This is a genomic window from Thermosyntropha lipolytica DSM 11003 (assembly GCF_900129805.1).
In the GTDB taxonomy this organism is placed as follows: domain Bacteria; phylum Bacillota; class Syntrophomonadia; order Syntrophomonadales; family Syntrophomonadaceae; genus Thermosyntropha; species Thermosyntropha lipolytica.
On the sequence record NZ_FQWY01000003.1, the window covers coordinates 57,054 to 108,851 of the forward strand.

A 51,798-nucleotide genomic window follows, 5' to 3' on the forward strand; every position below is an offset into this window, starting at 1 on the left:
TAAGCCTTAATCATCCCCTGCCGGAAGGGATAACTTCTCTGCCGGGGAGGATAAAGGTAAAAAAAGTGGACGACCACACCATGCAGCTTTACTGGGCAGGAACTGAAGGTATAAAAGGTTTAGAAGAGGTTTTATCCCTTATTTAAGCCTGTTTTCCCGGTGACAATCCGGGAGACAGGCTTTGAGCTTTAAAGCGGGCGGCCAGCCATACCAGTGTAGGATAAAGCACATGTACGGGAAGATTATGGAAAGGGGCGGCAAAAGATTCCACCGACATAAATTCTATATCTGAAGGGAACATTACTAGCGTAAATATTGCTATACATAATCCAGCGGGTATAATGACGGTTTTATAGTCTTTGAGGGAAAAAAGGCTTTTTAAGCACAGGACAAAGCTTTGATGGGATAAAATAATAGCCATGAAATTAGTTATCGACCACATGATAAAAAAGAAAAGCTCAATGCGCTGAAAGGTGGAAAAGCGTATGAGGAGCAGGACTTCGTACAGGGGAAAGCGGACTATCCCCATCAGTTCCTGGCCCAGGGCGGCTACCACCAGCAGGCTGCGTATTACGAGAATAATAACCCCGATAAAAAACCATATATAGATGGTTTTTTTATTTTTTGACAAATCTGCTACGAAAGGAAGCAGCATGGCCATGAGGCTTATTTCTCCATAAGGCCAGTTAGAGCCGAATACGACACCGGCCAGAACCGGTTTAAAGCTGGCCAGAATCGGGGTTAAGCTTTGCAGATTGGCTACGGTAAAAAAAGGTACGGTTATGGCTGCCAGAACGAGAGGGATTATTATCCACAGCAAGATTTCTCCCAGGCGGGCCAGGCTGTTTATGCCCCGGTAAAGGACATAAGAAGAGGCCGCGATAAGAAGGATTACCAGAAGTGTTTCTGCCAGCCCGGGAAAAATAATGACCATCAATACCAGCATATCATACATATAAAGCGTGCCTACCAGGAAGACGACCCAGGAATAAATAAGGCTTAAGGCAAGACCTAGAGGTTTTCCCAGTACCTGAGTGCTTATCTCTATTATGCTGAGGCCGGGAAACCGGTTTTGCAGGTTAACCGTAAGGGATATTATATATAAGCCGGTTAAGGAAGCGATAAGGGAAGCTGCCCAGCAATCCCTTCCTGCTATGCCTTCCGGAACAAAAATAAAAGCACTTCCCAGTATGAGAAACAGAAGCAGTATGCCGAATTGATTGCTGTTTATAATATCTTTAGCCATTTTTTTACCTCCTTAGAATTTATGATAGTCCCAGCAACTTCATAAAGGCATCTCCGGCTGGTTTTACGAAAAAAAGGATGCGGTTAGGATTGGGCAAAAAAGATAGATTAAAATGTATTTCTATACTGTATAGGAAAGCGGCTAAGATTAAAAAAAGGGCCACCAGCAGGTCTTTCCAGCTTCTTTCCTCTCTTATTTTTTTTATTTCCAGGATGGCAAAAGTTATCACCATAGTTATTACCAGATAAAGCATGGATTATCCCTTTCTCCTTTATTGTTCTTGGGGCTGATATACTTTATGGATAAGATAGGTATTTTTTATTTTCGCCTGGACTTCTACTTCATAATCTATTTCCGGATATACCTCTTTCCAGTTGGTGCCGATTTTCTCCCATTCTTCCGGCATATAGCGGTAAACAGCCAGGCCAAATCCCAGTATATCGCTGTTAAGCTTTTGGGCTTTTTCCACACAGGCGGTAATATCGCCTGTAATCTGCTTTATGACCTCCTTTTCTAAAACGGCTATTTTTTCCGGGGTAAGTATTTCTTCTTTTCCCTGAATGCCCAGAATATTAAGTTCGGCTTCGGTTTTAAGGGAAATTATAATTTGCGCATCTTTTTTTACCGGTTTTATGCTGCTTTTAAAACGGGTTATTTCCAGGTCTATAGACCGGCAGCCGGCAAAAGGGGACTTAAGGGTAATAATGCCTCCCTGGGGCTTTTCCGGCAGTAAAAAGCGATAGCCCCGGCTTTCTTTTTCATCAAGGCTGCCGGTCATTTTATCTCCATTGAAGACGGCCATCCCTTCGATGGTTAAAATATTGTTCCCTTTTATATCTTTAGTTATTACTACCTGAGGAGCGATAGGATCTATGCCGGGGGTAGCGAGACGCGAGAGAAAATGCAGCATATCCATCCTGGTATAGCTGCCCAGCATAGTTTCCTGGAATTCGAGTATTTTCATGATACCACGCGAAGAGCAGAGAGAAAGAGGACAGCTGCTTTGAAAAATTTGCTCAGGCTTATCATAAGGGCTTATAAGGACAATAACATCATGTCTGACATTGCGGTTGCGGGCAAAGAAGTCAGCTATTCCTCCCAAACCGCGATGGGCCAGCTCGCCGCCAATGATTAACACATCGGCATGTGACCATAAAGGCAGGCGCGGGACCATGAGCATGACCCGGCGCGCCCCCTCGGTTATACTTTCTCCCTGGGTAGATATGTTTTCTACCTGCTGGGTAAAGGAAATTGGCTTTTGCGGTTCTACCGGTTTGTTCAGCTGGACCGTAAAATCCAGGCTGCCTTCTTCATTGCTATCTATCCCTATTCCGGCACATATTGCCGTCTGGGTAGTTTCTATGCGGTCATAACAGCCGCTTAACAGGGAAGAAAAGAATAATATTATGATAAAAAAGCTTAATTTTTTGGGCATAGCTACTCCCGCCTGTATTTTATATTTTAAGCTTATAGACCTCAAAGAGAGGTGCTATAGGATTAAAAATAAGCTTTCCCTTAAACTGGGCCAGGCTAAGATAAACCCCCAGGGAAAAGACTATAAGGAAAATTATGATTTCTTTATACAGCCTTTTTTGATACAGAAAAGGCAATTCCAGGAAAAGTATGGCTAAATATAAAATTATAAGCAGAGCAAGCAGCATAAAAATCTCTCCTTCTGTTTAGGGAGTGGATACAAATGATTTATCAGTAAGATAAGTGCGCCGCAGCTTGAATTTTACCTCTATCTGCGGCTTGACCCGGGGAAAAATTTCCGGCCAGTCTTCGGCGATTTCCTTCCAGAAGTAGGGATAGTCATTTTCCACCAGTTTCCCCCAGCCAAAAACATCGGCTTTAAGCTTTTGGGCCTGGCGAATAGAAAGGTTCATCTGCCTTTTTATTTCGGCTTCAGTAGCTTTTTCAATATCTTTAATGCGGGAAAAGGTTAAGAGGTTTTCGCTCCCCGTTTGTTCATAAAAATTTCCCTCACTGTTCACCTTTATTTTTACGATAATTTGTCCTTCTCTAACTTCTGCTTTGGCCTGGGTGGTGATGTTTATAAACTCTAAAGTCATGAGGTTTTGCGGATTTACAGGTGAAGGGACATTTATGATGCCTCCTTTTTTAGTCCCGGGGTAGATAAACCGGTAGCCCCGGCTTTCTTCTTCGTTGAAATGGCCTACCATCCTGGTGCCCAGGAAAACAGCGGAGCCGTTTACCATAAACAGCTCTTTTCCGCCTTTATTTACGGCAGTAATCTGGGGAACCAGGGGTTCAATACCCGGAGCAGAAGCTCTTTTGATAAAATCGCCCAGGGATACTGGTGTATATATGCCCAGCACCTTTTCTTGAATATCAAGAATGTTGACTATGGCCTGAGCGGGAAAAGGTTCTAGAGGCGGCTTGATTTGCAGTATTTTTTCCGGGGAGGTTTTATGGGCTATTACCAGGGAACTGTTTTTACGCACATTCGGATTACGGGAGACAGTATCGATGAGAAAATTTATATCTTTAAAAGCCAGTTTTTCACTTACCAGAATAGTATTGGTATAAGTCCACAAAGGCATACGAGGAAGGGTAAGGTTTATTTTACGAGCCGCCTGCACCAGAGATTCTCCGGTTTCCGTCAAGACCAGAAACTGGGGTTCACTATCTTCATTTCCGCTTTCGCCGGGAGCCGAAGGTTTGGCTATCTGGACACTCAGCTTTATTTGGCCTTTTTCCTCTTCCACCCCTATACTCAAAACAGCTGCCGTATTGTTGATGTCCCGGGTTTCACAACCTATAAGGAAAAGGGAAAAGATGATAGGGATTAAAAGAAGGACAGGTTTACTCCTCAATGTTTTTCTCCTCCTCCCTGGCGGTTTTGCCGCACATAATTCTGCATTCCTTCCAGATAAGGACGGTGGAGATTGGAGAACCAGGGACGCCTTACCACCACGTCAGTCATCTGTTCTAAGTTGGCGGGAGCTAGAGGAGAAAGATAAGGAAGCCCCAGGCTGGATAAGGATGCCATGCGCGTAAGCATGAGGATGAGAACGATCATTATGCCCAAAAAGCCCAGTACACTGCTGGCCGCCAGAAATCCGAAGCGGGCGATGCGGTTTATAATACCTGCATTATAGGCCGGAGTGACAAAAGATGCTATTCCCGTAGCGGCTACGATTACTACCATAGGGGTGGAGACTAGTCCGGCTCTAACCGCAGCATCTCCGATAATAAGAGCCCCTACAATACTTACGGCTGGGCCTACTGCCCGGGGCAGACGCAAACCGGCTTCCCGCAGGAGTTCAAAGGTTATTTCCAGAAGAATAGCTTCGATAAAGGCAGGAAAAGGGACACCCTGCCGGGTAGCAGCTATGGTGAGATAAAGAGCCGTCGGGATCATTTCGTGATGGAAAGTTATCACGGCTACATACAGAGAAGGAAGCAGGAGCGAAATCCAGAAAGCCACAAAACGCAGCATACGAAAAAGGGAAGCCGGAATATAGTTGTTGTAATAATCTTCTGGCGAAAGCCAGAACTGGGGGAAAGATATAGGCATAATTATAGCCATCGGCGAGCCATCTACCATTATGCCCACCCTTCCTTCCAGGAGATGGGCAGCTACGCGGTCAGGCTTTTCCGTATGTTCTACCTGGGAGAAAATAGTATTTTTATGATCAACAATAAATTCTTCCAGCATGGCAGAATCCAGAATGCCATCGACATCAATTCTTTTAAGTCGGGCTTTAACTTCTTCCACCAGGCCCGGGGGAGCAATTCCTTCTACATAACAGAGCACCACATCGGTTTTCGTAACTCTCCCCAGAATAAAGGCCTCTATTTTAAAATTGCTGCTTTTTATGCGCCTTCTTAAAAGAGCCGTATTAAAGCGCAAGGTTTCGGAAAAACCTTCTTTGGGACCGAATATGACAACTTCATTATCCGGGGTTTGGATGGAGCGGGTCTGCCAGGAACGGGTGCCGGCAGACAGGGCTCTATCATAGCCATCAATGATAAGTATGGTATCTCCAGAACTTATATGGTGTACTATTTCTCCCAGAGTTGAAAGCTCTTTTACCTCGGCTACAGCTACTATGCTGTTTTTTATTTTCAGGAAAAGATGGCCCTGATCTTCTAAACCGGGATCTATATTAACCATCCCTATTTCCAGGATAAGGGGTTTTATAATATTTTCTTCTATTTCCCTGCGGTCAGTAAGGCCGTCAAAGTACAAAACCAGCCCTTTATGCCCCCGGGAACCGAAGGTAAACTCCCGGAAAACAGCATCCGAGCAGTTAAAAAGGATTTTTTTAAGACCGCTTATGTTTTCCTCTATATCAGAGGATATAGGATGGTTGATAAGTTCGTGAGAGGTGAGAAGGGACAGATTTTTTTTATTTATATAGCGCATATATTTTACCTCCGGAAAATAATTAGCCTGAATAGAGGCCTGACAGGATATAGTTTAAGCCGGTAAAGGTCAGCTTATGCAGATTGGCATCTATTCAGTTTTATTTAATTCAGGTAGGTGGGGAAATGGTCTTTTATTTCTAAAGGAGAGCTTGAGGAGGGATAAGGCTTTTTCCAGGTGATGAAAAATAGCAGCAAAGGGATGAGGAAAAAGAAGATAAACAGCAAAACCGGGGCGATATGGACGATGATGATATTAAGTTCCAGGATATTACTGGCCATTTGCAGAGCCAGGACGGCAATGATTAAAGAAGAAGGGGAGGCCAGGAAACGGTATTCCTGGAGATTAAATACGAAACTGGTGGTTATGCAGAACAGGAAAAGGAAAAGGGTGGAGCTGCCGAATATGCCGATGACCCAGAGGCCGATAAAGATAGCATCCAGGTTAGTTATGAAATCGGCAATGTTGATGATGCGTACCACGATAAAGGTAGGAAAGGTAAAAAGTTTGGCGGCATGAGCGCCAAGCACCATTATAGTAGCTATGGTGATAGAGCTTATGAGGGTGATAAAAGTAAATAAAACTTTAATCATTATAGAGAAAGAAGCTTTTTTATCCGGGATAAAAAAAGCTAAAAAAAGGATAGCTGTAAGCTTAAGTATTTCACTGGTTAACATAAAGACGGCGCGGAAAAAGGATTCCAGGCTGTTTATGTAGGCAAAAGGCAAAAGATTTTTAATATCCGGGTGCTGAAAAAAGGAAAGGAAGGCTATGGTAAAAGCAAAGCTTAGGCCCAGGATTACGATTACTTCACACATGCGGGCAAAATTGCCCAGGCCAGTTTTAACCGCCAGACAGCTGCACAGAAGAAGCAGCCCTAAAAATATGGTTATGGGGGTCTGGGGCAGAACATTAGTTTCTATAAAATCTATAAACAGGCGCAGGGAAAAAGAGGTAAAGAACAGGAAAATAAGGGAGTACAAAAAGCCTATTATTTTGCCTGCTTTGGGGCCTAAGTGTTCTTCCAGCATAAAAGGAAAAGGAAAAGTGCTTTTTTGAATAATATAGTGAAAAATATAAATGATGAGGATGCCGGGTATTATAGTAGCGACTACGGCTAAATAAGCATTGTTTAAAAGAAGATCGATAGCATATTTGCCTACCTGAAGAAAAGCTATAGGAGCACAAAAAAGGAGCAGCATACAGTAAACCTGAAAATTGCTTAATCTCAACATATGTTTCATCCTCTTGTTCTGTTTAATTTAAAAGGTATTATTCCCCTAGCGGGCAAAGTTAAACCTGGTCTGGCGCCAACATTACTTGTGCAAATTTTAACATGCAAAACTTGTCAAACCTTGGATTTACAGGACTTATTTTTTTGTAGGGTAATGGCAAAAAGTGAATAAAAGGGGATTTTTATTTATATACTATGATTGAGAAAAAAAACAACATTTGCAATTTTTTAAAAAAGGAGGGAAGAGTGTAAATTGAAAGCAACAGGGATTGTGCGCCGGATTGATGATTTAGGCAGGGTAGTTATTCCCAAAGAAATAAGAAGGACTTTGCGCATTCGCGAAGGAGATCCGCTGGAGATTTTTGTTGATCGGGAAGGGGAAGTTATACTGAAAAAATATTCTCCTATAGGTGAACTAGGGGATTTTGCGAAAGAGTATGTAGACTCACTGCATGAAACTACCGGGCATATAGCTATGATTGCCGACCGGGATGTGATTATAGCCGTAGCTGGAGCCAATAAACGGGAATTTATGGGAAAACCGGTAGGCAAGGCTGTAGAGAGAGCCCTGGAAGAAAGAAGGACTTTACTCATGAAAGAGATAGAAAACCCGGATGATGAAAATGTGCATATCGTACAGACTGATGACCGGGAATATACTATAAAGACTCAGGTTATAGCTCCTATCATATCCCAGGGTGATCCGATCGGGGCAGTAATCATTGTCAGCAAAGATGCCGGAATAAAAATGGGCGATTTGGAGGTTAAGCTGGCGGAAACGGCAGCAGGCTTTTTATCCAAGCAGATGGAACAATAAAAGAGAAAGGCAAAAGGGCGATCTTATTTATTTAAGATCGCTTTTTTGTGCCGGAATACCTCTTATTTAGAAAAGCATACTATGTTATAATATCTTTCATGGAAAAATGGGGAGGATAAACGTGGAAAAAAAGCAGACTTTCCTCAAAGGAGCTTTGATTCTGAGCATTGCGGGAGCTATAAGCAAGCTGTTGGGAGCTATTTACCGCATACCTTTAGCCCGCATGATTGGAGCTGAAGGGATTGGCCTTTACCAGATGGCTTATCCTATATATACAACTATTCTGGCCCTGGCTACAGCCGGGGTGCCGGTAGCCATCTCTATAATGGTGGCCCGCAAAGAAACGGAAGGGTATAGCGGAGACAGTTTTAAGATACTTAAAGCATCACTATTTATCCTTTTTATTATAGGGCTTCTGCTTACCCTTATGGTAATACAGGGGGCAGGGATACTGGCTGATTATGTGCTTAAAAACCCGCAGGCTTATTATCCTATCCTGGCAGTGTCTCCGGCTATATTCCTGGCGGGGCTTATGTCGGTGTTCCGCGGATTTTTTCAGGGGCATCAGTCTATGGTCCCTACAGCTGTTTCGCAAGTAGTAGAACAGCTTTTCCGGGTTACAGCTGTACTCATTCTCGCTTATTTTCTGGTAGATAAGGGGATAGAATATGCTGCTGCCGGAGCTACTTTTGGTGCTGTCATTGGAGGGGTAGCCGGTCTTATAGTATTGATTTTTTACTATATAGCCTTTATCCGCCGGCATGACATAAAATACGCTAATCTGCTTTATTCGGGAGAAAGCACCGCCAGCCTGGGTCGGAAAATGATAAAGCTGGCTATACCGGTATCGGTAGGAGCGGTAGTCCTGCCTCTGGTGCAGATGCTGGATGCGATAATAGTGCCGGGCCGGCTTATAGCCCTTAATTATACCGTATCCCAGGCTACTGCTCTTTACGGGCATTTATCAGGGATGGCGGCTGTTTTAATAAGTCTGCCTACTATTTTTACTATATCTATTGCTACCAGTATGGTGCCGGCTATTTCTGAAGCCCAGGCCAGGAATGATAGAAGGCTTCTTATCGAAAGGTTGAATTATGGCTTCCGCGGAGGGATGCTTATCTCGTTCCCCGCGGCCGCCGGACTTTTTGTTTTAGCCTTTCCCATATGTGATCTCCTTTACGGGGCTGCCGAGGCAGGAGCGGCTTTAGAACCGCTGGCTTTTTCTGCTGTGGTGCTGGCTGCTTTCCAGATATCAAGTGCCGGGCTGCAGGGCATAGGCAAACCAGAAATTGCTATGCGCCATCTGGTTATTACCGGAATTTTTAAAGTAATATTCAACTACAGCTTGACCAGTATTCCGGCTCTCAATATCAAAGGGGCAGCTATAGGTACAGTTCTGGCTTTTTGCCTGGGTTCTCTTTTAAACCTGATTTATCTTAAGAGATATACCGGCATCCGCTATGAAACAGGAAGGATGCTTAAAATACTGCTGGTTACGGTAGTAATGGCTATAACGGTAAAAATTTCTTATCAGTATCTGGTGGCTTATGATGTAAGTTCTCATTTATCTACTCTTCTTGCTATAACCTGGGGGGTAATAGTATATGGCATCCTGCTCCTGGTAGTAAGAGAGCTTGATATAGCTATGATAAGAAAAATAATAAAAGGAGCTTAGAAGAGAGGAGAAGATTATGGGGCGAAACGGTGAAGCGATAGAAGAACTGCTGGAAGTTATGGACAGGCTCCTGGGGGAAAATGGTTGCCCCTGGGATAGGGCACAGACCCATGAGAGCCTTTTGCGCTATCTGCTGGAGGAGACTTATGAGGTGATAGAAGCAGTTAAAGATGGCGATATGGATAAATTAGAAGAAGAACTGGGAGATCTTCTTCTGCAGGTAGTTTTTCATGCAGCTCTGGCCAGGAAAGAAGGCTTTTTTGATTTTGCCGATATAGCTTTAAGGATAAAAGATAAAATGATAAAAAGGCATCCCCATGTTTTTGGTGAAGACAGGCTTTCTACCCCTGATGATGTTATGGAGGTCTGGGAAAAGTTCAAGAAGAGGGAAGGCAAAAAATATATCCTAGAAGGGATTCCATCTATGCTGCCGGCTCTGCTCAGAGCCTATAAGATACAGGAAAAAGCAGCCCGGGTAGGATTTGATTGGCCGGATGTAGAAGGGGCCCTGGATAAATTTAAAGAAGAAATAGAAGAATTGAAAAAGGCCCGGGATAGAGAAGAATTAAAAGAAGAGATAGGGGATATATTTTTTGCCCTGGTAAATATTGCGCGTATGCAGGGGATAGAGCCGGAAGAAGCCTTGCAGGCTACCAATGACAAATTTGTACGCCGCTTTAACTATGTCGAAGAACAGGTTAAGGCCAGCGGGCGTGATTTTTCCGGGTTTACCCTGGAAGAGCTGGATGGTTTCTGGGAAAAGGCCAAAAAAATAGGTTTATAGATGGAGAAATGAAGCAGGAAAAAAGAGATAAATGGCGAATAACCATAATATACCACATCATAATTGAGGAGGGATACCTTGAATAAGGCAGATTTAGTAAGCAAGGTAGCAGAACAAACCGGTATGACCAAAAAAGATGCGGAAAAATTTGTGGGGGCTTTTTTGACGACGGTGGAAAGCGCTCTTAAGGCAGGAGATAAGGTGCAGCTTGTCGGTTTTGGCACCTTTGAAGTAAGGGAGAGAGGAGCACGCAAAGGAAGAAATCCCCAGACGGGAGCAGAAATTGAAATCCCAGCTGCCCGCGTACCGGCATTTAAACCTGGTAAAGCATTGAAGGATGCGGTTGTATAACTGATGCGGCTGGATAAATTCCTCAAGATATCCCGGATAATAAAGCGGCGTACGGTAGCCAAGGAATTCGCCGAAAGCGAACGTGCTTTTATAAATGGGCGTTTGGCCAAGCCTTCTTCCGAGGTGAAAAAGGGGGACATAATTACCCTTAAAATGGGGGATAAGGAGCTCACCTTTGAAGTTCTGGATGTCAGGGAAAATGTAAAGGCCAATGAGGCGAAAAATTTGTACCGGATTATAGAATAAAACCAGGGGTTTTCCCCTGGTTTTTTGTTTATGCCGGTTTAAGGCTAAAAGATGCCGAAATCGCTTACTTCCCGGTATTTGGCGGCATCATCCACATAATAGGCTTCCTGGTCAAAATAAGAGACCTTGAGCATATTTTGCCCTTTGGCTCCGATAAGGGAAGGGCCGTACATGAGGGCAAAACCGAACTGGTTATCCGGGGAAGATAAGGCTATGGAATAATCTTCATGGCCGTAAATGAGCAGGGGATTTATAAGCTGAAAAGAATGGGCGTATGGTTTTATATACATGCCATCAGCTTTAAAAAGAGCTCCCCGCTGTTTTTTGACAATAATATTGAACTGGCCGTCTAAAGGAAAGCTTACATATATTATGCCCGCTCTATTCTGGGGTTTTACTCCCTCTAAAATTTCTACGGCCTTTAAGGGAAGCACTTTTTCTTCTGATCTCAGGCCGTTTACCAGGCGCCGGTTTCCAATTATATAGTCGGAGAGCTTTTTCATGCTGCGCTGTACGCCGGTAGCCCCGTTTTCCTCTATATCAGCCAGTATTTCGCCTTCATCCAGTACCTTGTTCACTGCGGTTTCCAGGAGCAGGGAATTTACGTCATAATATTCGTTAAATGCTTCCATTCTGGCATAGGCATATTTGATTTCATGCCGGATGCGGTTTAGGTTCACATTTTTCCCTCCTTTGGCGAAAAAATCTCCCCTTATTGTAAGTCTTATTAGCTGTTAACGCAAGCTGATTGGAGGTTTATAAGTTATTTTTGTCTGCCCGGCTAGATATTTCTTTTTAAGAAGTCTTTTTGAATTTTAATCAGATTCACCTTTATTAATTCCCATTCTTCTTCAGCAAGGGGAGTGAACTTTGTTCCCCTGTTCATAAGAGGCATAGGGTCCCCTTCTGCGTCTTCAAAAAAAGTTAAGCTTCGCAGTATATGAAGTTTGCTGTATTTTACCGGATATTTTTTTTCTAAAAGAGTGAAAAGCAGGGACAATGATAGATTTTTTTTAGTAATGATAAAGTAAAGATCAATAAAATCCTTTTTGGCTCCTCGCTGGGAAATAGCAATCAATTTCATGGTCGCTATATCAAGATAGTTGGCGATGGGGCAGTTTGGAAAAAAGGCAAAGCTGTATAAAGGAGGATAAGGATAATAGAAAAAACTTATTTTTTGGTTTTTAAAGAGAAGGTGAAGGGTATCAGGTGCCTCGTCTATTATTTTAACTTCCTGCTCCTTAAATCTAGAGATGATTTCCGAAGACGAGAAGTTTTGGGTGGTAAAAAAATCAAGATCTTCAGATAATCTATGCCCTAGCTGAAGGGCAAGTCCAGTACCTCCTGCCAAATAAAATCCTTTTTCTTCCAGAACCTTGCTTTTGCTTATATTTTCCAGGCAGATCAAGGTTTCATGAGTTAGGCATTCCAGGAACAAAAAATCTCCTCCTTATCTATGTTGAAAAAATTGGCCACTAAAATAGCCGATTTTTTATTTATCTGCCGGTTAGTTTTAACTTCGTCAATAATTTCTTCTGGGGTATAGTTTTTTAAAAGCCAGGAAAAGTGTTCTAAATCACCAAAGTTAAGAATTCTTTCAATAATGTATTTGCGGTGTTTTTTTAAGTCTAGATCCTGTATGGCGGTATCCCAGAAAATAGACTTAAAATCGTAAGGTATGGGCACATTTATCACCTCTGGATATAACATCTTTTCTAAATTATGCCATATATTAAGCTTTTTTAGAAGCGATTCAGGGAGAAGATGTTTTCCGGTTTTTTTATTTTTGGCATAAAACAGCTTTCTTTTAGCATATCTTTTTTAAGAATAGTTTATCAGTTAAGAGGCTGGCTGATAGGGATAAAAATGATAAGGAGGGGAAAAATGGCTGAGCACAGCATAACTTTGACTGACCGCCGGTATATGGAGTTAACAGGAATAAAAAATGTAATTACTTTTGATGAAGAAGAGATTATTCTGGAAAGCAGTCCCGGACTTATTTTTATTGTCGGCCAGGGAATGCATATAACCATGCTCAACCTGGATGAAGGCAAAGTAAAGATTGAGGGAGAAGTCCAGAGCTTTCAATATAAACCCCAGGGAACCGACATAAAGACTAGGAGCAAGAATATAATAAACCGCCTCCTCAAATAAAAGCCAGGAAAGTTTATCAGCTTCTGCCAGCAGGTTGTTGATATGTAGATAAATTGTGGATAGTCTGTGCCTTGGCGGTGAAGGAAAGAGGAGGGGATTTTTTGTCCAGCCTGGTTTTTCAGATCGAGTGTTTTGCGGCCACACTAGCTTTAGGTATACTGGCTGGGTTCTTTTTTCATTTTTATCAGGGGATAATAACCAGGGCTAAAGTAGGGAATATCCTGCTTTATGTCCTGGATTTTTTCCTGTGGATAATTATGATAGGCCTGGTTTTTTTTCTCCTGCTCTTTATAAATGGGGGAGAGATAAGGGCTTATATCCTTTTAGCTTTGCTGGCCGGCATGGTTATCTATCTGAGCTATTTTAGCCACCGGTTGAAAAAATTTATCGATGGCAGTGCGGAAGGAATAGTACATAGCCTGGGGAAACTGGCCATAATAATAAAAAAACCCTGGTTAGGGGTAAAAAAATGGCTGGCTGCCCGCCCAAAGCCTCCCGCTGACGAAGAATAAAAAAATTTTTTGCCGGCAGGAATTTGCCTGTATATATAGAAACCATAAAAAATAATAAATTTGTCCACAAGTTGTGGAAAAAATGTGGATAGAGTGTTGAGGATATGAAAATAGAGATTAGAGGAGTAGAAAAACTCAGCTTCCGGGAAAGACAGGTAGTGGTGCTTAAGGAAATGGGAAAGAGCAATGCTGAGGTGGCTAAAATTTTAGGCATAAATGCCAGCACCGTGGCTACTTTGTATAACCGGGCCCGCAGTAAGGGATATGAAGTAGTTATAGTTCTTCCTGGTGATACTTTAGGTATTTTTGGGGGAGGAAAAGAAGATGAAGAATAGGAAAAAAGGCTCAGCCGTAAAGAAGATAGTGGTGCTTGTATTATGTGTCGTTTTACTGTTGCCGGTAGTCAGCAGAGCTAAGGTGGTGTGGGAACTGGAAACCAGGAAGAAAGCCCTGGAGGCACAAAAAGCGCAGCTTTTGGAAGAAAACAAAAGGCTTAATGAAGAATACCAAAGGGCTACTTCCCTTGAAAATATTGAAAGGATAGCCCGGGAAAAACTGGGTATGGTTAAGGAAGGGGAAAAACCCCTGGTTTTTTACCGGTAGAAGGCGGAATTCTGCAAAACAGTTGACTACTATCCCGCCATTTTATATTATTAACTTATACTATATGTAGGGGGAACTTAGTTTATATGCCGACTGAACAAACTAATATCGTTCCTGGCAGCATTCTGGAAGGCAAAGTCCAGGGGATCACCAGTTTTGGAGCTTTTGTCGAACTGCCGGGAGGAGTCGTAGGACTGGTTCATATTTCCGAAATTGCCGACACCTATGTGCGCGATGTTAAGGATTTTATCCGGGAGGGTGATGTGGTCAAGGTCAAGGTTTTGAATGTGGCCGGGAAAAAGATAGGCCTTTCTATCAAACAAGCAGTTGAAAAAGAACCAGCTCTTAAGGAGGCGAAAAGCAAAAATCAGCCTGCAGCAGGTAAAGGCAGTGCGGAGACCCTGGATGAAAAAATTGCCAAGTTTTTAAAAGAAAGTGATGAAAGAATGCAGTCTTTAAAGCTTAAACATGAGCCGAGAAGGCGAAACAGGCATTATAATGATAGATAGGAAGAACACCCTTTTTATAAGGGTGTTTTTTAATGGCATCTTTGGCAGAAAGGAGAAAGCAATGTGCGTTTAGGAGCAGTAGATGTAGGGACTAATTCTTGCCGGCTGCTTATTGCGGAAAAGCAGGGGGAAAAGCTGGTCCCGCTGTATAGAGGAATTCTTACCACCCGCCTGGGCGAAAACCTGCTTCAGACCGGAGAGATAGGGGAAAAAGCGATAGAGCGCACATCTAAAGCTCTAGCCGAATTTAAAAAAATCCTGCAGGAATATGGAGTCTTAAACTATCGGGCGGTTGCCACCAGTGCACTGAGGGAGGCGGCCAATCAAAGGCAGGTTGTGGAAGCTATTCTATCCACATGCGGCATAGAGATCGAAGTGATAAGCGGGGAAGAAGAAGCCTACTTAAGCTATCTGGGGGTAAAAAAAGGCCTGGGGTTAAAAGAGTCTCCTCTGGTAGTTGATCTGGGAGGAGGAAGTACCGAGTTTATACTGGGCAGAAGTTTTATGCTCTCACTGCCTCTAGGAGCGGTAAGGGCTACCGAAGGGAATATGGATTTTGCCATGATGAAAGAGGTTTTAACCCCGCTTATAGAAGCTAAGATAGATTTTTCTCCCTATTCCTTGGTGATGGTGGGAGGAACCGCGACTACCCTGGTGGCCATAAAATTGAAACTTACTGCCTATGATCCCGGCCTGGTACATGGACAGGTTTTGCATTATGAAGAGATTGCCGACATATATAAGCTTTTATCTTCCCTTTCCCTGGAGGAAAGGAAAAAGCTTCCCGGCTTGCAGCCGGAACGGGCAGATATAATACCTAAAGGGGTACAGGCCGTTTTGGCTGTTATGGAGGTACTGAAAAAAGATCAGATTATAGTAAGTGAAGCTGATTTAATGGAAGGCATGCTCTGGGAAATGTTGGGCAGCAGATAAGCAAACGGGAGTTTTTTTACCCTGCCTCCGTTTTGTTAGCCGACGGGGTAAAAATATCTCCATCTTTTCCTTTATTTGTATGAATTTTGGGGTAATAAAAATAACCTTCCCCCCAATATTTACAAATTTTACCACAAGCTATGGATATAATAAGGGTTAAGACACTATTAGGGGGGATAACATGTTAGACCGAATAGAAGTCTATCCTTACCAGCGCATAAAGGAACCTGCGTCGTGGACAGATCGCCTGGCGAGAAAAAGGAAAAAAAAGAAGCGGGCGACTTTTTACCGCTTGCCGGAGTGGAGCCTGCCCGCAAGGGGTGATTTCTTAAAGGAGCTAAACTGGGTAGAGATGGTAAGCCGGTTTTTTACCAGAGGTAATTTACTTCTGGCAACCGGCGCTTTCCTCATGGCCCGTGCTTTTATTTTAGGAGAAATACTTCCTTTTCTTTTTGCCTTTGCTGCTGTTTTCAGCCGCTATCGCAAGGAAAAAGCGATAATAATCGGCCTTTGCGGGTCGCTGGGGCTTATAAGTGTCCTGGACGGCACCTTTTTAGGGGCTAATATTCTGGCTCTTTTACTTCTTGTGGGCATAATAAATTATATTAATATACCGGAAGATAAAGCCTGGTGGGCTTTGCCTTCCCTGACCGTGGCCATACTTATGGTCATAAAAAGTGTCCTCAATATAGCAGGAGGTTTTTCCTTCTATCAGGAAATGGTAATTATTTTTGAGGCGATTATAGCCGGCATTCTGGTATTTGTCTTTATGGTGGCTGATGATGCCTGGCGGCGCCAAAAAGAGCTTGCCTCTTTTACCTTTGAAGATATATGCGCATTTTTAGTCTTGGGCATAGGTGTAGTTATAGGGTTGGAAGAGGTAACGGTAGGGGGACTCAGCATAGCTGCTGTAATCTGCCGCGTAGGCATTCTGCTGGCTGCTCTTTTATGGGGAAGTGGAGCAGCCACTATGGTAGGAGTGATGACGGGAATAATTCCTTCTATAGCTTCCAGCGTTTTTGCTCCTACCCTGGGAATGTATGCTGTGTCGGGGCTTTTAGCCGGTCTTTTTAGAAGCTTTGGGCGGCTGGGGATAATAATAGGTTTCATGCTGGGAACCTTGGCCCTTTCTATGTTTATACCGGAAACTGAAGCTGCCGTTTTGGGATTGTGGGAAACAGGGATAGCCTGCCTTATTTTCTTTATGCTGCCGTCTTCCCTTAAAGAAAAACTGCCGGTACGAAGCCTGGGTAGCCTGGCGGTTGCTTTAAAGCCCAGGGAAGCAGAAATGGTCGATATAGCAATAAAGGAAGAAACTAAAAAGAAGATAGAGGAATTAGCGGCAGTATTCGAAGAACTGAGCAGCAGTTTCCAGGTGGAAAATAGCTTTAGAACCCACAGTAATCCCCAGGCTTATCTGGAATATCTGTACGGAGAGGTGGCTAATAATTTTTGCCGTAGCTGTTCAAGATATGACAGCTGCTGGGGGAAAAATTCTTATTCGGTTTCCGGAGACCTTCTGGATATTTTTGCTTCTGTGGAAATCAATGGCAGCATCACCTATGAAGAATGTCCGCTGGAATTCAGGCGCCGCTGTATTTATGGGCGGGAAATGGTTACTACCATAAATTATCTTTTTGATATCCTGCGCCTGAATGAATACTGGCTGGAAAAAGTGGAGCAAACCCAGGAAATAGTTGCGGTGCAGCTTAAGGAAGTAGGCAACATCATAAGGAAAATGGCCGGGGAATTAGAAATAAAAACGAGCGTAGATTTAGAGCTGAAAAGATCCCTGCAGAAAGAGAGCAAAAAACTGGGGCTTCCTATTGCCGACATAACCCCGATCAAGATAGGGGAGAATAAACCTAAGCTGAGGGTAGTGGCTGATGCCTGTCCTGATGGCAAGGGGTGTGAAAACAACCTATCCACAGCGCTTTCCTCTCTTATAGGGGAAAAGATGGAGGTGGCCTCTAAAAAGTGTCCGAAAATAATGGGCAAAGGAAGGTGTGAGTTTGTTCTTGTTCCAGGTTTTACCTATAAAATAAATACGGGAACCGCCCAGATAGGAAAAGAGGAGGTATGTGGGGATACTTTTATCCTGGCTAAGCTGGATGAAGGAAGGGAAGTCATTATTTTAAGTGATGGCATGGGAGTAGGGGAAAGGGCTTATGCTGAAAGCCAGGCAGCAGTAAGCCTTTTAAAGAGCCTGATGGCCAATGGCTTCAGCCAGGAAGCCTCTCTAAAAATTGTTAACTCTGTACTTCTTACCCGCTCTCGTCATGACTCGTTTGCTACCTTGGATATAGCCGTGGTAGATCTTTACAATGCCCAGGCCGATTTTATAAAAACGGGAAGTGCCCCTACTTTTATCAAGCGTGGGCCCCGGGTAGAGGTGATTGAGGCTGATACTTTGCCGGTAGGTATAATTGAAGATATAGAGGTGGGAAAAAGTCAAATTGCTTTACACCCTTATGATATGATTGTTATGGTAAGTGATGGGATTCTGGAGGCTTCAGGGAGCATGCTGGAAGGGGAAAGATGGCTTAAGGAATTCTTGTCCCGGATAACGGATAAAGACCCGCAAAAGATAGCCGAAGCCGTATTAAATCAGGCCCTGACTATTTGTGAGGGCAAGCCCCGGGATGATATGACGGTTATTTGTGCTTATGTGGATCTCAATTTTGCCTAACCCGAGGGGAGGATATATTCTGGTCGGCCGGCTCTTGCCGGCTATTTTTTCTGGTACATTTCTCGTTTGCTTATCCCGGGGAGATATTTACCTCTCTCCTTAAAAATTTTACTTTTTATGGTACAATAAAAGAGAAAATAGTTTCTAAAGCCTATTTCTTAAGGAAAGGAACCTTATCCTTATGGATATACGCAACCTAGATGACAAATACTTCAAAGAAGTAATAGAAAACCCAAAGCTCGCAGCTAGCCTTATGGAGATTATACTGCCTAAAGAAATCAGAGAGATAATCGACTTAGAAAACTTAAAGCTGGAAAAAGACAGCTTCATAAGCGGGGAGCTAAAAGAGGCTTATTCTGACCTGCTCTTTAGGGCAGGATTAAGAGGAGGAGAAGAGGTATATATTTACCTCTTGATCGAACACAAAAGCTATCCGGACCGGTATACTATTTTGCAACTGTTAAAATACATGGTAAACATCTGGGAAAGAGAACTGAACAAGGAGAACAAAAAAGAATTAACCCCGATAATTCCGGTTATATTTTATCATGGGGAAAAGAGATGGGAGATGGTAAAGAGCTTAGCTGATATAACCCGGGGGATAAAAGAATATCCGGAGCTTAAAGAATACCTGCCTCTGTTCAAACACATCTTCTATGAACTGGGAGAAATAGAAGAGATAGAAGAGGTAGAAAACCCGGGGTTAAAAGTATTTCTTTTAAGCCTTTTGCTGGCGCGGGGATTTAAAAATCCAAAACTGCTTTTAAAGATGCTTCTTCGTTATCTGGACAATATACCCGGGGATTATGAGTATTTATTTTTTGCGACAACTATATATGTATTTAATAAAATAGATATAGATTTGGAGGAACTGATGGAATACACAAGAGAATTAAGGTTTGAGAGGAGGGAAGATCTCATGACCTTGGCAGAGAGATTGAGGAGAGAAGGAATGGAAAAAGGGAGAAAAGAGGGAAGAGAAGAAGGAAGAAAAGAGGGAAGAGAAGAGGGAAGAAAAGAAGCGGCAATAAATGCTTTACAAAAAGGGTTGGACATAGAAATAATAGCAGAGATTACCGGGCTTTCGGTGGAAAAGATAGAGGAGTTAAAGAAAAAGCTGAATTAAAAAGTACAGGGGGACGGCTTAAAGGCTAAACAGCACAAAAGAACCGTCCCCAGATGGGGAAGATGAACTATGCTGTCCAAAATAGAAAATTTTATCAGACAGGAGAAAATGATTTTGCCGGGAGAAAAGGTTATCCTGGCTCTTTCCGGAGGGCCTGATTCGATGGCTCTCCTTTCTGTACTCAGAGAGCTTGCGGATAAAATAGGGTTTATGATTATAGCTGCCCATTTAAATCATGGATTAAGAGAAGAAGCAGATGAAGAGGCGCGTTTTGTGGAAGATTACTGCCGCCTTCAGGGCATACCGTGTTATGTGAAGAAGGAGGATATTAAAGAGATAGCGGCAAGGAGAAAAAAGAGCCTGGAAGAAGCGGGAAGAGAAGAGAGGTACCGTTTTTTCCGGGAGTTAAAAAAGGAGCTTTCGGCTCACCGTATAGCTACTGCTCACCATAAGGATGATCTGGCGGAAACGGTTCTTCATCATATTATAAGGGGAACCGGAATAAAAGGCTTACGGGGGATTATGCCGGTAAATGGCGATCTGATAAGGCCGCTTTTAGCAGTTACGCGAAGGGAAATTGAAGCCTATCTGGAACAAAAAGGGATACCTTACTGTATAGACCAGAGCAATTATGAGCCGGTTTATCTGCGCAACCGCATAAGGCATGAGCTTATCCCTTATTTAAGGGAAGAGTTTAATCCCCGCCTGGTAGAGGCTTTATGCCAGCTGGCCTATATAGCCCGGATAGAAAACGAAGTTCTGGAAGAAGAAGCTTCTAAATACTGGCAGGAGGCTTTGCGCCTCAAGGAGGAGGGCAAAATAGTGCTGGATGTTCCTCTTTTATCTCGCCTGCATCCTGCCTATCAGCACCGGATTATAATCCAGGCTTTAAAGGAGATAAGAGGAGGAGAAGAAGGGGATATCAGCTTAAAAGAGGTTATGGAGGTAGCCGGTTTGCTTGGCAAAACAGGATCTTCCCGGGTTCTTCATCTTAGCGGAGGGGTGAAGGTCAATAAAGCTTATCAGGAGCTGATTATAAGCCGAAAAAGGGAAGAGGTAGAACCTTACTGCTATCAGGTGGAAATCCCCGGGGAGATTTATGTGCCTGAGCAGGATGCGTTTTATGTTTTTAGCGTTACCGATATAGACAAACTCGATAAAAACGGTGTTATAGCCTATCTGGACTATGAGCGGCTTCGTTTTCCGCTTTTTATCCGCAGCCGCCGTCCGGGAGATATTTTTCGGCCTCGGGGGCTTAAAGGGAGCAAAAAGGTTAAAGACTTCTTTATTGATGAAAAAATACCCCTTCATGAGCGGGATAAAATTCCCCTCCTGGCTGCGGAAGATAAAATTTATGCTATACTAGGTATTAGGGTGGCTGAGGAAGCGGCGGTAAATAATGCTACCCAGAAAGTGCTAGTTATAAAAAAACGCGGAAAATGAGAAGAATAGTTAATAAAGTAAAAAAAATTGCAAAGCATAAGCGGTTGTGCTAAAATATGACGGAAATTTCTATTATTTTTAAAGGGGAGGAAATGTTTTGGATAAAGCCCTCAAGAATATAGCAATATATGTGCTTATAGTTTTGCTGGCCCTTTTTGCCATGAAAATGTATCCGGCACCAGAGCAGCAGGCGAAAGAGTTTACCGAAGTAGAATTTATAAAACTGGTGCAGGAAGAAAAGGTAGCTAAAGTTAAAATCCAGATAGATGATAATATATACAAGATTTCCGGAAATTTAAAAGATGGCACCAAGTTTACGGCTACCGCTTCCAAAGAGAGCGGCATTATCCCCCTTCTTCTGGAAAAGAAGGTGGATTATGATAGTGAAAAAGTGCCGCCACCTCCTTGGTACATGTCGCTTTTGGGGACCTTGCTCCCTATCATAATATTGATAGGTTTTCTCATCTTTATCATGAATCAAACCCAGGGTGGAGGCGGCCGGGTTATGCAGTTTGGACGCAGCCGGGCCCGCATGCTTACCGGGGAAGAAGTGAAGGTTAAATTTGATGATGTGGCCGGTGCAGATGAGGCCAAAGAGGAACTCAAGGAAGTAGTGGAATTTCTCAAGAACCCGCAGAAATTTACCCGTATGGGGGCGAAAATACCCAAAGGGGTATTGCTGTTCGGAGCTCCGGGAACGGGAAAAACCTTGATGGCCAAAGCGGTAGCTGGAGAAGCAGGGGTTCCTTTCTTCTCTATAAGCGGCTCGGACTTTGTGGAAATGTTTGTCGGGGTAGGAGCTGCCCGGGTAAGAGACCTTTTTGAACAGGCCAAAAAGAATGCTCCCTGCATAGTTTTTATCGATGAAATAGATGCAGTAGGGCGGCAGAGAGGAGCAGGTCTAGGCGGAGGACATGATGAAAGGGAACAGACCTTAAACCAGCTCCTGGTAGAGATGGATGGCTTCAGCACCAATGAAGGGATAATCGTGATGGCAGCAACCAACCGCCCGGATATTCTGGACCGGGCTCTGTTAAGGCCGGGAAGGTTTGACCGCCATATCCTCATTGACCGGCCGGATGTAAAAGCCAGAGAAGCTATATTAAAAGTGCATGTTCGCAACAAACCTCTGGCCGAAGATGTCAACCTGGAAGTTTTGGCCAAGCGGACTCCGGGATTTACCGGGGCAGATCTGGCTAATATGGTGAACGAGGCTGCCCTGCTGGCTGCCCGCAACAACAAGGACAAAATAGGCATGGAGGAACTGGAAGAGGCTATTGAGCGGGTAATTGCCGGGCCGGAAAAGAAAAGCCGGGTAATTTCGGAGAAAGAGAAGAAACTGGTAGCCTATCATGAAGCAGGACATGCTCTGGTAAGCTATTTCCTGCCTAATACCGATAAATTGCACAAAATATCCATAATCCCGCGGGGCAGGGCCGGGGGCTATACCCTTCTTTTGCCTGAGGAAGACCGCAATTATATTACTAAATCATATCTGCTGGATGAAGTGGCTACCCTGCTGGGAGGCAGAGTGGCGGAACAGCTCGTTTTGGAGGATATAAGCACCGGGGCCCAGAATGACCTGGAGAGGGCCAGCAGTATAGTGCGCAAGATGATTACCGAGTATGGTATGTCAGAAGAGTTAGGCCCCTTAACCTTTGGCCAGAAAAGTGAAGAAGTTTTCCTGGGCCGCGATATATATCAACACCGCAATTATTCTGATGCTATTGCCTATGCTATTGACAAGGAAGCCAGTGCCATAATGGAAAGCTGTTATAAGAAAGCAGAAAATATTTTAAAAGAGCATATAGACAAACTGCATAAGGTGGCAGCCCGCTTGATGGAAGTAGAGACTATGGAAGCAGAAGAATTTGAAAAGATTATGCGGGGCGAAGATGAAGAAGGGAAGGAAGAAGAAAAAGAGGGAGAAAAAGGGGAAGAATAAGGATTTTAACGCTGGCCGGTTGTAGAGATATAAAAAAGATACGAGGTCGGCGTTATCTGCTATAAATAAAAAAGGAGGAGTAAATAGAGCCATGGAGAGAACCTTTATCATGGTAAAACCAGACGGAGTACAGAGGGGTTTAATCGGAGAGCTGATCTCCCGTATTGAGAAAAAAGGATTTAAGATTGCCGCTCTCAAGATGCTTAAGATCGATGAAGAGCTGGCTAAAAAACACTATGCTGAACATATAGAAAAACCCTTTTTCCCTGAACTGTTAGCTTTTATAACTTCCGGACCGGTAGTGGCCATGGTAGTGGAAGGAGATGGGGTAATAGCCGGGATGCGTAAACTAATGGGCAAGACTAACCCTAAAGAAGCGGAGATAGGAACTATAAGGGGAGATTTCGGCATTACTACCTCGCAGAACCTTATTCATGGTTCAGATTCTCCCGAAGCTGCAAAGCGGGAAATAAGCCTGTTTTTCAAAGAGGAAGAAATCATAGATTATACCAGGGATTTAGACAAATGGATTTTTTAAAAAGAGCAGCCGGGCTTTAGCCCGGCTGCTGGTTAAATAGAAGCGTATTTTATAAAGGAAAAAAATAAAAAATAGTTCTGGGAAGGATTTTTGCCCAAGTGGTTTAATATAATATAATACCCTTTTTCAAGGGGTTAAAAATTTTATTACGGGGTGGATATATTGAGGCGTATAGAATTATTGCTTAATGATCCCATATTCAACAAGCACATGCAGCGCAATGCCGAATTAGAGATAGAACCGCAATTTTGCCGGCATGATATTCATCACCATATTGATGTGGCCAGGATAGCTTATATACTGGTTCTGGAACATAATGACCTTAATTATTTTGTAAAAGAAGCCGACCTTACCGGGAGACTGGCGGCCAAAGAGGTAATATATGCGGCCGGGCTCCTGCATGATATAGCCAAGTGGAAGGAATATGAAGCCGGGGCCGAACATGCAGCTATCGGAGCCCGCATAGCCAGGGAAATACTGCCCCGGGTTTTCTTTAATCCGCATGAAGTAGATATAATATGCCAGGCGGTATATGAACACCGCAATATAAGCCGGGACATGAGTTTCCTGGGAGAAAGGATCCATCGGGCCGACAACCTTTCCCGGGTATGTATAAAATGCGAACACCGTATGGCCTGTCCGAAAGTAAAGAATAAAGAGATTACGATTACTGCTTTTGAGTATTGATAAGCGGTCAAAAATAGAGTAAAGGAGTAATAGATTTGCAGGGACATCGTGCTGTATTGATAAAAGATCGTGAAGAAGCCAGAAGATTTATGGAAGAAATCGGGGTGGATCAGGCAGGATATGCCTACATGGAGCCCAAGGCAGTTTTTCGCTGTATAAAGCTTAAGGATATTCCCTGCCGTGCGGCCAACATCATCAAACAGGAGATGCTTTCCAAAGGCGGCGAAGCGGCAGTAAAAAGGGATGCCCTTTCTTCTGTAGGGCATACAGATGTGCTGCTTATGGGGACCCTGAAACACTACCGGCTGCTCATAAAAAAGCTTAAAGTGCAGCCTTTTGGCCTCAAACAGCTGGCCGGGGAAATCGAGGCTATTCTGGAAGGAGTAGATAAAAAGAGCTTTACGATTGAACTTCATGGGGGTAAAACCCTGGAGCTGGGAAACCGTACCCTCATAATGGGAATACTTAATGTAACTCCGGATTCTTTCTCCGATGGAGGAAGATATAGCGATCCGGCCAGGGCGGTAGAAAGGGCTCTGGAGATGAAAGAAGAAGGGGCAGACATTATAGATATAGGAGGGGCATCTTCCCGGCCTAATGCGACGATCGCTTCGGAAGAAGAAGAGATGGAACGGGTATTGCCGGTTTTAAAAGAGCTGGTCAAGGAAGACCTTATCATATCTGTAGATACCTTCCGGGGCAGGGTGGCTAAAGCCTGTCTTGATCTGGGAGCCCATATTATAAATGATATCGGGAGATTTCAAATGGATCCCACACTGCTTCCGGTTTTAGCCGAGTACAATGCTCCAGCCATCATCATGCACAACCGGATGCAGATGAAAAGCGGCGAACCTTATGAAGATTTAATTTCCGATATAATTGTGGAGCTTAAAGAATCGATAAAACAGGCGGAAGATATGGGCTTAAAAAAGGAAAAGCTGATAATAGATCCCGGCATAGGCTTTGGCAAAACCGTAGAACAGAACCGGCTTATCGTAAAAAGGCTCTGGGAGTTCAAAAGCCTGGGACGTCCGATCCTTTTAGGCGCTTCCCGCAAATCTTTCATCGGTCATACCCTTAATCTGGAAGTGGGTGAGCGGCTGGAAGGAAGCCTGGCGGTAGCCGCTATCGGCATTATGAATGGAGCCGACATCCTGCGCGTGCATGATGTAAAAGAGACGAAGCGGGTGGCCATGATGACAGATGCGGTGGTGCGGGAGAATGGATAGAATAATCGCCAAAGGGTTAACCTTTACTGCCTGTCATGGGGTTTTTCCCGAGGAAAAGGTTAACCCCCAGACCTTTAAGGTAGACCTGGTAATGTACAAGGATCTAGAGCCGGCCGGGCGGGAAGATGATTTAAGCCGAACGGTAAGCTATGCCCAGGTTTATGAAGTGGTAAAAGAGCTGGTAGAAGGCAAGTCTTTTAATTTGATTGAGGCTTTGGCCCAGAATATAGCCGATAAGCTGCTTAGAGATTTCCCCCTGGAGGCGGTAGAGGTTACGGTTTATAAGCCGGAGGCTCCGGTTCCGGGCCGTTTCGATTATTTTGCTGTCCAGATATATCGGCAAAAAGACTAAAATTTTCGAAAAAAATATGTGAAGGAAGAATATTTTTTATTAAAATAAATCTATATGCTAAATCAAAGGAAGCGTTTATAATATGAAAAAAAGGGTTTTATTAGGCATAGGAAGCAATCTGGGAGATAAGAAGGCTAATCTGGAAACAGCGATCAGGGAAATAGGGGATATAAAAGGGGTTGAGATTACAGGGATTTCTTCCTTTTATATAACTCCCCCCTGGGGTAGGGAAGACCAGGATGAGTTTTTAAACGGGGTAGTAGAAATAGAGACTGATATGCCTCCACTTGAACTTTTGCACAGGTTGCAGGCAGTAGAAATCAACATGGGCCGGGAACGTAAGGAGAAGTGGGGCCCGCGCAACATAGATATTGACATTCTCCTCTATGGAGAGGAAGTGATGGATCTGGAGGAACTCAAGGTTCCTCACCCCTACATGCGTGAGAGGTTGTTTGTCCTTGTGCCCCTGGCGGAGATAAGGCCGGATTTAGTCTTTCCGGATGATGGGGCTCATATTGGGGAGGTGTTGGCTAAAGCATTAAGGAACGGAAAAGAGAATATAAGAAAACTGGATAATTCTCCCGCCAGCGCGCATTAAAAAGGTATTCCGCTTGTATTTTAAAGAAACAAGACGGTGATGAGGTGCAAGACAGGCTCTGTTCCTGTCTTGAAATCAGGGGGGGTAATTTATGCGTAAGACGATCGGCATTATTGGAGCGGGAGTAGTAGGGACAGCTGTAGGTGTAGTCTTGAGCCAGCAGGGCTATGAGGTTACAGGCGTTTATGATATCAGGCCTGAAGCTACATGGCAGCTGGTAGAGAGGACGGCCTGCATAGCCCTAACTTCGCCCGAGGAAGTATCCAGGCTTGCGGACCTGCTTTTTATCACTACCTCGGATTCGGCGATAAAAGGGGTAGTAGACCGTTTAGCTGATAACCGGGCTTTCTATGAAGAACAGATTGTGATTCACATGAGCGGGGCACAATCTTCGGAAATCCTGGATCGGGCTAAACCTTTTGGGGCGCGGGTTTTATCTATTCATCCTATTCAGTCTTTTGCCAATCCTGACCGGGCGATCGAGATTTTACCCGGTTCGGTTTTCAGTATCGAGGGCGACAAGGATGCTTATGATGTAGCAGTCAATATTGTCGAAGCCCTGGATGGGGAATATTTTTTCATAAGCCGGGAAGCTAAGCCTCTCTACCACGCAGGAGCCTGTGTGGTGTCCAATTATCTGGTTACTCTGGTTGATTTTGGGGTAAAGCTGCTGGAAACTACCGGAATACCTAAAAACATGGCGGTTAAAGCCTTGATGCCGCTTATAAATGGAACTATACACAATATCGAAAAAATAGGCATACCCAAAGCGCTTACCGGGCCTATTGCCCGGGGAGATGTTTCTACTATTTTAAGACATCTGAGCTGTATGGAAAAGGCTTTGCCTCCTGACCTTATGAAACTTTACAGCTGGCTGGGCCTGTTTACGGCGGAAATCGCCCTGGAAAAGGGGAGTATCGATGAAAAGATCCTCCGGGAATTCCAGAAATTATTCACCCAAGAACTTATGCGCGCAGTATCGACCGGATAGGGTTATGCTGCCTTAAACCGGGACAGCATGGGAAAAGGAGCGGATAAGTATGGCAAGAGTAACGACAGCCACTTTAAAGGCCAGAAAAGCCAGCGGGGAAAAGATAACTATGCTTACCGCCTATGATTATGCTACGGCGGCTTTAGTCGATGAAGCCGGTATTGATATGATCCTGGTAGGCGATTCGCTGGGAATGGTAGTTTTGGGGTATGAAAACACCCTGGCGGTTACCATGGAAGATATGCTCCATCATACCCGGGCAGTTACCCGGGCGGTAAAAAATGCCCTGGTAGTAGGGGATATGCCTTTTCTTTCCTATCACATTTCCCGGGAAGAAGCGGTGCGCAATGCCGGGCGCTTTATTCAGGAAGGGGGAGCCCAGGCGGTCAAACTGGAGGGAGGCCGGGAAAGGGTAGATACGATAAAGGCTATCCTGGATGCGCAGATTCCGGTAATGGGGCATATAGGGCTTACTCCCCAGTCGGTTAACCAGCTGGGCGGGTTTAAGGTGCAGGGCAAAGACCTGGAAACAGCCCGCAAATTGATTGCTGATGCCAAAGCTTTGGAAGAAGCCGGAGTATTTTCGATTGTCCTGGAGTGTGTTCCTACTCCTCTGGCTAAGAAGATAACCGAGGAAGTAGGGGTGCCTACCATAGGCATAGGAGCTGGACCTTATTGTGACGGACAGGTTCTGGTTATAAATGACATGCTGGGCATGTTTAAAGGGCATATACCGAAATTTGTAAAAAGATATGCTAATCTGGAACCGATAATAAAAGAAGCTCTGACGGCTTATAAAAGAGAAGTAGAAGCGGGAGTTTTTCCCGGAGAAGAGCATAGTTTTAACATGCAGGATGAGGTTTTAGAAAAACTATACTAATATAGATGGGGAAAAGGTATGAGAGTAATCGAGAGAGCAAGCGAAATGCAGACCCTGGTTTTAAACTACAAAAAAGAAGGCAAAATAATCGGACTGGTTCCTACTATGGGCTATCTTCATGCCGGGCACATGGCTCTGGTAAAAAAAGCCAGAGCCATGTGTGACCTGGTTATTGTCAGCATTTTTGTAAACCCTATTCAGTTTGGACAGGGTGAGGATTTTGACATCTATCCCCGGGATCTGGAGCGGGATTTAAAGCTGTTAATTGACGAAGAGGTGGATTTTGTCTTTCATCCGGCAGTAGGAGAGATGTATCCCCCGGGATACAGCACCTATGTAGAAGTGGAAGGGGAAATAACTTCTAAAATGTGCGGAGCGTCCCGCCCCGGCCATTTCAGGGGAGTAACTACGGTGGTGAGCAAGCTTTTCCATATCTGCCTTCCTGACTATGCTTTTTTCGGGCAGAAAGATGCCCAGCAGGTGACTATTATTGAAAAAATGGTGCGGGAGCTCAATTTCCCGGTTAAGATAGTAAGGGTGCCTATTGTGCGCGAAGAAGACGGACTGGCCATGAGTTCGCGCAATGTTTACCTTAACCCGCAGGAACGGGAAGATGCCCTGGTGCTTTACCGGGCGCTTAAACATGCGGAAAAGCTCATAGCTGAAGGGGAGAGGGATGTCGATTTCGTAAAACAGGAGATGGAAAAAGTTATAAAGATGGTTCCTTATGCGGTAATAGATTATATAGAGATCGTAAGGGCTGAGGATTTAGGGGCGCTTGATAAGATCGAAGGCCAGGTTTTGCTGGCTCTGGCCGTGAAGATCGGCAAGACCAGGCTTATTGACAACCTGTTGGTGGAGGTGTAGGTAGAAATGTATCGCTATATGCTGAAATCTAAAATTCATCGGGCGGTAGTAACTGATGCTGACCTCAACTATGTGGGCAGCATAACTATAGACCCGGTTTTGATGGAGGCAGCTGATATATTGCCTAATGAAAAAGTGGCGGTAGTAAATAATAATAATGGGGCCCGTTTTGAAACTTATGTTATCGAAGGAGAACGGGGATCAGGCACCATATGCCTTAATGGAGCAGCAGCGCGGCTGGTGCAAAAAGGGGATATAATAATCATCCTTACCTATGCCGTAGTTGATGACAGGGAATGTCGCGACTACAAGCCTAAACTGGTATATGTGAATGAAAAGAACCAGATTGAAAAGATTTGTCTGGGAAGCTATGAATAGGAGGAGTTAAATGTCAGGTGATCTTACAAGCTATATAGCTGCGCGGAAAAAGGAACTCAATGCGCTTATCCTCGCTCACTATTACCAGCTTCCAGAAATCCAGGATTGTGCCGATTTTGTAGGAGATTCCCTGCAGCTGGCCCGCAGAGCGAAAGAAGCCGAAGAGGAGATCATAGTATGCTGCGGGGTTCATTTTATGGCGGAAAGTGCCAAGATCTTAAATCCCGATAAAACGGTGCTTATTCCCGAAGTTAAAGCCGGATGTCCCATGGCCGATATGGTAACCCCGGAGAAGCTGAGGGAGAAAAAAGCGTTATATGGAGAACCGGTGGTAGTATGTTATGTGAATTCATCAGCAGCGGTAAAGGCGGAAAGCGATATCTGCTGCACATCTTCCAATGCGCTGGAAGTGGTAAGATCAATACCGGAAGGGCGGGACATCCTGTTTGTTCCTGACTGTAATCTGGGAGCCTTTGTGGCGCAAAAGACGGGAAGAGAGCTTATCCTGTGGGAAGGGTACTGTCCGGTGCACCATGTGCTGACCTGGAAAGAGGTAGAAGAGCAGAAAAAGCTTCATCCCGAGGCGGAAGTGGTAGTACATCCGGAGTGTCCTGTAGAAGTTACGGAAAAGGCGGATGCCGTCCGTTCTACAGCCGGCATATTAAAATATGTGCAGGAAAGCCCGAAAAAGGAATTCATAATCGGTACCGAAGCAGGTTTTCTCTACACCTTACACCGGCACTGCCCGGATAAGAAATTCTATTTAGCCCGTCCGGAATTCACCTGTGCCGATATGAAGCTTATAACCCTGGAGAAGCTGGCTTTGGCCCTGGAAAAGCTGCAGTATGAAGTGGTGGTGCCGGAAGATATAAGGGAAAAGGCGTATCAGGCCCTAGAGAAAATGATTGCGATAGGATAAAAGGTGGGTTATGGATATATCAAGATATATAGGCAGGCTAGATAAAAACACGCCGGTTATAAAGACGGATTTTCTGGTGATCGGCGGAGGCATAGCTGGTCTTTTTACGGCTCTGAAAGCTTCCCGTTACGGGAAAGTTACGGTACTGGTAAAGACGAGCCTGGACGAATCTAATACCGGTCTGGCCCAGGGGGGAATTGCAGCTGCGGTGCATGAAGAAGATTCCCCTTTTTTGCATTTGGAAGACACCCTGCAGGCAGGAGCCGGTTTGTGCAATATTGAAGCGGTAGATGTGCTGGTCAGGGAAGGGCCTTTGCGGGTAAGAGAGCTGATAGAGATGGGGGCCACCTTTGACATGAAAGATGGCAGCATCTCCCTGACCCGGGAAGGGGCCCACAGCAAGCCCCGCATCCTGCATGCGGCTGATGCTACCGGTGAAGCTATACGCCGGGCCCTGGTGAAAAAATGCGAGGAAAATGCCGATATAGAGGTGAGGGAACATGTTTTCCTCATCGATATCCTGGCTGATATCCATAAAAAAGAGGCTTATGGCGCTCTGGTACATGATATTAAGGCGGGAGAAGACCTCATCTATGCGGCCAGGGCTGTAATCATAGCTACGGGAGGGGCCGGCCAGCTTTACAAATATACTACCAATCCCCGGGTGGCGACTGGAGATGGCATGGCGGCTGCTTTCCGGGCAGGATGCAGCCTGTCGGATCTGGAATTTATCCAGTTTCATCCTACCGTATTATTCAGCCATGACAATCAGCGTTTCCTCATATCCGAGGCGGTAAGGGGAGAAGGCGGGATCCTTTTTAACCAGAAAGGCGAGGCTTTCATGGAAAAATACCATCCCTTAAAAGACTTAGCTCCCCGGGATGTGGTGGCCAGGGCCATCTGGAATGAAATGATGCAGGAAGGAACGGAATATGTATATCTTGATATGCGCTTAATTCCCAATGTAAAAGAGCGTTTCCCCAACATCTACCGTACCTTGAGAGAAAAGGGCATTGATCTTACCCGGGAGATGGTGCCGGTTTCCCCAGCGGCCCACTATACTATGGGGGGCATAGTAACTGATACCGAAGGACAGACCGGCATATACGGCCTTTATGCCTGTGGCGAGACTGCCTGTACAGGAGTCCATGGTGCCAACCGGCTGGCCAGCAATTCCCTTCTGGAAGGCATTGTTTTTGGCCAGAGGATAGTGGACCATGTGGAAGAAGTTATGTACCGCCGGCAGGTATATATAGAGGAAATAATCGAAAGCTTTCAGGAAGGGCAGGTTTTTAAACCGGCCCCCAAAGGGATAGAGCCCTGTAAGGCGAGGAAGATCTTGCAGGAGGTCATGTGGGAAAAAGTAGGGATAATAAGGGATGAAAAAGGCCTGAAAGAAGCCCATCGCCAGGTGAATGAACTGTATAACCGGCTAACGCGGGGAGATAATATCATCGAATACTATGAAGTAGTCAACATGCTGACTGTTGCCCACATAGTGATACTGGCTTCCCTGTGGCGCAAAGAAAGCCGGGGAGGACATTACCGCAGCGATTATCCCGAGCGGGACAATGTAAAGTGGCTAAAACATACCAGCTTTATAAACTGCTGAAAGTGGGAGGAATTGTATTGGAAAACTTGTGGCTGGAAGACCTGATAAGGCGAGCTTTACAGGAAGATATAGGCCATGGGGATATAACCACCGAAAACCTGATCCCCCCTGAACACCAGTCCTGTGGAGAATTTATCGCCAAAGCCGAAGGGATACTGGCCGGCATCGAGGTTTGCCGGGCAGTTTTTGCCTATCTGGATAAAAGCATAGCCTTTGAAGCCTTAAAACAGGACGGTGACCAGGTGAGGAAAGGGGAGGTTATTGCCCGGGTGCGCGGAAATACCCGCTGCCTTTTGATGGGAGAAAGGCTGGCTTTAAATTTTTTGCAGAGGATGTCCGGGATAGCCACCAAAACCTGCCGCCTGGCCGAAAAAATCAAGCCTTATCCGGCAGTGCTGGTAGATACGCGTAAAACGACGCCGGGCTTAAGATATCTGGAAAAATATGCGGTGGCCGCAGGTGGGGGACGCAATCACCGCTTCGGCCTTTATGACGGGGTGATGATAAAAGACAACCATATCAAAGCGGCAGGCGGCATCCGCCTGGCAGTAGAAAAGATAAGGGGGAAAATACCTCACACCATCAAGATCGAAGTAGAAGTGGAAAACCTGGAACAGCTAAAAGAGGCTTTAGAGGCAGGAGCCGACATTATCCTTTTGGACAACATGCCGGTTGATATGCTGCAGGAAGCGGTAGCCATGGCTAAAGGCAAAGCCCTGTTAGAAGCCTCCGGAGGCGTAGATGAACACAACATAGAAGAAATCGCTCGCACCGGTGTTGATTTCATATCCTGCGGTGCTTTAACCCACTCTGCTCCCAGCCTGGACATAAGCTTCAACCTCCTGTAATACGGGAGGTTTTTTGTACTTACAGGCATTTATCCCCTTATGCTCTCCTCAGGTGCTGACGATTGTTGCTTGACAGCCAGGCCTATTTTTGTTAACCTATATAAAGCAATTGGTTAACAAAAAGAAGGAGGAGAGAACGATGAGCTTATCGACCAGGGAGCTGGTTTTAGCTTCACTGTTTACAGCTCTAATGTGTGTGGTTACCATCATCGTAAGGGCCTTGCAGCCGGTAGTGGTGATTCCTTTCAGCCTGCAGCCCTTGATTATGCTCCTTGCTGCCTGCCTTTTGCCTCCGCGGGGAGCTTTTTTGAGCATGCTGGCTTATCTTTGCCTTGGGCTTATGGGCATTCCCGTTTTTTCCTCTCCCCCGTATGGAGGGCCGGGATATGTGCTTATGCCCAGCTTTGGGTTTCTTCTCGCTTTTCCGATAGCTGCCTATGTCCAGTCCCGGCTTATAAGAAAGATGAGCCTTCCCTATTTCCTGGGAGCCGGCTTTATAGCAGTAATCATCCTTTATCTTATCGGCCTTCCTTATATGTATCTGATACTCAATTTTTATCTGGGCAAGGCTATGGATGTGATGCAGATCCTCAAAATAGGGTTTTTTCCTTTTATAACCTTTGACCTCTTGAAAATAGTCGTTGCTTCCCTCCTGGCTCTAGAGCTGAGCAGGAGATTAGATTTAAAGAGAGAATTTAATAATACAGAAGCTTGAGATAAAGGGGGACAATAAAATCCCCCTTTAAAACTTTATTCCGGGGAGGGAAGAGGATGCCGTCTATCACTGATGTAAAAGGGATAACTGTCGGTTCGGCGGAAGACCTGGAGGCTTTAACCGGCTGTACTGTTATCCTGACCGGACCGGAAGGAGCCGTATGTGGAGTAGATGTACGGGGGGGAGGGCCGGGAACCAGGGAGACTGATGCCTTATCACCTCTTAACATGGTGGAAAAGGTACATGCGGTAGTCCTGGCGGGAGGCAGTGCCTTTGGCCTGGATGCGGCCTGCGGGGTTATGGACTATCTGGAAGAAAAAGGGATCGGCCATAAGACTACCGCCGGGGTAGTGCCGATTGTTCCGGCAGCGGTGCTCTATGATCTGGGAATAGGCAACCCTAAAGTAAGGCCGAACCGGGAAATGGGATATCGGGCCTGCATGCAGGCGGGAAAAGAGGTAAAAGAGGGCAACTATGGAGCGGGAGCGGGAGCGACAGTCGGCAAGCTGCGCGGGTATAACCATGCTACCAAAGGAGGTTTGGGGACCTTTTCCCTGACCTTGAGCAACGGCTTTACTGTAGGGGCTATTGTCGCGGTAAATGCCTTTGGCGATGTTTGGGATCCCCAAAAGGGCAAAATAGTAGCCGGGGTAAGGGATGACCAGGGGCGGATAATCGGAACCCGCAGGGCTTTTCAGGATATGAGCGGACTTGTTGCCCTGGGGGAAGAAGCTTTTTATACCAACACCACCCTGGCGGTCGTAGCCTGCAACGGCCGTTTTAACAAGAGCCAGCTTACCAAGCTGGCCGGCATGAGCCATAACGGACTGGTTCGGGTTATTAATCCTGTGCACACCTATTGTGATGGCGATACGGTATTTGCTCTGGCTACCGGCGAAATGGAGGCGGATTTAAATATAGCAGGCTACCTGGCCCAGGAGGTGCTGGCCAGGGCGGTATTGAGGGCTGTTTATGCTGCCGAGACGGCTGGCGGGATAAAATGCTGGCGCGATTAAAAAGGCAAGGAGCGAATTTTAGCCATCAGACTACACGAGGGGGCGGATGCGGTGATTTTAGTTTTTGACATTGGCAATACTAATATGGTAATAGGAGTATATGCAGGAGAAAAGCTCATTACCCACTGGCGGCTGCGGACAGACACCTTGCGTACTGCTGATGAATACGGTATGCTTATCATGGCGCTTTTCGAGCACAGCCATCTGAAGATGAGCGGAGTAAGTGCCGTAGTTATTTCTTCCGTAGTTCCTACCCTGATGCTGGAAATGGAAACCATGTGCCGGAAATATTTTTCCGTAAAGCCTCTGGTAGTAGAGCCGGGGATAAAAACGGGGCTGGCCATAAAATATGAAAATCCGCGGGAGGTAGGAGCTGACCGGGTAGTAAATGCCGTAGCTGCTTTTCACAAGTATGGCGGACCTTTAATCATAATCGATTTTGGAACGGCTACCACCTTCTGTGCGGTAAGCGAAAAGGCAGAATATTTAGGCGGGGCTATTGCTCCGGGAATCAGGATATCCATGGAAGCCCTGGTGGCCAGGGCGGCCAAACTTCCCCGGGTAGAGCTGGTTAAACCGAAAAACGTCATAGCCCGCAACACGGTAGCCAGTATGCAGGCCGGCATCATCTACGGCTTTGTAGGCCAGGTAGAAGGGATTGTAAGGCGGATGAAAGCCGAGATGGAAGGGAATCCTAAAGTTGTAGCTACCGGAGGGCTGGCCGGGGTTATTGCCGGCGAAACCGAGGTGATAGATGTAGTTGATGAATTCCTTACTCTGGAAGGATTAAGGCTGATTTACGAACTCAACAGGGGGCATCATGTTTAAGATTGGCAAGGTAGAGATAAAAAACCGGGTGGTTGCAGCTCCCCTGGCCGGGGTTACCGACAAGGCCTTTCGCATCATAATAAAATCTTTCGGCTGCGGACTCGTCTTCACCGAAATGATAAGCGACATGGGGCTTTTGTATGAACAGGAGAAGACCCTTAAGCTGGCAGACATAAGCGGGGAAGAAAAGCCGATTGCCGTGCAGATTTTCGGCTCAGAAGTCGAGCCGATGGTTAAGGCAGCCCAAAAAGTAGAAGCCATGGGAGCTGACATCATCGACATAAACATGGGCTGTCCGGCTCCCAAGATTGTAAAAAACGGGGAAGGGGCGGCCCTGATGCTGGATCTTCCCCGTGCCCGCCGCATAATAAGAGCAGTAGTGGAAGCGGTAAAAGTGCCGGTAACGGTAAAGATGCGCAAAGGCTGGGATGATAATAACATAAACTATCTGGAACTGGCAGCCATTGCCGAGGAAGAAGGAGTCAGGGCGGTAACCCTGCATGCCCGTACCCGTATGCAGTTTTATTCCGGCCAGGCTGACTGGGAAAGCATAAAAACCCTTAAAAAGGCCGTGTCCATTCCCGTTATCGGCAATGGGGACATATGGCAGGCGGAAGATGCCCTGCGCATGCTGGAGATTACCGGATGTGATGCGGTCATGATTGCCCGCGGGGCTCTGGGCAACCCTTTCATATTCCGGGAAGTGGTAGCCTTAATTGAAGAGGGGAGAAAACTCCCTCCTCCCACCTGGGAAGAAAAAATGATAGTGGCCAGAAAGCATCTCGAGCTGGCCTGCCAGTTTAAGGGAGAAACCGTAGCTGTAAGAGAAATGCGCAAGCATCTGGCCTGGTATGTAAAAGGGATGCCAGGGGCTGCCAAAATAAGAGAAAGGATAAACCAGGCAGCAAGCCGGGAAGAATTGCTAAAACTTCTGGATGAGCTGAAGCAAAAAGGGCACTAAAAGCCCTTTTTTTACTTTACTTGCCAACTGCCATCCGGAATGATAAAATAACCACAAAAAACCTTGCGCACAATTTCGTGCACATCTTTTTCATTTAGGGACGGTTCTTTTTTTAAAAACCGCTCCGATTCGTAACACTTTTTAATTTGGGGACGGTTCTTTTTTGCAAAACTATTACGAATCGAATTACTTTTTAAAATTAGAACCGTCCCCAAGTGAAACATTAGAACCGTCCCCAAGTGAAACAAGTGAAAATCTATTACGAATCGTATGAAGCAGGAGGCGAGGTGAAGGGGTGGAGTTTTACCGGATTCAGGACAAGATAGTAAGCTGGCAGAAGATTGAAAAGACTATCCGCAAAGCTTTGTTTATGCGCTCACGCGGCATGTCCCAGCAGGAAGTGGCGGAAAAAATAGGCATTGACCGCACTTTCCTCTCCCGCATCGAGGGCCTAGGTGAGCTGCGCAAAGGGCAGTCGATAGCCTGTATAGGCTTCCCCATAAAAAACAAGGAGGAAATCGAAGCCCTGCTCAAAAGAGAAGGTGTTGACTATATATTTCTGATGACCGAACAGGAAAGGCAGGATTTCATCCAGAAACGGAGCGGGCGGGAGCTGTTAAATGAGCTCATGGATTTGATAGCCCGCTTTCGGAATTTTGATGTAGTGATCTGTATAGGATCAGATGAAAGGATAAAGCTGATTGAGGGGATCCTTACCGGACAGCAGGTAATATCGATAGAAATTGGCACCTCACCGATTAAAGAGGATAAATGGGTAAATCCCCAGGAGATAGAAAAAATCTTGCGTATGCTAAAAAGTCTCAAACGTTAAGCACAGTGGATGAAAACAAGGATAACAGCAGGAGGCAAAGAAGATGAAGCATATTTTAAGTGTCAGTTTAGGTTCTTCCAAAAGGGATCATGCTTTTGAAACCGAGTTTATGGGAGAAAAATTTCATATTGAGAGGATAGGGACAGACGGGGATTTTGCCCGGGCGATAAAATTGATTGAAGAAAATGACGGCAAGGTGGATGCCTTTGGCATGGGAGGGATTGACCTCTATGTCTATATTGCCGGCAAAAGGTACACCATAAGGGATGCCAAACGGCTGGTGGCCGCAGCTAAAAAAACCCCCATGGTGGATGGGAGCGGCCTTAAAAATACCCTGGAGCGCAGGTGCATCCTGGAGATTCAGGAGAAGGGGATTGTTGATTTAAAAGGGAAAAAGGTGCTTATGGTCTGTGCGGTTGACCGTTTTGGCATGGCCGAAGCCTTTGAACAGGTAGGGGCCAAACTTACCCTGGGCGATTTCATATATACGGTAGGTATCCCTATCCCTATGCATTCGCTTAAAACCTTGCGCCTGGTCGGCAGTATTGCAGCTCCCATTATTGTTAAATTGCCTTTTGACAAGATTTATCCTACCGGGAACAAACAGAATGACATAATTCCGAAGTATTCTAAATATTATTATAGAGCAGATGTGATTGCCGGCGATTTCCATTACATTCGCCGCTATCTGCCGGAAAAGCTGAACGGGCAGGTAATAATAACTAATACTACGACCCGGGAGGACATGAAGCTTTTAAAAGAAAGAGGTATAAGCAAGGTTATCACCACCACGCCGGATATGGGAGGCAGGTCTTTCGGCACCAATGTCATCGAAGCCTTGATGATAACCTTGATGAAAAAGCCTCTGGACCAGATTGCACCGGAAGATTACCATGCTATGCTCAAAGAACTGGATTTAAAGCCGGGGATCGTAGATCTGGAGAGATGGGATGCTTAAACTTGATTTTGCCTTTTTCAGTTTAGGGGACAAAGAAAGGAAGGGATTAGCCGGAAACCGTCTGGTTTTAGAAAGGCTTACTCCCCTTTTTTTTTCTCCCCGCATCGAAAAGCTTTTATATCTCCCCTATGTTGATAAAAAAGGATGCAGCCTGAAACTGCACCTGGGAAGGCAAAATTTTAAAATCCTGTCTCCCTTAAAAAAACAGGAAACTATGACTAAAGCCCAGGATTTGATCAGAAGCTACGGCCTGAACATCCTGGCAGCGGACAGGAGATTTAAGGATGATTTGCTGGCATTATCCAAACATTTTATGCTCACCTTTGGGGATAATTTTATAAAGGCTCTGGCCCTGGCCATGACGGAGAGATATTTATCTACCAAAGCGGTAAACCGCCTGGTCATAGTGGGGAGGACAGATGATTTTGCCGATCTGGTGGAAGAGTTTTTAAAATATAATCTGCCTCTTTCCCTGCAGAGCCTGTGCCCGCAGGAAGATGAGGTAATGGTTTACAAATTTTTCTATGAAAAAGGGTATACCTTATCTGCCAGCTATATAAACCCCGAAGGCTGGCAGGCAGGAGATCTCCTGCTCTTTTTTGACTGTGACCCCTGCTCTTTTAAGCCGGCTTTACCTGGTGTTTATAAGCTAGTTTACCACAACTACAGCCTTAACCTGCAGCCGGAGTGGAAAGAGTTTATGCACAAGGAGGGATGGGATGCCCAGATGCACAATATGGCCCCTGTTCTGGAAGCCTGCCTTCTTAAGGAAGCAGGAATAAGGGAAGGGGAAAGCGAAAATTATAATGCCGGAAAACTTTTTACCCTCCTTAAGGCTTTAGGTGATGAAACTGATTTGTGGGATATGTTTCTTGACAGGTAATGGTGAGGTCTATATAATACATTAAAGCAAAAAATGTTAGCGGGGAAAAAAGCGAGCTTGAAAGACTCGCTTTTATAAATTATTAAACGATGGGAGCGATTGGATGGCAGAGGGAAAAGAAGTTTTACTTACCAAAGAAGGCTTGAAAAAATTAGAAGATGAGCTGGAATACCTCAAATCGGTAAAGAGAGAAGAAGTGGCTGAAAGGATAAAACAGGCGATTGCCTTCGGAGATATATCCGAGAATTCCGAATATGAAGATGCTAAAAATGAACAGGCTTTTATCGAAGGCAGGATTGCCAGCCTGGAGAAAACCCTCAAGAATGCACGGCTGATGGAAGATAGCGATATAGCAGTTGATGTGGTAAGCCTGGGTTCGCGGGTAACTTTGAAAGAGCTGGAGCGGGGAAGAGAGTTTACGGTTACCATTGTTTCTTCCGTGGAATCCAAGATAAGGGATGGCAAGATTTCCGATGAGTCTCCAGTAGGAAAAGCTATTATCGGCAAAAAGAAAGGAGACATTGTAGAAGTAGAGGCTCCCGCTGGCATCATAAAATATGAGATACTTAATGTTGAAAGATAATAGGGACTTATACGAAAATTTCAGGTTAAGGATGTGTTGGGTGTGGAAAAACATGAATTAAACCAGGGCGAGATACAGGCGGAAGACCTGAATGAACTGAAAAGGGTGCGCCTGGAAAAGCTGCATGAATTAAGAAGGATGGGTATTGACCCTTTCGGCTCCCGCTTTGAGCGGGATGCCGAAGCGGCACTTATCAAGAACAATTACAGCGATTATGAAGGTCGCGAGGTAAGAATAGCCGGACGCATCATGTCCAAAAGGCTGCATGGCAAGGCTGGCTTTGCCAACCTGCAGGACATGAGCGGGGTTATCCAGCTCTACTTCCGCCAGGATGATGTAGGGGAAGACAAATACGAGCTGTTCAAGAAAATGGACATCGGTGACATCATCGGGGTAAGAGGAGAAGTTTTTACCACCAAAAAAGGGGAAATAAGCGTCCATGTGCGGGAATTTGTTTATCTTTCCAAATCTTTAAACCCCCTGCCGGAAAAGTGGCACGGGCTTAAAGATGTGGAATTAAGATACCGCCAGCGCTATGTTGATTTGATTGTAAATCCGGAAGTAAAAGAAGTATTTATAAAGCGGAGCAGGATCATAAAAGAGATACGCCGCTACCTGGATGAGAGAGGATTTCTGGAAGTAGAGACCCCCATGATGCATCCGATTGCCGGAGGAGCTGCCGCCCGGCCTTTTATAACCTACCACAATGCGCTTGATATGCAGCTTTATCTGCGCATAGCGCCGGAGCTTTACTTGAAGCGGCTTATCGTAGGCGGCCTGGAAAAGGTATATGAAATAAACCGCAACTTCAGGAATGAAGGGATTTCTACCAAACATAACCCCGAATTCACCATGCTCGAACTCTATCAGGCCTATGCCGACTATACCGATATGATGAACCTGACCGAAGACCTGATATCTACCGTTATGTACAAGGTAAACGGCACCATGATTGCCGAATTCGAGGGGCATAAGATAGATTTTACCCCTCCCTGGAACCGGATGACTATGCTGGAGGCAATCCAGAAATATGCCGGGGTCGACTTCAGCACGATAAAAACCGATGAAGAAGCGCGGAAAGTCGCAGCCAGTCTTAATATCAAAGTAGAGCCTGGTGCTACCCGGGGCGAGATTATAAATGAAGTGTTCGAAGCTTTTGTCGAAGATAAGCTTATCCAGCCCACCTTTATTTACGGGCATCCGGTGGAAATATCGCCTCTGGCCAAGAGAAACCGGGAAAATCCGGAGTTTACCGATCGCTTTGAAGTATTTATCATGGCCCGTGAGATAGCCAATGCCTTCTCTGAGCTCAATGACCCTATTGACCAGAAGGAGCGTTTCCTGAAACAGATGGAAAAACGGGCACATGGCGATGATGAAGCCCACATGATGGATGAAGACTATATCAATGCCCTGGAATACGGAATGCCGCCTACCGGGGGATTAGGCATAGGTATCGACCGGCTGGTCATGCTGATGACCGGGTCCCCTTCCATAAGGGATGTTATCCTCTTTCCTACCCTGCGGCCGCGGCAGGATTAGCGAGAGGAAAAGGCAGGACAGGAAATGCTTCCTGTTCTGTTTTTTTATTTAGCAGCAGCTTTATAACATCTGGTATATTAGTTAGTGAACAGAATTTTAAAAGGGGAGCTTTATGAGAAGCCAGAAACCGCGTGCAGGAATCTTTTTTTACCTGGGCATAATCGTGTTTTTCTATTTCAGTTTTGACCTGGCCGTGAATGATTATCCCTTAAAAATAACTCTGTTAAAAGGGATGCTGGCAGGGGCCGGGCTTTTGCTGCCCCTTGTCTTAAAACTGCGGGAAAAAGAGTAGAATTTTTGCCATGTCTGGTTTTCTCCCCCATATAGACAAGCCTTATGCTTAGTGCTAGAATTACACTAGTATTTTATGCGTTGGGGAGATGTCGGCAGCATGTATTATGATATATATATACTGGTTATCATCCTGGCTTTTATAATCTCTTTTGTCGCTGTGCCTTTAAGCATCAAACTGGCTTTTGCCCTGGGGGCAATTGACAACCCAAACCCCCGCAAGGTGCATGAGCGCACCATGCCCCGGCTGGGAGGTTTAGGCATTTTTGTTGCCTTCATGCTGGGAATGCTGTTTATGCCTGATCTGGCTTTTCCTTTTCGGGGGATAATATATGGAGGCATCATAATTTTCATCGTAGGTCTGCTGGATGACCTGTTCAAACTAAAAGCCTGGATAAAGCTCATCGGGCAGATGGCAGCGGCTGCCGTTGCTGTTTACTGCGGAATAACCGTAAACTTTGTCACCAACCCTTTTGACGGGATGTTAAACCTAGGGATACTCAGCATCCCGGTAACCCTTTTATGGATAATCGGGGTAACCAATGCCATAAACCTTATCGACGGCCTGGACGGACTGGCCGGAGGGGTATCCCTTATCGCGGCAGGTACCCTGGGGGCGATCGCTCTCTTGAAGGGGAACATGCCGGTATTTTATGCTTCTTTTCTGCTGGTAGGGGCCATACTGGGCTTTTTGCCCTATAACTTTCATCCGGCGAGGACCTTTATGGGCGATGGCGGTTCTAATTTTTTAGGTTTTGTCCTGGCCTGCCTGGCAGTAAGCGGAACAGCCAAAGGGGCTACGGCTATTTCCCTGTTCCTGCCCATTGTGGTACTGGGCATACCCATATTTGATACCTTTTTTGCCATCGTGCGCCGGGTAAACCGGGGGGTTCCCATATTTAAGCCTGACCGGGATCATCTGCATCACCGGCTCCTGGCTTTAGGCTTGAGCCACCGCGGCTGCGTCCTGGTTATATATGGCATAAGCGCTGTCTTTGCCGGGGTAGCCGTAGTGTTAAGCCTTACCAGCAGTCCCAAGGCCCTGTGGGTGCTAGGAGCTTTTCTGGTTCTGGTAATAATAGCTGCTGAGCGCATAGGCTTATTTAGAGGAGAAGTAAGGGTGGAAGCCTCCTGGAGGCAGGAAGAAGTCAATCGCTTTAACGGATAGGGGAAGAGGAGATATGGCCAAGATAAAAGGATATTTAATTTTAATGCTGGCTGCCGGCCTGGTTTTCGGCAGTTTTTTCAGCCTGGGAGCCTTTATAACCAGATGGCTCCCTTTAGCAGGGATAGAAGAAAATACAGATGCAGATAATAATTATGAAAAAGGCGAGCGCGTAAACATCCTGGTCCTGGGTATAGACAAAAGGCCGGGAGAGACGAATGCCCGTTCCGACACCGTGATGCTGGTTTCCATCGACCCGGCTTTGTCAAAGGCGGTGGTCCTTTCCATACCGCGTGATACCCGGGTAGAGATCAAGGGAAGCCCGGTCGACAAGATATGTTCTGCCAACATGGTAGGCGGGCCTTCCTATGCGGTAAGAACGGTGGAAAAGCTTTTGGATATAGATATTGACTATTATGTGGCCGTTGACTTCAACGGTTTTAAAGAAATCATCGACACCCTAGGCGGGGTTACCATTGAAGTTCCCCAGCGCATGTACAAGCCGAGCGAAGATATAGATCTATATCCAGGAGTGCAGAGGCTAAATGGCCGGCAGGCATTAGCTTTTGTGCGCTACCGGGGCTATATCCAGGGCGATATTGCCCGCACCCAGATGCAGCAGCAATTCATCAAAGCCCTGGCTGATGAAGTATTAAAACCGAAAACCCTGGCCAAACTGCCGACCCTTGTAAAACAGGTTAACAAATATGTGGAAACTGATATGGGGGTCAGGGATATGCTTAAGCTGGCAAGCTGGGCTCCCCGTTTTAGCGCTGACTCCATCATCACCCAGACCCTGCCGGGCTACTTTTATGATGAATACAACAGCCATGGGGTGATGGTAGCCAGCTATTGGATTGCGGACAAAAGACAGATAAGCGGCATACTGGATAAACTTTTTGCCGGGGAAACTATGGCCGTAGTAAGCGAGCCTCCGGCCGGATTTTATACTTCCGGAGGCAAGGTGGCCAAACGGGTAGAGGAAGAAAAAATCTCATCTGAGCGCTCCAGGCTTCCCAGCCCGGGCCACAGCACGCCCGGTGCGATCGAGCAAGGAAGCTATACCCCTTCCTTTACCGGCAGTGATGGCTATTTGTAATTAGGGACGGTTCTTTTTTTAAAAACTATTCCGAATCGAAGTATTTATTTAGCGATGTTAACCTTATCCCTTCCGCAGGAAGACAAGGAGGAAGAAGGAAAAAGTGCTTTTCAATTCCTATGTCTATATATTCGCCTTTTTGCCGGCAGCCTTTGCCGGATATTTTTTGCTTGCTTTCAGGTATGAAAAAGGGGCCAAGCTGTGGCTGGTACTAGCCTCGCTTTTTTTCTACAGCTACTGGAATATAAGGTATCTTCCCCTGATCCTGGTTTCCCTGGGGGTAAACTTTATTCTGGGCAGAAAAATAGGGGAGTTTACCGGAAAAGACAAGGAGAAAGCCCGGCTTTTTCTCATCGCCGGCCTCTTATTCAATATCGGCCTTCTGGGCTATTATAAATATGCTGATTTTTTCCTGAGCAATATCAACTATCTCCTTAGGAGCAATCTTCCCCTTCTGCATATTGCTCTTCCCCTGGCCATAAGCTTTTTTACCTTCCAGCAGATCGCCTATATTGTGGATGCCTACCGGGGAGAGGCCAGAGAGTACGACCTTTTGAACTATGCCCTTTTTATTACCTTTTTCCCCCAGCTCATTGCCGGGCCTATCGTGCATCATAAAGAGATGATGCCCCAGTTCAGAAATGAGCGCAGCCGCTATATAAATTATGAAAACATGGCTAAAGGCCTTTTTATCTTCTGCATCGGCCTTTTTAAAAAAGTGATGGTGGCCGATACCTTTGCCTACTGGGCCAACTGGGGATTTGACGGCATTTCCCATCTTACTTTTTTCGAAGCCTGGATTACTTCCCTGGCATATACCTTCCAGCTGTATTTTGATTTCAGCGGCTATACCGATATGGCCATCGGAGCGGCTCTTTTCTTCAATATAAAGCTGCCGGTAAACTTCAATTCCCCCTATAAATCCCTTGACATTCAGGAATTCTGGCGCCGGTGGCATATGACCCTGAGCCGTTTCTTGAGGGACTATATCTACATTCCTCTAGGCGGCAACCGCCGGGGGGAGGTTATCACCTACCGCAACCTGATGATAACTTTCCTGATCGGCGGCCTCTGGCACGGAGCCGGTTGGAACTTTGTCTTCTGGGGCTTTTTGCACGGAGCAGCTCTTATCATCCACCGCCTGTGGCGGAAAACCGGGATAAAAATGCCTTCTTTCCTGGCCTGGCTTATCACCTTCAATTTCGTCAATGCCGGCTGGGTATTTTTCCGGGCACAAACTTTTGATGATGCCCTCAAGGTTTTAAAAGGCATGGCAGGTTTAAATGGGGTTCTTCTCCCCGCCAATCTGGAAGGAAAACTTCCCCTGCTGGATAAGCTTTCCTATCCCTACGGGAGCTTTACCCTGCAGAATACCCTGGAAGCTTCTATATATATAACCCTGGCTCTTCTTGCCGTATTGCTCCTGCCCAATTCGGTAGAAATGAAAGACCGCTTGCAGCCGAAACTGGCTTATGCCTTGCTGGCAGGCTTTTTAGCCTTTGTCAGCATACTCCACCTGACCAATGTAACCCAGTTTCTCTACTTCAATTTTTAAATTGGGGACGGTTCTTTTTTTAAAAACTATTTCGATTCGAAATAACCCTTAAAGGCCAGAGCTTACCGAGTGGGTTTTGGCCGCCCAACCCTGAAGATAAGGAGGCTTATCATGAGTTATAAATCCTGGTTTTTCAGTACCCTTGCCCTTGTCATGCTTTCTCTCCTGGCTGTAGCCGGTTTCAACTGGTATATAGATCCCCACTGGTGTTTTGGCCCCAGCCACCGTTATAACCAGGTGCAGATGCCTTTTGACGAAAGAGCCCAGAAGACGAATTATGTAAAATTCCATCCTTTTGCCTATGATGCCCTGCTTTTAGGAAGCAGCCGGGTTACCTACATCAATCCCTATGATTTTTCCGGCTTAAAAGTTTACAACTATGGGGTAAACAATATGCTGCCGGAAGAGTATTATGACTATATAGAATATGCTAAAAAGAAAAGGGGCAAGGAATTTGACTATATAATAATCGGCCTTGATTTCTGGACTACCAATCAGAACAAAGAGCTGCCTTCGCCGATAAAAGAACCGGCATTTTATATAAAACAGGCGGAAAGCTTTGGCTACCGCTACAAGATGCTTTTTTCCTATGACACCTATAAACTGTCCCGGAAAAATTATCTGGCCGCCGCCCGTTCTTATCCGGTGGATTATTTCTATGACCGCCGCCTGGTAAAACACTTGCGCAGGCTCAGCGAGGAGGAAAGAAAGGCTAAAATCGAAAATGCGGTTGCCGTTTACCGGGATAGGCTGTACCGGGACTATACTTATGTTTCCTATGCCGAAACTTTTCGCCAGCTGAAAAGAGCCAACCCGCATACCCGGTTTATCGTTTTTACCACCCCGGAATCCCTGCCCCTGCTTGAGCTTATCGAAGAACAAAACCTTACTCCTTATTATCAGCAGTGGCTGCGGGAAAATGTCGAGGTATTCGGGGAGGTTTACCACTTTTCCTATCCCAATTCCGTAACTACCAGTCTGGCCAACTACTATGATGCCAGCCATTTTTATCCTCATGTCGGAGCCTGGATCGCCGAGCGTCTGCTGGGCAGAGAGAAAAGAGGCCTGCCGGATGATTTCGGGGTAAAGCTTACCCGGGATAATATCGACCAGGTATTGAAAAAACAAGCCTTAAGATAGGCCAAAATATTTTTTCCGCCTGGTGCAAGCCAAACCCTGCCTTGAGCTTATATAAAAATAAAAGGGATTTTGTGCCGAGGAAAAGGAATATACCATTAAATGTCGAAAAAGTTAAAAAGGAGCAGAAACGAAAGCTAATAAAAGGGGAGATGGAACTTGAAATTGAGCCTTATACGCAGCCGGAATGGAAAATACCTCCTGTTGACCATATTTTTATTCCTCATAACTTCCTTAACCCTGGCCTTGCCTCTTCCAGCCCAGGCCAGCAAGGCTAAAGTGACCGGAAGTGTAGTAAACATCCGTTCCGGGCCCGGTACCAACTACGATATTATAGGCAATATCTACCAGGATACCGAGGTGGAAACGGGCCAGACGATAAACGGCTGGACGGAAGTAAGCTTTAAAAATATAAATGGCTGGATAAGAAGCGATCTTCTAAGTCCCCTATCCGAGCCAGCTTCCTTCAGTATCAGGATTACAGCCGGAAGTGCCAATCTGCGCAGCGGGCCGGGAACTTCCCATGCCATAGTCGGACAGGCTTTAAAGGGAGAAGTTTTCCCGGTATTAGAAGAGCTTGACGGCTGGTACAGGATAAGGACTAAAACCGGAAATATTGCTTATGTCGCTTCCTTCCTGGCCAAAAAAATAACCGCATCTTCCAGTCCGGCCGGGAATGCCAGCGTGCCTGCACCGGCAGGAAAGCCAGGCGAGATTGAGGTATATCTGGACGGAAAACTCCTCTCCTTTGATGTGCCGCCGATGATAGACAGTGGTCGCACTTTAGTCCCCCTGCGGGCCATTTTTGAAGCTATGGGAGCCAGGGTGGAATGGAGGAGCGATACCCGCACCGTTATCTCCACCCGGGGGGAAACTACGGTAGTCATGACAATTGGGTCTACTTCCCCTACCGTAAATGGAAAAACCGTCCCTATTGATGTGCCGGCGAAAATCGTAAATGGACGCACCCTGGCCCCCCTTCGTTTCGTAGGCGAAGCCTTCGGCGGCCAGGTAGAATGGGAAGGGAGCACCCGTACGGTGAGGATAACCTCTCCGCCGCCAGCCTCTAACCCTGCTGCCTTTCCGCCCTATGTAAAGACATCATCCCTTACCAACCTGCGCACGGGAGCCGGCACCAGTTTCAGCGTGGCCGAACAGGCAGCTGCTGGAGAGACCCTTCCGGTTCTGGCGGCGAAAGAAGGCTGGTACCAGGTAAGCCGGGGAGGGAAAACCTTATGGGTAGCTTCCTGGGTAGTGGAACCGGTATGGGAAAAAACTGAATCTGTCCCGGAGAAACCTGTATCTGAACCAGGAAACAGCAACAGCAGCCTGGAAAAAGAAGCCAGTCCGGAGAATACCGATGCCATAAAACAGCCGGAGCAGGAAAATAAACCGCAGGAAGAGCCGGAAATAGCAAAAGTAAATGAAGTGCGCCTTTCACGCCTGCGCGATGACAAGGGGATAACCGTCAGGATAGAGGCCGGAAAAGCGGTAGAGCCTGAAATCATCCAGAGTGGCCGCACCCTTACCTATACCTTCCCGGGTATGGAACTCAAAGGCTTAAACTACATAAAAGAGCCGGTAGGTTCTGAGCTTTTCGAGGTAAAAGGGGTAAATGAAGAGGGCAAGGCGGTGATAAGGGCAGAAATACCTTACGGAATAGAGTATCAAACCTATACCGAAAACAACGGCAGGACCAGGGTAATAACTATTCCCAACTTCATCATGGCCGTAGAGAAAAAAGATTTCGGGACCACCGGAGAGAGGGTACTTATAACTACCCTTACCGAAGCTGAATATACCCGGGTAATAAGCGGGGACAGGATAGAAATAAAACTGAAACATGTAACCCTGGGCAGGGCTTCCCGCGAATACCGCTTCGGCGGCAAAGTCATCGACAGGGTAACTTTTACCCAGGAAAATGACGGAGTAACGGCAGTAATTCAGACCAGAGGCATAGGCGGCTCCAGCACCGGAAAGAGCGGCGATGGCAATATCCTGAGCGTAATGATAGTAGGAAAAGATGCGGTACCGGTTCGCAACCAGAACCTTATTGTCATCGATCCAGGACATGGAGGAAAAGAAACCGGTGCCATAAGCCCGAGCGGCTATATGGAGAAAATACCTAATCTGGAAATAGCCCTGGAAGCAGGGCGGATACTTAAGGCCAAAGGCTATCAGGTCGAGTTCACCAGGACGGATGACACTTTTGTAAGCCTGGAAGAAAGGGCGGCTATGGCCAATCAGCTTAATGCAGCCGTATTTGTAAGCATTCACAACAACTCCAGCACCAACCGCGAGGCGAAAGGGATAGAAACCTATTTCTATGCCCCGGCTGACCGGCCTCATCTTTTCATACAGAAAGATGAACGGGAAGACCTGGCCACCTATGTGCAAAGAGAGCTGGTGAGAAGGCTAAACCGTCCTGACCGGGGAGTAAAGCAGGCCAACTTCTCCGTCCTGCGCAATACGAACATGCCGTCTATACTTTGTGAAGTAGCTTTCCTCAGCAATCCGGAAGAAGAAATGCTCCTTAAATCCGACTACTTCAAGAGACAGGCAGCTGAGGCCATCGCCGAAGGAATAGACAGATATATGAAATCGCGAAGATAATTTTCATTTGGGGACGGTTCTTTTTTTAAAAACTGTTACGAATCGAAATAGATTAAACAGGGGATACAGGGCTACGATTTTTTAGATTTCTTAAAAAGCCGGGAAGAAAGAAATCGCTGCGCGATAGCTTTTGCTCCTGTTTTAACGGAAAACAGCGCAAAAAAACCATTCCCCTGTGCTCACATCTTCCCTTGCCAAACAGGCATAAATATGGCATGATTTTGGAAAACCTATTTATAAAACTTCTTTCTTCTCATTCTTGCCCAAGGAGGTGAAATCAATAAGATATAGGAAGAAATTTTTAATACTTATCCTGCTTTTTCTGCTCTGTATTCCCCAGGCCATCAAAGCTGACCCCAAAAATCCCCGGGTATTCACGGTAAAAATCGAAAACATGGTTACAGCCGGCACCGCCCAGCATGTGATAAGGGCGATAGATGAAGCAGAAAAGGAAGGGGCCGAAGCCCTGGTAATCTTCATCAACACCCCGGGGGGACTGGTAAATGCCACCTTGGACATGATAGAAAGGATGACTAATTCCCGCATCCCGATCATAACCTATGTTGCCCCTAAAGGAGCCATTGCCGCTTCTGCCGGCACCTTTATCCTGATAAGCGGCGATATTGCCGCCATGTCCCCGGGAACAACCTGCGGAGCAGCCATGCCGGTTGCCCTTTCCAATCCGGCCGAAGCTCCCCAGGCGGCGGACCAGAAAACCATAAACTTCCTGGCCCAGCACATGCGCAGCATAGCCGAACAAAAAGGAAGGCCGGGGGATGTGGCCGAAAAATTTGTCACCGAAAACTTGAGTTTAACCTATGACCGGGCTTTAGAAAAGGGTATAATCGATTTAACAGCGGATAACCTAGATGACCTTTTAGCCCGGATCAATGGTTATAAGGTAAAAACTGCGGAAGGGGAAAAAAGCCTGCAAACGGCTGATGCCCGCATAATTCCGGTCGAAAAAACCGTAAAAGAAAAAGTAACCGACCTGGTCAGCAACCCCCAGATAGCCGTAATCCTCATCATGATTGGCATTTACGGCCTGATAACCGGATTTAACTCACCCGGGTTTTTCCTGCCCGAAGTTTTGGGTTCCATATGTCTTTTGCTGGGCCTTTACGGGCTGGGCCTATTTGAAATCAATATTGCGGCCGGCATCTTTATACTCCTGGGAATAGGCCTTTTAATTGCCGAGGCCTTTACCCCTACTTACGGAATACTGGGAACGGGAGGAGTGATAAGCCTTGTTCTGGGAATTATTTTCTTGCCGGTGGAGCCCATGATGCCAGGTGAATGGTTTAGCGGACTTAAATTTGTTGCCGTAAGCATAGGGGTAATAACCGCGCTTTTTGTGCTCCTGATTTTAACCAGCCTGATAAAGCTGCGTAAAAAGCCGCCGGTCGAAGTAGAAGCGGAAATGAAACAGGAAATCGGAGTAGTAGTAAGAGAGCTCAACCCGGAAGGCATGGTAAAAGTATATGGCGAAATATGGAATGCCCGCACCGAAAATGGGGAAAATATTCCGGAGGGAAAAAAAGTAAAAGTAGTAGGTCGCCGGGGCATGCAGCTTATAGTAAGCCCGGCGGAAAAAAAAGACAAGGAGGTTGAAAAATGATAGGCGCTTTAGTTGAATATCTTTCTTTAATTATAATCCTGATATTTATCTTAAGCATGTCGGTGAAAATAGTCCCTGAATACGAAAGGGCGGTTCTTTTCCGCTTAGGAAGGCTGGTAGGGGTAAGAGGCCCGGGGCTTTTTCTCATCATCCCTTTCATCGACCGCATTGAAAAAGTTTCCCTGCGTACCGTAGTAGTAGATGTTCCCCCCCAGGAAGTAATAACCAAAGACAATGTAAGCTGTACCGTAAATGCCGTTCTCTACTACCGGGTAGTCGAACCGGACAAAGCCATCGTCAATGTGGAAAGATACCACCTGGCCACCAACCAGCTGGCTCAGACTACCCTGCGCAGCGTAGTCGGTACTGCGGAACTGGATGAAGTCTTATCCGAGCGGGAAAAGCTGAACCAGACCATCCAGCAGATCGTAGATGAAACAACCAATCCCTGGGGCATAAAAGTGATATCTACCGAAATAAAAGATGTGGTTCTGCCGACTGAAATGCAAAAAGCCCTGGCCAAGCAGGCCCAGGCCGAAAGAGAAAGAAGGGCTGCCATCATCCAGGCCGAAGGGGAAAAACAGGCAGCGCAGCTCATATCTGAAGCTGGTCGCATCTTAAGCGAACAGGAAGGGGCCTTAACTGTAAGAATGCTCAGAGCCTTAACCGAAGTTGCTAATTCCAACAACACCACTGTACTCTTCCCGGTACCCATGGAATTGCGAAGCCTTTTCCCGGCTACCCAGCCGGCAGGGGAGAAAAAAGAATAGTTTCATTTGGGGACGGTTCTTTTTTTAAAAACTGTTACGAATCGTAACAACTTGAAAAGAAGGGAGCCGTCAGGAAGGGTGAAAATGCCGGGTACTGGTTCAGGCTTCTGATTACCCGGGCTTTCAGTAGAGAGGATAGAGGAGTTAAAGAAGAGCCTGAATTAAGGAAAAGATCAGATGCCAGGCAGATCAAAAAAACAGACCTGGTATTCTGAAGAGTAATAAAATTCGATATATATACCAGATGTGGGTACAATTTGCCCACTTTTATTTTTATGAAAGCCTGTTTTCCGGCTTTTTTAAGGGGTTAACTGATAAAGTCAGGAGTTTTGAAATTGTAGACTTTGAAAACTCTGCACCACAAATCCCCTTAAAAAATTTACTTTTTATGGTACAATAAAAGAGAAAATAGTTTATAAAGCCTATTCTTAAGGAAAGGAACCGTATCCTTATGGATATACGCAACATAGATGACAAATACTTCAAAGAAGTAATAGAAAACCCTGAGCTAGCAGCCAGCCTTATGGAGATTATACTGCCAGAAGAAATTAAAGAGATAATCGATTTAGAAAACTTAAAGCTGGAAAAAGACAGCTTTATAAGCGGAGAGCTTAAGGAGGCTTATTCTGACCTGCTCTTTAGGGCAGGACTGGGGGAAGGAGAAGAGGTATAT

The 51,798-nt window shown here is 45.8% G+C and carries 56 protein-coding genes (1 of these 56 cut by a window edge); 46 read left to right on the forward strand and 10 right to left on the reverse strand.

The window, feature by feature from the left end:
* Positions 1-146: the 3' end of a transcription-repair coupling factor gene (gene mfd / locus BUB92_RS01030; RefSeq protein WP_073089049.1), read on the forward strand. Its footprint begins 3,064 nt before the window's first position; 146 of the gene's 3,210 nt are visible here — the last part of the coding sequence; its start codon lies beyond the left edge, outside the window; it ends in the stop codon at positions 144-146.
* Here the strand turns inward: mfd and BUB92_RS01035 are convergent.
* The 7 genes from BUB92_RS01035 to BUB92_RS01065 form a co-directional block, all read right to left on the reverse strand.
* The gene (locus tag BUB92_RS01035) at positions 143-1,246 is read right to left on the reverse strand and encodes a GerAB/ArcD/ProY family transporter (protein WP_073089051.1); all 1,104 of its coding nucleotides are present in this window, start codon (positions 1,244-1,246) and stop codon (positions 143-145) included. The genes mfd and BUB92_RS01035 overlap by 4 nt on opposite strands.
* A gap of 19 nt (positions 1,247-1,265) precedes the next feature.
* Entirely contained in the window at positions 1,266-1,499 is a 234-nt protein-coding gene (locus BUB92_RS01040; RefSeq protein WP_073089053.1) for a hypothetical protein, read from the reverse strand.
* An 18-nt stretch (positions 1,500-1,517) separates the two neighbouring features.
* Positions 1,518-2,681 carry a Ger(x)C family spore germination protein gene (locus BUB92_RS01045; RefSeq protein WP_073089055.1) on the reverse strand — a complete coding sequence of 388 codons (1,164 nt, stop codon included), beginning with the start codon at positions 2,679-2,681 and terminating at the stop codon, positions 1,518-1,520.
* 19 nt (positions 2,682-2,700) lie between these two features.
* A complete protein-coding gene (locus BUB92_RS01050; RefSeq protein WP_084728249.1) occupies positions 2,701-2,907 on the reverse strand; it encodes a hypothetical protein in 207 nt (68 codons plus the stop codon).
* Between the two features lie 18 nt (positions 2,908-2,925).
* Positions 2,926-4,083, reverse strand: coding sequence for a Ger(x)C family spore germination protein (locus BUB92_RS01055; protein WP_073089057.1), 1,158 nt, complete (start codon positions 4,081-4,083; stop codon positions 2,926-2,928).
* A complete protein-coding gene (locus BUB92_RS01060) occupies positions 4,080-5,639 on the reverse strand; it encodes a spore germination protein (RefSeq protein WP_084728251.1) in 1,560 nt (519 codons plus the stop codon). The genes BUB92_RS01055 and BUB92_RS01060 overlap by 4 nt, the downstream gene beginning before the upstream one ends.
* A gap of 104 nt (positions 5,640-5,743) precedes the next feature.
* Positions 5,744-6,874 carry a GerAB/ArcD/ProY family transporter gene (locus BUB92_RS01065; protein ID WP_073089059.1) on the reverse strand — a complete coding sequence of 377 codons (1,131 nt, stop codon included), beginning with the start codon at positions 6,872-6,874 and terminating at the stop codon, positions 5,744-5,746.
* Positions 6,875-7,126: 252 nt separating this feature from the next.
* On the opposite strand from BUB92_RS01065, the gene spoVT reads away from it, so the two are divergent.
* The 5 genes from spoVT to BUB92_RS01090 all read left to right on the forward strand — a co-directional run bounded on the left by spoVT (position 7,127) and on the right by BUB92_RS01090 (position 10,746).
* Complete coding sequence (gene spoVT / locus BUB92_RS01070) at positions 7,127-7,690, forward strand: stage V sporulation protein T (protein WP_073089061.1); 564 nt, start codon at positions 7,127-7,129, stop codon at positions 7,688-7,690.
* 121 nt (positions 7,691-7,811) lie between these two features.
* Entirely contained in the window at positions 7,812-9,365 is a 1,554-nt protein-coding gene (locus tag BUB92_RS01075) for a putative polysaccharide biosynthesis protein (RefSeq protein ID WP_084728253.1), read from the forward strand.
* Between the two features lie 16 nt (positions 9,366-9,381).
* Positions 9,382-10,149: a nucleoside triphosphate pyrophosphohydrolase gene (gene mazG, locus BUB92_RS01080; RefSeq protein WP_073089064.1), complete on the forward strand. Its 768-nt coding sequence runs from the start codon at positions 9,382-9,384 to the stop codon at positions 10,147-10,149.
* Positions 10,150-10,227: 78 nt separating this feature from the next.
* Complete coding sequence (locus tag BUB92_RS01085; protein ID WP_073089066.1) at positions 10,228-10,500, forward strand: HU family DNA-binding protein; 273 nt, start codon at positions 10,228-10,230, stop codon at positions 10,498-10,500.
* Positions 10,501-10,503: 3 nt separating this feature from the next.
* Positions 10,504-10,746: an RNA-binding S4 domain-containing protein gene (locus BUB92_RS01090; protein WP_073089067.1), complete on the forward strand. Its 243-nt coding sequence runs from the start codon at positions 10,504-10,506 to the stop codon at positions 10,744-10,746.
* A gap of 44 nt (positions 10,747-10,790) precedes the next feature.
* On the opposite strand, the gene BUB92_RS01095 is transcribed toward BUB92_RS01090, so the two are convergent.
* From BUB92_RS01095 to BUB92_RS01105, 3 genes are all read right to left on the reverse strand, one after another.
* Positions 10,791-11,426, reverse strand: a complete 636-nt coding sequence (locus tag BUB92_RS01095; RefSeq protein ID WP_073089069.1) for a hypothetical protein — start codon at positions 11,424-11,426, stop codon at positions 10,791-10,793.
* A 101-nt stretch (positions 11,427-11,527) separates the two neighbouring features.
* Positions 11,528-12,184 (reverse strand): nucleotidyl transferase AbiEii/AbiGii toxin family protein, encoded by a 657-nt coding sequence (locus tag BUB92_RS01100; protein ID WP_084728254.1) that lies wholly within the window; start codon positions 12,182-12,184, stop codon positions 11,528-11,530.
* Positions 12,166-12,432, reverse strand: coding sequence for a DUF6922 domain-containing protein (locus BUB92_RS01105; protein WP_084728255.1), 267 nt, complete (start codon positions 12,430-12,432; stop codon positions 12,166-12,168). Before BUB92_RS01105 ends, BUB92_RS01100 begins: the two co-directional genes overlap by 19 nt.
* Positions 12,433-12,630: 198 nt before the next feature.
* Here BUB92_RS01105 and yabP point away from each other — a divergent pair, with 198 nt between their 5' ends.
* From yabP to BUB92_RS01310, 40 genes are all read left to right on the forward strand, one after another.
* Positions 12,631-12,900, forward strand: a complete 270-nt coding sequence (gene yabP / locus BUB92_RS01110; RefSeq protein ID WP_159432289.1) for a sporulation protein YabP — start codon at positions 12,631-12,633, stop codon at positions 12,898-12,900.
* Between the two features lie 101 nt (positions 12,901-13,001).
* Positions 13,002-13,412 carry a spore cortex biosynthesis protein YabQ gene (yabQ, locus tag BUB92_RS01115; RefSeq protein WP_073089073.1) on the forward strand — a complete coding sequence of 137 codons (411 nt, stop codon included), beginning with the start codon at positions 13,002-13,004 and terminating at the stop codon, positions 13,410-13,412.
* A gap of 104 nt (positions 13,413-13,516) precedes the next feature.
* Positions 13,517-13,747 (forward strand): RNA polymerase sigma factor, encoded by a 231-nt coding sequence (locus BUB92_RS01120; protein WP_073089075.1) that lies wholly within the window; start codon positions 13,517-13,519, stop codon positions 13,745-13,747.
* Complete coding sequence (locus BUB92_RS01125) at positions 13,737-14,015, forward strand: FtsB family cell division protein (RefSeq protein ID WP_073089077.1); 279 nt, start codon at positions 13,737-13,739, stop codon at positions 14,013-14,015. The genes BUB92_RS01120 and BUB92_RS01125 overlap by 11 nt, the downstream gene beginning before the upstream one ends.
* 86 nt (positions 14,016-14,101) lie before the next feature.
* A complete protein-coding gene (locus BUB92_RS01130) occupies positions 14,102-14,524 on the forward strand; it encodes a S1 RNA-binding domain-containing protein (RefSeq protein ID WP_073089078.1) in 423 nt (140 codons plus the stop codon).
* A 63-nt stretch (positions 14,525-14,587) separates the two neighbouring features.
* Positions 14,588-15,457: a Ppx/GppA phosphatase family protein gene (locus BUB92_RS01135; protein WP_073089080.1), complete on the forward strand. Its 870-nt coding sequence runs from the start codon at positions 14,588-14,590 to the stop codon at positions 15,455-15,457.
* A 181-nt stretch (positions 15,458-15,638) separates the two neighbouring features.
* A complete protein-coding gene (gene spoIIE, locus BUB92_RS01140; protein WP_073089082.1) occupies positions 15,639-18,146 on the forward strand; it encodes a stage II sporulation protein E in 2,508 nt (835 codons plus the stop codon).
* Positions 18,147-18,327: 181 nt separating this feature from the next.
* Positions 18,328-19,272, forward strand: coding sequence for an Rpn family recombination-promoting nuclease/putative transposase (locus BUB92_RS01145; RefSeq protein ID WP_073089084.1), 945 nt, complete (start codon positions 18,328-18,330; stop codon positions 19,270-19,272).
* A gap of 69 nt (positions 19,273-19,341) precedes the next feature.
* Positions 19,342-20,715, forward strand: a complete 1,374-nt coding sequence (gene tilS, locus BUB92_RS01150; protein WP_073089085.1) for a tRNA lysidine(34) synthetase TilS — start codon at positions 19,342-19,344, stop codon at positions 20,713-20,715.
* 97 nt (positions 20,716-20,812) lie between these two features.
* Entirely contained in the window at positions 20,813-22,660 is a 1,848-nt protein-coding gene (ftsH, locus tag BUB92_RS01155) for an ATP-dependent zinc metalloprotease FtsH (protein WP_073089086.1), read from the forward strand.
* Between the two features lie 91 nt (positions 22,661-22,751).
* Positions 22,752-23,198, forward strand: a complete 447-nt coding sequence (gene ndk, locus BUB92_RS01160; protein ID WP_073089087.1) for a nucleoside-diphosphate kinase — start codon at positions 22,752-22,754, stop codon at positions 23,196-23,198.
* 153 nt (positions 23,199-23,351) lie between these two features.
* Complete coding sequence (locus tag BUB92_RS01165; protein ID WP_242938966.1) at positions 23,352-23,885, forward strand: HD domain-containing protein; 534 nt, start codon at positions 23,352-23,354, stop codon at positions 23,883-23,885.
* Between the two features lie 35 nt (positions 23,886-23,920).
* Positions 23,921-25,114 carry a dihydropteroate synthase gene (folP, locus tag BUB92_RS01170; RefSeq protein WP_341372063.1) on the forward strand — a complete coding sequence of 398 codons (1,194 nt, stop codon included), beginning with the start codon at positions 23,921-23,923 and terminating at the stop codon, positions 25,112-25,114.
* Complete coding sequence (gene folB, locus BUB92_RS01175; protein ID WP_073089089.1) at positions 25,107-25,466, forward strand: dihydroneopterin aldolase; 360 nt, start codon at positions 25,107-25,109, stop codon at positions 25,464-25,466. The genes folP and folB overlap by 8 nt, the downstream gene beginning before the upstream one ends.
* A gap of 82 nt (positions 25,467-25,548) precedes the next feature.
* Positions 25,549-26,064 (forward strand): 2-amino-4-hydroxy-6-hydroxymethyldihydropteridine diphosphokinase, encoded by a 516-nt coding sequence (gene folK / locus BUB92_RS01180; RefSeq protein WP_073089090.1) that lies wholly within the window; start codon positions 25,549-25,551, stop codon positions 26,062-26,064.
* 91 nt (positions 26,065-26,155) lie between these two features.
* On the forward strand, positions 26,156-27,055 hold the full coding sequence (locus BUB92_RS01185; RefSeq protein WP_073089092.1) for a Rossmann-like and DUF2520 domain-containing protein: 900 nt from the start codon (positions 26,156-26,158) through the stop codon (positions 27,053-27,055).
* A 49-nt stretch (positions 27,056-27,104) separates the two neighbouring features.
* Entirely contained in the window at positions 27,105-27,935 is an 831-nt protein-coding gene (gene panB / locus BUB92_RS01190) for a 3-methyl-2-oxobutanoate hydroxymethyltransferase (protein WP_073089094.1), read from the forward strand.
* A gap of 18 nt (positions 27,936-27,953) precedes the next feature.
* The gene (panC, locus tag BUB92_RS01195; RefSeq protein WP_073089096.1) at positions 27,954-28,802 is read left to right on the forward strand and encodes a pantoate--beta-alanine ligase; all 849 of its coding nucleotides are present in this window, start codon (positions 27,954-27,956) and stop codon (positions 28,800-28,802) included.
* 6 nt (positions 28,803-28,808) lie between these two features.
* The gene (gene panD / locus BUB92_RS01200; RefSeq protein WP_073089098.1) at positions 28,809-29,180 is read left to right on the forward strand and encodes an aspartate 1-decarboxylase; all 372 of its coding nucleotides are present in this window, start codon (positions 28,809-28,811) and stop codon (positions 29,178-29,180) included.
* A 10-nt stretch (positions 29,181-29,190) separates the two neighbouring features.
* Positions 29,191-30,099 (forward strand): quinolinate synthase NadA, encoded by a 909-nt coding sequence (nadA, locus tag BUB92_RS01205; RefSeq protein ID WP_073089100.1) that lies wholly within the window; start codon positions 29,191-29,193, stop codon positions 30,097-30,099.
* Between the two features lie 10 nt (positions 30,100-30,109).
* Positions 30,110-31,711, forward strand: coding sequence for an L-aspartate oxidase (gene nadB / locus BUB92_RS01210; RefSeq protein WP_084728258.1), 1,602 nt, complete (start codon positions 30,110-30,112; stop codon positions 31,709-31,711).
* A complete protein-coding gene (gene nadC, locus BUB92_RS01215) occupies positions 31,678-32,559 on the forward strand; it encodes a carboxylating nicotinate-nucleotide diphosphorylase (RefSeq protein ID WP_479725427.1) in 882 nt (293 codons plus the stop codon). The genes nadB and nadC overlap by 34 nt, the downstream gene beginning before the upstream one ends.
* Positions 32,560-32,698: 139 nt before the next feature.
* The gene (locus BUB92_RS01220; RefSeq protein ID WP_073089101.1) at positions 32,699-33,274 is read left to right on the forward strand and encodes a biotin transporter BioY; all 576 of its coding nucleotides are present in this window, start codon (positions 32,699-32,701) and stop codon (positions 33,272-33,274) included.
* A 56-nt stretch (positions 33,275-33,330) separates the two neighbouring features.
* The gene (locus BUB92_RS01225; protein ID WP_073089103.1) at positions 33,331-34,290 is read left to right on the forward strand and encodes a P1 family peptidase; all 960 of its coding nucleotides are present in this window, start codon (positions 33,331-33,333) and stop codon (positions 34,288-34,290) included.
* A 51-nt stretch (positions 34,291-34,341) separates the two neighbouring features.
* Positions 34,342-35,118 carry a type III pantothenate kinase gene (locus tag BUB92_RS01230; RefSeq protein ID WP_073089105.1) on the forward strand — a complete coding sequence of 259 codons (777 nt, stop codon included), beginning with the start codon at positions 34,342-34,344 and terminating at the stop codon, positions 35,116-35,118.
* Positions 35,111-36,079 (forward strand): tRNA dihydrouridine synthase DusB, encoded by a 969-nt coding sequence (dusB, locus tag BUB92_RS01235; protein WP_073089106.1) that lies wholly within the window; start codon positions 35,111-35,113, stop codon positions 36,077-36,079. Before BUB92_RS01230 ends, dusB begins: the two co-directional genes overlap by 8 nt.
* Before the next feature lie 295 nt (positions 36,080-36,374).
* The gene (locus BUB92_RS01245) at positions 36,375-36,911 is read left to right on the forward strand and encodes a helix-turn-helix domain-containing protein (protein ID WP_073089110.1); all 537 of its coding nucleotides are present in this window, start codon (positions 36,375-36,377) and stop codon (positions 36,909-36,911) included.
* A gap of 43 nt (positions 36,912-36,954) precedes the next feature.
* On the forward strand, positions 36,955-37,869 hold the full coding sequence (locus BUB92_RS01250; protein ID WP_073089112.1) for a quinate 5-dehydrogenase: 915 nt from the start codon (positions 36,955-36,957) through the stop codon (positions 37,867-37,869).
* A complete protein-coding gene (locus tag BUB92_RS01255; RefSeq protein ID WP_073089113.1) occupies positions 37,862-38,752 on the forward strand; it encodes a hypothetical protein in 891 nt (296 codons plus the stop codon). Before BUB92_RS01250 ends, BUB92_RS01255 begins: the two co-directional genes overlap by 8 nt.
* Positions 38,753-38,855: 103 nt before the next feature.
* Positions 38,856-39,335 (forward strand): transcription elongation factor GreA, encoded by a 480-nt coding sequence (greA, locus tag BUB92_RS01260; RefSeq protein ID WP_073089115.1) that lies wholly within the window; start codon positions 38,856-38,858, stop codon positions 39,333-39,335.
* A gap of 36 nt (positions 39,336-39,371) precedes the next feature.
* Positions 39,372-40,877 (forward strand): lysine--tRNA ligase, encoded by a 1,506-nt coding sequence (lysS, locus tag BUB92_RS01265; RefSeq protein ID WP_200774173.1) that lies wholly within the window; start codon positions 39,372-39,374, stop codon positions 40,875-40,877.
* A 112-nt stretch (positions 40,878-40,989) separates the two neighbouring features.
* A complete protein-coding gene (locus BUB92_RS01270) occupies positions 40,990-41,169 on the forward strand; it encodes a hypothetical protein (protein ID WP_073089118.1) in 180 nt (59 codons plus the stop codon).
* A gap of 99 nt (positions 41,170-41,268) precedes the next feature.
* Positions 41,269-42,336: a glycosyltransferase family 4 protein gene (locus tag BUB92_RS01275; RefSeq protein WP_073089120.1), complete on the forward strand. Its 1,068-nt coding sequence runs from the start codon at positions 41,269-41,271 to the stop codon at positions 42,334-42,336.
* A gap of 13 nt (positions 42,337-42,349) precedes the next feature.
* Positions 42,350-43,432 (forward strand): LCP family protein, encoded by a 1,083-nt coding sequence (locus BUB92_RS01280; protein ID WP_073089121.1) that lies wholly within the window; start codon positions 42,350-42,352, stop codon positions 43,430-43,432.
* Between the two features lie 103 nt (positions 43,433-43,535).
* Positions 43,536-44,987 carry an MBOAT family O-acyltransferase gene (locus tag BUB92_RS01285; protein WP_073089123.1) on the forward strand — a complete coding sequence of 484 codons (1,452 nt, stop codon included), beginning with the start codon at positions 43,536-43,538 and terminating at the stop codon, positions 44,985-44,987.
* 111 nt (positions 44,988-45,098) lie between these two features.
* The gene (locus tag BUB92_RS01290; RefSeq protein ID WP_073089125.1) at positions 45,099-46,127 is read left to right on the forward strand and encodes a hypothetical protein; all 1,029 of its coding nucleotides are present in this window, start codon (positions 45,099-45,101) and stop codon (positions 46,125-46,127) included.
* Between the two features lie 156 nt (positions 46,128-46,283).
* Positions 46,284-48,737 carry an N-acetylmuramoyl-L-alanine amidase gene (locus BUB92_RS01295; protein ID WP_073089126.1) on the forward strand — a complete coding sequence of 818 codons (2,454 nt, stop codon included), beginning with the start codon at positions 46,284-46,286 and terminating at the stop codon, positions 48,735-48,737.
* Positions 48,738-49,008: 271 nt separating this feature from the next.
* Positions 49,009-50,355 carry an NfeD family protein gene (locus BUB92_RS01300; protein ID WP_143156826.1) on the forward strand — a complete coding sequence of 449 codons (1,347 nt, stop codon included), beginning with the start codon at positions 49,009-49,011 and terminating at the stop codon, positions 50,353-50,355.
* On the forward strand, positions 50,352-51,125 hold the full coding sequence (locus tag BUB92_RS01305) for a slipin family protein (RefSeq protein ID WP_073089129.1): 774 nt from the start codon (positions 50,352-50,354) through the stop codon (positions 51,123-51,125). Before BUB92_RS01300 ends, BUB92_RS01305 begins: the two co-directional genes overlap by 4 nt.
* Positions 51,126-51,576: 451 nt before the next feature.
* Positions 51,577-51,798: Rpn family recombination-promoting nuclease/putative transposase (locus tag BUB92_RS01310; RefSeq protein WP_143156827.1), on the forward strand; the 222-nt coding region annotated here is incomplete at its 3' end.

What these genes read in the sequence shown, in the direction of transcription:
- BUB92_RS01035 (WP_073089051.1), bottom strand. Translation starts at nt 1,246, where the DNA reads ATGGCTAAAGATATTATAAACAGCAATCAATTCGGCATACTGCTTCTG.
- BUB92_RS01040 (WP_073089053.1), bottom strand. Translation starts at nt 1,499, where the DNA reads ATGCTTTATCTGGTAATAACTATGGTGATAACTTTTGCCATCCTGGAA.
- BUB92_RS01045 (WP_073089055.1), bottom strand. Translation starts at nt 2,681, where the DNA reads ATGCCCAAAAAATTAAGCTTTTTTATCATAATATTATTCTTTTCTTCC.
- BUB92_RS01050 (WP_084728249.1), bottom strand. Translation starts at nt 2,907, where the DNA reads ATGCTGCTTGCTCTGCTTATAATTTTATATTTAGCCATACTTTTCCTG.
- BUB92_RS01060 (WP_084728251.1), bottom strand. Translation starts at nt 5,639, where the DNA reads ATGCGCTATATAAATAAAAAAAATCTGTCCCTTCTCACCTCTCACGAA.
- BUB92_RS01065 (WP_073089059.1), bottom strand. Translation starts at nt 6,874, where the DNA reads ATGTTGAGATTAAGCAATTTTCAGGTTTACTGTATGCTGCTCCTTTTT.
- mazG (WP_073089064.1), top strand. Translation starts at nt 9,382, where the DNA reads ATGGGGCGAAACGGTGAAGCGATAGAAGAACTGCTGGAAGTTATGGAC.
- BUB92_RS01090 (WP_073089067.1), top strand. Translation starts at nt 10,504, where the DNA reads ATGCGGCTGGATAAATTCCTCAAGATATCCCGGATAATAAAGCGGCGT.
- yabP (WP_159432289.1), top strand. Translation starts at nt 12,631, where the DNA reads ATGGCTGAGCACAGCATAACTTTGACTGACCGCCGGTATATGGAGTTA.
- BUB92_RS01120 (WP_073089075.1), top strand. Translation starts at nt 13,517, where the DNA reads ATGAAAATAGAGATTAGAGGAGTAGAAAAACTCAGCTTCCGGGAAAGA.
- BUB92_RS01125 (WP_073089077.1), top strand. Translation starts at nt 13,737, where the DNA reads ATGAAGAATAGGAAAAAAGGCTCAGCCGTAAAGAAGATAGTGGTGCTT.
- BUB92_RS01130 (WP_073089078.1), top strand. Translation starts at nt 14,102, where the DNA reads ATGCCGACTGAACAAACTAATATCGTTCCTGGCAGCATTCTGGAAGGC.
- spoIIE (WP_073089082.1), top strand. Translation starts at nt 15,639, where the DNA reads ATGTTAGACCGAATAGAAGTCTATCCTTACCAGCGCATAAAGGAACCT.
- BUB92_RS01145 (WP_073089084.1), top strand. Translation starts at nt 18,328, where the DNA reads ATGGATATACGCAACCTAGATGACAAATACTTCAAAGAAGTAATAGAA.
- tilS (WP_073089085.1), top strand. Translation starts at nt 19,342, where the DNA reads ATGCTGTCCAAAATAGAAAATTTTATCAGACAGGAGAAAATGATTTTG.
- ndk (WP_073089087.1), top strand. Translation starts at nt 22,752, where the DNA reads ATGGAGAGAACCTTTATCATGGTAAAACCAGACGGAGTACAGAGGGGT.
- folB (WP_073089089.1), top strand. Translation starts at nt 25,107, where the DNA reads ATGGATAGAATAATCGCCAAAGGGTTAACCTTTACTGCCTGTCATGGG.
- folK (WP_073089090.1), top strand. Translation starts at nt 25,549, where the DNA reads ATGAAAAAAAGGGTTTTATTAGGCATAGGAAGCAATCTGGGAGATAAG.
- BUB92_RS01185 (WP_073089092.1), top strand. Translation starts at nt 26,156, where the DNA reads ATGCGTAAGACGATCGGCATTATTGGAGCGGGAGTAGTAGGGACAGCT.
- panB (WP_073089094.1), top strand. Translation starts at nt 27,105, where the DNA reads ATGGCAAGAGTAACGACAGCCACTTTAAAGGCCAGAAAAGCCAGCGGG.
- panC (WP_073089096.1), top strand. Translation starts at nt 27,954, where the DNA reads ATGAGAGTAATCGAGAGAGCAAGCGAAATGCAGACCCTGGTTTTAAAC.
- panD (WP_073089098.1), top strand. Translation starts at nt 28,809, where the DNA reads ATGTATCGCTATATGCTGAAATCTAAAATTCATCGGGCGGTAGTAACT.
- nadA (WP_073089100.1), top strand. Translation starts at nt 29,191, where the DNA reads ATGTCAGGTGATCTTACAAGCTATATAGCTGCGCGGAAAAAGGAACTC.
- nadB (WP_084728258.1), top strand. Translation starts at nt 30,110, where the DNA reads ATGGATATATCAAGATATATAGGCAGGCTAGATAAAAACACGCCGGTT.
- BUB92_RS01220 (WP_073089101.1), top strand. Translation starts at nt 32,699, where the DNA reads ATGAGCTTATCGACCAGGGAGCTGGTTTTAGCTTCACTGTTTACAGCT.
- BUB92_RS01225 (WP_073089103.1), top strand. Translation starts at nt 33,331, where the DNA reads ATGCCGTCTATCACTGATGTAAAAGGGATAACTGTCGGTTCGGCGGAA.
- dusB (WP_073089106.1), top strand. Translation starts at nt 35,111, where the DNA reads ATGTTTAAGATTGGCAAGGTAGAGATAAAAAACCGGGTGGTTGCAGCT.
- BUB92_RS01250 (WP_073089112.1), top strand. Translation starts at nt 36,955, where the DNA reads ATGAAGCATATTTTAAGTGTCAGTTTAGGTTCTTCCAAAAGGGATCAT.
- BUB92_RS01255 (WP_073089113.1), top strand. Translation starts at nt 37,862, where the DNA reads ATGCTTAAACTTGATTTTGCCTTTTTCAGTTTAGGGGACAAAGAAAGG.
- greA (WP_073089115.1), top strand. Translation starts at nt 38,856, where the DNA reads ATGGCAGAGGGAAAAGAAGTTTTACTTACCAAAGAAGGCTTGAAAAAA.
- BUB92_RS01270 (WP_073089118.1), top strand. Translation starts at nt 40,990, where the DNA reads ATGAGAAGCCAGAAACCGCGTGCAGGAATCTTTTTTTACCTGGGCATA.
- BUB92_RS01275 (WP_073089120.1), top strand. Translation starts at nt 41,269, where the DNA reads ATGTATTATGATATATATATACTGGTTATCATCCTGGCTTTTATAATC.
- BUB92_RS01280 (WP_073089121.1), top strand. Translation starts at nt 42,350, where the DNA reads ATGGCCAAGATAAAAGGATATTTAATTTTAATGCTGGCTGCCGGCCTG.
- BUB92_RS01290 (WP_073089125.1), top strand. Translation starts at nt 45,099, where the DNA reads ATGAGTTATAAATCCTGGTTTTTCAGTACCCTTGCCCTTGTCATGCTT.
- BUB92_RS01305 (WP_073089129.1), top strand. Translation starts at nt 50,352, where the DNA reads ATGATAGGCGCTTTAGTTGAATATCTTTCTTTAATTATAATCCTGATA.